The sequence below is a fragment of the Microbispora sp. CL1-1 genome (genome assembly GCF_012034195.1).
Taxonomy (GTDB): domain Bacteria; phylum Actinomycetota; class Actinomycetes; order Streptosporangiales; family Streptosporangiaceae; genus Microbispora.
In genome coordinates this window covers 1-57,517 of record NZ_JAATEK010000040.1, presented here as the reverse complement: position 1 = coordinate 57,517, position 57,517 = coordinate 1, and the positions used below count along the sequence as shown (strand labels likewise).

Sequence of the window (57,517 nt, the reverse complement as noted above, 5' to 3'; positions counted from 1 at the left end):
GGGCCGAGGCGTTCGAGGCGACGGCGGGACGGCTGGCCTGGGCGGGCGTGGAGACCGGCCCGATCGACCCCGGCCCCTTCCTGGAGGCCGCCGCGCTGCTCTACCAGGGGGCGTTCGTCGCCGAGCGCTACACCGCCGTCGGCGCGTTCGTCGAGAAGGGCGGCCCCGACCTGGATCCGGTCGTCGCCTCCATCATCACCGCCGCCCGCGACCTGCCCGCCCACCGCCTGTTCGCCGACCGGGAACGGCTCGCGGAGCTGCGGGAGCGGGCCTTCTCCCTGCTGGGCGACCGCGACGCGCTGCTCCTGCCGGTCACCCCGCGCCATCCCACGCCGGCACAGGTCGCGGCCGACCCCGTCGGCGTCAACAGCGACCTCGGCCGCTTCACCAACTTCGTCAACCTCTTCGACATGTGCGCGCTTGCCATACCGGCCGGGCAGGTGGACGGCCTGCCGTACGGCGTCATGCTCGTCGGCCGGGCCCACGCCGACGACGACCTGGCCGCCATCGCCCGGCTGCTCCAGCCGGTCGTACGGCTCGCGGTGGTCGGCGCGCACCTGTCGGGACAGCCGCTCAACCACGAGCTCATCACGCGCGGCGCCCGCCTGGTGGCCGCCTCCACGACCGCCGCGCGTTATCGGCTGCACGCCCTGGCCACCGACCCGCCCAAACCCGGGCTCGTACGGGTCGCCGAAGGCGGCGCGGCCATCGAGTGCGAGGTGTGGGAGCTGCCCGCCGAAGGGCTGGGCGACATGCTCGCGGCCCTTCCCCGCCCGATGACGTTCGGCCAGGTCGAGCTGGCCGACGGCGCGAACGTGCCGGGCTTCCTCTGCGCCCCCGAAGGGCTGCGGGGCGCGGCCGACATCACCGGGCACGGGGGATGGCGCGCCTACCTCCGGTCACAGGCGGTTCACGGCCGACCGGCACCCTGACGCCGCCGTCAGCATCCGGGAGGCGTGAACTCCCGGGTACGCCTGCGGCCGCCGGGCTCGGAGGCGGCTCAGCCGTGCAGGCTGCGGCGGAGGAAGGCGTGCCACGTCTGCTCGAACGAGCGGGCCAGGGCCGACGTGGCCGCGAAGCGATCCCATGCGTGGAACGCGCGGGCGTAGAGGTGCAGGTCGACCGGCACACCGGCGGCGGTCAGCCGGCGGGCGAAGTCGATGCCCTCGTCGCGCAGCACGTCGAACTGGGCGACGGCGACGAAGGTGTCCGGCAGGCCGGCGAGATCGGTGGCCCGGCCGGGCGCGGAGTAGGGGTGCACGTCGTCCGTGTCCAGCCGGTCGCCCAGGACCGCGGCCCAGGCGAGCCGCATGTCCGTACGGGTGAAGACGACCTCGGAGACGGCCTCGAAGCTCGACGGCGACTCCAGGCGGTCGTCGAGCATCGGGTAGAGCAGGGACAGCGAGCACGGCCGTACGGCGTGCCGATCGCGCACCATGAGCGCGGTGGCCGCGGCGGGCGCTCCGCCGCCGCTGGCACCGGCGAGCCCGATCCGGTGCGGGTCGATCCGGTGCTCGGCGGCGTGCTCGACGAGGTGGGTGTAGGCGAGGTAGCCGTCCTCGGCGGCACCGGGAGCCGGGGTCTCCGGGGCGAGCCGGTAGACGACGGCGGCCAGGACGCGGCCGAGGTCCAGGGCCAGGGCGGTGTGGTAGGCGTCGTCGTCGCGGGCGTTGTCGCCGAGGACCTGGGCGCCGGCGTGGAACCAGACCAGCGCGGGGAGGGCGTGCCCGGCGCCGGCCGGGCGATAGAGGACCACTTCGAGCTCGGTCCGGTCGGCCCGGGGGATGCGCAGCGTCTCGATCGTGACCCGCGGGTCCGCAGGGGCCGGGGCCAGGTGGGCGCGGGCCGCGCGCATCCGCGCGCGCAGGCCAGGGATGTCGGAGAGGTCGAGCAGGGTGCCGTTCGCGGCCTTGGGCATCGCGGCGAACGCGGTGGCGAGCTCCGGGTCGAGCGCGTCGTTGATTCCGGGCATGGGAGGTCCTTTCAGAACAGGGAGGGCTGGCCGCTGCCGGCGGTGATGCCGCCGTCGACGGGCAGGATGACGCCGGTGATGAAACGGGCGTCGTCCGAGGCCAGGAAGCCGACGGCGGCGGCGACGTCGGCCGGGGTGCTGAAGCCGGCGAGCGCCCGGCGCTGGTTGAAGCGTTCGACGAGGTCGGCGTGCTCGGCCGCCAGTTCTTCCGGTCCGGTCAGCGACGGGGCGACGGTGTTCACCCGGATGCCGAAATGGCCGAGGTCGAAGGCGAGCCCGCGGGTGAAGTTCACGACCGCGCCCTTGGCCGCGTTGTAGGCGGTGAGCATGCGGTCGCCGCCGAGGCCGGAGGCCGAGGCGATGTGGACGATGCTGCCGCGGCTGTCCTTCAGGTACGGCAGCGCCGCCTGCGCGCCGAAGAAGCAGCTGTCGACGTCGGTGCTCATGAGGAGCCGCCAGTCCGCCAGTGTCGTGTCCGCGAACTCCTTGCCGAGGCCGACGCCGGCGTTGGAGACCAGGACGTCGATGCCGCCGAACCGGGCGGCGCCGGCGTCGATCATCGCCCGCACCTCGTCCTGGCGGGTGACGTCGGTGGCGACGGGGAGCGCACGGTGGGCGCCGAGCTCGGCCGCGAGGGCCTCCAGCCGGTCCTTGCGCCGCGCGGCGAGCACGACGTTGGCCCCTTCGGCCGCGAACCGCCGTGCGATGCCCTCGCCGATGCCGGAACCGGCTCCGGTGACCACGACCGTCCTGCCGGTGAATCGCTGTTCCACGATGACCTTCTTAACGTCAGTGACTGACGCATTTGCGTCAGTCGCTGACTGTACGATGCGACAGTCACTGACGCAACTTCGTGTCAGTCACTGTCGCCTGTGATAGGGTCACAGCCGTGCCACGGAACGGGGATGAAGTGCGGCTGCGCCTCCAGGAGGCCGCGCTGGAGCTGTATCTGGAGCGTGGCTACGACAAGACCACGACCGGGGACATCGCCGCCCGCGCCGGGGTCACCGAGCGGACCTTCTTCCGCCACTTCGCCGACAAGCGCGAGGTCTTCTTCGACGGCGAGGCCCAGCTGCGCGACCTGCTGACCGGCGCGGTCGCGGCGGTGCCGGCCGGCACCAAGCCGCTGCCCACCCTGCGGGCCGCGTTCCACCAGGCCGTGCCGCTGATCGAACGCAACCTCCCGGTCACCAGGCGGCGGGCGCCGGTCATCGCCGCCACGCCGGCCCTGCAGGAACGGGCACTGGCCAAGAGCGCGGCCCTCGTCGCCGCGCTCACCGAGGCACTCCGCGCCCGCGGCGTCGCCGAGCCGCTCGCGGCCCTGTGCGCCCAGGTGGGCATGGACACCTACGCGGCCGCCATCCGCCGGTGGGGCGCCGACCCCGCCGACGACCTGCACGCCCATCTCGACCGGGCCTTCACCGATCTCCGGCTCGCCGCGAACGCCCTGAAGTAACACCGGGCACGCATGGTGCCGCGGCGGCCGGTCCTCGGGCGGACCGGCGTGTTCGGCTCTCCTACCTGCGGGTACCGCGGCGCGGACGTGCCCGGATCGCTCCATGGAGGATTTCGCCGAATGGATGCCGGCAAGCCCGCCAAGGCCGTCAAGGATGTCGTGGAGAACGCGGCCGAGAAGGTGACCGACCTCCTGACGCCGGACGTCCCCGGGTCGCCGGGCAGCGCCCCGGCGACCGTCGAGGGGACCTGGTCGCCAACAACATCCCGGTGTTCTTCATCCAGGACGGCGTCAAGTTCCCCGACGTCATCCACGCGGGCAAGCCGCACCCGGACCGGGAGATCCCCCAGGCGCAGAGCGCCCACGACACGTTCTGGGACTTCGTGTCCCTGCACACCGAGGCGCAGCACCACACCATGTGGAACATGTCCGACCGCGGGATCCCGCGCTCCTACCGGATGATGGAGGGCTTCGGCGTCCACACCTTCCGGCTCGTCGACGAGGCGTCGCCTCCCACGTCGGTCACCTGCCGCCGGGCATCGACGTCACCGACGACCCGCTGCTGCAGACGCGGCTGTTCTCCTACCTCGACACCCAGATCACCCGGCTGGGCGGCCCGAACTTCGCGCAGATCCCGGTCAACCGGGCGCACTGCCCGGTCAACGACATGTTCCGGGACGGCTTCCATCAGCACGCCGTACACGCCGGGGTCGCGCCCTACCGGCCGAACTCGCTGGACGGCGGCAACCCGTTCGTCGCCGGTGACGCCGAGAACGCGTTCACCGACACCCCGGTCGAGGTCGCCAGGGCGAGGAAGATCCGCGCCAACCCCGGTAGTCTCCGGCACACCGGGCGTGGTGTCCGGCGACTCGGCCACGGAGGTCTTCACCGCCGTGCGGCGGTTGATGGCCGCCCACCGGGTCTGGGAACGGTTCCCCGCCTCGGTGGCCTGACGCCGCGGGCACTAACCGGCGGCGATCAGTTCGGCGATCCGCGCCTGGTCGGCGTCCGAGGCGAGGAACGCGACGAGCTTCTGCTCGACGTCGTCGGCGGTGAGCAGCACGACGTGCCGCAGTTCGAGCTCGCCGAGCACCGGATGCCGCAACCGCTTGGTGCCCGAGCTCAGCGGCGCGATGTCGTGCCGCGGCCACCACGCGCGCACCTGCGGGCTGGCGGCCTTGAGCCGGGCGGCCAGCTCCGCGAAAGCGGGGTCGCCGGCATGGCGGGCGGCGGCGGAACGGAAGCGCGCGAGCAGCGCGGACGCCTCCTGCTCCCACTCCACGAAGACGGTGCGCGCGGCCGGGTCGGCGAACATCCACCAGAGCATGTTGCGGTCCTCGGGCGGCAGCACGAGCCAGTCGGTCCACAGCGCACGCGCGGCGCGGTCGGCCGCGAGCACGTCCCAGCGCCGTCCCGTGACGTACGCGGGGCACGGGTCGAGCCGGTCGACGAGCTCCGCGAGAGCGGGGGAGATGCTCTCCCCGCTCGGCGTGGCGGCCGGTGGCGCGGCGTGATGGACGAGCTCGTGCAGGTGCGCACGCTCGGCGGCGTCAAGACGCAGGGCGCCGGCCAGCGCGTCGAGGACCTGACGCGAGGGGCGCACGTCGCGGCCCTGCTCCAGGAAGGCGAGGTAGGTCGGGGAGATCGCGGCGAGCGTGGCGACCTCCTCCCGGCGCAGGCCGGGCGTGCGGCGCCGGGCGCCCGGGGGAAGCCCCACGTCGGCCGGGCTCAGGCGGTCTCTCCGGGAGCGCAGGAAGTCGCCCAGCTCCCTCAGCCGTGCGGGATCGGCGGCATCGGTCATGACGATCCTGATACTGCGGTTACTAGCATGAACGTCCTGTGGTTGCGGCGATGAGGCGACATTAGCGTCGTCGCGTGACCACACGACCTTCGCCTGCCTCCCACCGGATCCTCACCGAGTCGGTCGAGATGACCGTCGCCGACGGGTCGCGGATGGGCGGCTTCCTCGCCCGCCCGGCCGGCCCGGGGCGCTTCCCCGGCGTGGTCGTGGCGATGGAGCTCTTCGGCGTCAGCGCCCACGTACGCGACGTCTGCGAGCGGCTGGCCGCGGACGGATACGTCGCGCTGGCACCGGACCTCTATCACCGCGACGCCCCCATGATCGAACTCCCGCACGACGCGGCGGGCCGCGAGCGCGGCTTCGAACTCCTGCACCGGATGACGCGGGACCACGCGCTGGCCGACGTGCGCGCCGCCGTCGATCACCTGCGTACGCGGGGCTGCGCGCGCGTCGGCATGGCCGGCCTGAGCGTCGGTGGTCATGTGGCCTACCTCGCGGCCACCCGCCTGGACCTCGCGGCGGTGATCGTCGCCTACGGCGGCTGGATCCCGGGCACCGACATCCCCCTCGGCCGCCCGGAGCCGACGCTCGCGCTGACCCCCGGCATCACCGGGCGCGTGCTGGTCCTCGTGGGCGCCGAGGACCACGTCGTGCCGCCGGACCATCGCCGGGCGATCGCGGACGCGCTGCGGGCCGCCGCCGTACGCCACGAGATCGCCGAATATCCGGGCGTCGGTCACGGGTTCCTCTGCGACCGCCGCGACACGTTCGACGCCGCGGCGGCCGGCGACGCCTGGCGGCGCGTGCGGGAGCTGCTGGCCGCGGAACTGGCCGAGCACGGCTCGAAGCACGGCTCGAAGCACGGCTCGGACGAAGGTCCGGTGAGGAGCCGGTAATGCCCTCGAAATAAGAAACATCGCGGTAACACACCCGGAAACGCCGTGAAACGGCCGGCGGTGAGTCTCATGGTGCGCCCGTGGCGGATCCGCCGGACGACCACCCCGAGGAGTGTGAGGCGATGACATGCCGGTGAAGGTAGATGGCGGCGCCACGGCCTGGCTCCTGGCCTGCACCGCGCTCGTCCTGCTGATGACGCCCGGCCTGGCCTTCTTCTACGGCGGGATGGTCAGGGCCAAGAGCGTGCTCAACATGATCATGATGAGCTTCGTCTCGATCGCCCTCGTCACCCTCGTCTGGCTGGCCGCCGGCTACAGCCTGGCGTTCGGCCCCGACATCGGGGGCCTGATCGGCGGCCTCGCCCACGTGGGGCTGCACGACATCACCACCGAGTCGGTCACCGGCCAGGTGCCGACGCTGCTGTTCGCGACCTTCCAGCTCACCTTCGCCGTCATCACCGCGGCCCTGATCAGCGGCGCCATCGCCGACCGGGCCCGCTTCTCGGCCTGGATGGTCTTCGTCCCGGTGTGGGCGCTCGTCGTCTACGCGCCCATCGCGCACTGGGTGTGGGGCCCCGGCGGCTGGATCCAGAGCCTGGGCACGCTCGACTACGCGGGCGGGCTGGTCGTGGAGATCACCTCGGGTGCCTCCGGGCTCGCCATGGCGCTGGTGCTCGGGCCGCGGATCGGGTTCAAGGCCGAGGCCATGCGCCCGCACAACCTGCCCCTGGTGCTGCTCGGCGCCGGGCTGCTGTGGTTCGGCTGGTTCGGGTTCAACGCCGGTTCTGCGCTGGCCGCGAACGGCACCGCCGCCGCCGTCTTCCTCAACACCCTGGCCGCGGGGTGCACCGGCCTGCTGGGCTGGCTGCTGGTGGAGCAGCGCCGCGACGGCCACCCCACCACGTTCGGGGTCGCCTCCGGCGTCGTGGCCGGGCTGGTCGCGATCACCCCGTCGTGCGGCTCGGTCGACGTGCTGGGCGCGCTGGTCATCGGCCTGGCCGCGGGCATGATCTGCTCGCAGGCGGTCGGCAGGAAGTTCCGGCACGGCTACGACGACTCCCTCGACGTGGTCGGCGTGCACCTGGTCGGCGGCGTCGTCGGCACCCTGCTCATCGGGCTGCTGGCCACCCGCACCCTCACCGGCGCCGACGGCCCCCGCGGCCTGCTGTACGGCGGCGGGCTGGCCCAGCTCGGCAAGCAGGCGCTGGCGGTGCCGGTGGTCGCGCTGTACGCCTTCGCGGTCACCTACGGGATCGGCAAGCTGATCCACCGGATCATGGGCTTCCGGGTGAGCGAGGAGGACGAGGTGTCCGGCGTCGACCTGGCGCTGCACGCGGAGACCGCCTATGACCACGGCGTTCTCGACCACGCCGTACGGCTGCGCACCCACCGCCCCGTGCCGGCGCAGCCGGATCCGCGCCCCACGACCTGATCGACCAGGTCCGTCCGCGATCTCGACGGGTGCGGGCGAGAGCCGGCCCTTGGCGTCGGACGCCGGAGGGCCGGCCGCTCGGTGGTGAGCGGAGCGCCTGCCAGGACGCCTACCAGGCGATCGGCATCGTGGTCAGGCCGTGGACGACGGTCATGGAGCGGAACCGGGGCTCGCCCGCCAGCCGCAGGCCGGGGAACCTGCTCAGCAGGGCGGGGAACGCGATGCGCAGCTCCATGCGGGCCAGGGGTGCACCGAGGCAGTGATGGATGCCGTGCCCGAACGCGACGTGCCCGGCGGCATCCCGGAGGATGTCCAGCTCGTCCGGGTTCGAGAAGAGCCCCGGGTCGCGGTTCGCGGCGGGAAGGGAGCAGATGACGGTCTCGCCGGCGCCGATGGTCTGTCCGCCCAGCCGGACCTCGGTCGTGGTGAGCTTGATCGTGCCGGAATGCACGATGCTCAGCCACCGCAGCAGCTCCTCGACGGCGGCGTCCACGCGGTCGGGCTCCTCGCGCAGCAGCGCGAGCTGGTCGGGGTGCCGCAGCAGGGCGAACGTGCCCAGCGACAGCATGTTGGCCGTGGTCTCGTGCCCGGCGAGCAGCAGCAGGCTGCCGATGCCGGCGAGCTCGGCGTCGCTCAGCTCGTCGCCGTGCTCGCGTACGAGCATCCCGAGCAGGTCCTCGCCGGGATCCTTCCGGAACATCTTGATCAGGCTCGCGATGTACGCCCGGGACTCCGCCGCCGCCGCCGCGCGTTCGTCCGGCGACAGGGACACGTCGAGGAGCCGCTTGGACGTGTCCTGGAAGCCGGCCCGGTCGGCGTACGGCACGCCCAGCAGCTCGCAGATCACCAGCGAGGGCACCGGGAGGGCGAAGTCGGTCACCAGATCGGCGGGCGGCCCGCCGCGCTCCATGGCGTCCAGATGGTCGTCGACGATCTGCTGGACCCGGGGCTCCAGCCGCCGCATCCGGCGGACGGTGAACTCGGCCGTGAGCATCCGCCGCAGCCGGGTGTGCTCGGGAGGGTCGGAGCCGAGCAGGTTGCCGGCGCGCATCGCGGCGACCTCCTCCGGGCTCGGCGGCGGCGCGCCCGGCGGCCGGAGCGGCGGCACGAGCGCGTTGCTGTACAGCTCGGGATGGCTCAGCACCGTACGGACGTCCTCGAACCTGGTGACCAGCCAGGCGTCGGAGCCGAAGACGGTGCGGATCTTGGCCACCCCTTCGTCGTTCCGCAGCGCGGAGAGCTCTGGGGCGGGATGGAATCCGTCCCGCCGCATGTGCAGAGGCGGGGACATGTCGCGCACGCGACCTCCTCGGGTGGACCGGAAGCGTGTTGATCACCTTGCCATAAATCCGACCATAACCGTCCGGTGTCCGCCGTGGACGGTCGTGGACACGACTGTGGCGGCCCACGCAGGTGCCCCGGCAGAGCGGCGGCGTCCGATGCCGGACAGCCGGTCACCGGGCCGCTCGCGCCGGTCAGACGAGGCGCGCGAGTGCGGTGCTGTAGATCTCGACGGCCTCCTCGATCCGGTGGACCAGGCAGTACTCGTCGGTGACGTGCGCCTGCTCGGGCTCACCCGGGCCGCAGACGACCGTAGGCGCCCCGCCGCAGGCGACGGCGAGGACCGAGGCGTCGGTGAAATAGCTGGCGGCAGGGTGGTCGCCGGGCGCGCCCGCCCCCGCCTCGACCAGGGTCCGTACGACGGGGTCGTCCGGCTCCGTCCAGATCGCGGGCAGGTCCACGAGCACGTCGAGGGTCGCCTCGTCGCCGAGCGCGGCCTGCAGCCGCTCGCGGAGCCGTCCGTGGTCCTGGCCGGCGACGGTGCGCAGGTCGATGGTCGCGGCGGCCAGATCGGGCACCGAGTTCACGTTGATCCCGCCGCGCACCGTTCCCACGTTCACCGTGGAGGGGCCGAGCCAGGGGTGGTCCGGCACCCCGGGGTCGAACGTCTCGACGGCGCCGATGACGCGGGCGAGCTTGTAGATCGCGTTGTCGCCCAGGTGCGGCATCGAGCCGTGCGCCGTCGTGCCCCGCGTCGTGGCCTCCAGCCACAGGGCGCCCTTGTGCCCGAGCAGCACCCGGTTGGCGGTCGGCTCGGCCACCAGCAGCGCGCGCGACCTGCTCACCAGGCCGGCGGCCACCATGTCCGCCGCGCCCTCGCAGCCGGTCTCCTCGCCCACGGTGAAGACCAACTCCAGCGCGGTCTTCGGCCCGGTGCGGCGCACGTGCCGCTCGGCGGCGACCACCAGTGCGGCGACGCCGGCCTTCATGTCGCTCGAACCGCGCCCGTACAGGCGGTCGCCGTCGATCTCCGCGCCGTGCGGCGCATGCCGCCACGCCTGCCCGCCCAGCGGCACCGTGTCGAGGTGCCCGGTCAGCGTCACCGGTTCGCCCGTCCCCCAGCGGGCGACCAGCCCGGTGCGGCCCGGCGCGTGCTCGTGCGTGCGCACCGCGAAACCGGCGTCCGACAGCCGTCTCGCGAGGGGTTCGGCGACCGCGGCCTCGCCTCCGCCCACCGAGTCGATCCTGATCAGCTCGCGTGTCAGCTCGACCGCATCGTCCACGCGGCCTCCTTCCCTCACTCAGTCCGCGACGCCGGCCGCCACCGGCCGGCTGGTCTGCCGTACGACGAGCCTGGGAGCGATGGCGATGCGCTGCGCGGGCCGGGGGTCGCCGGCCTTGACCTGGCCGAGCAGGCGCACGGCCTCGGCCGCCATCTCCTCCACCGGCTGGCGCACGGTGCTGAGGGGCGGATCGCACATGGTCGCGTGTCCCACGTCGTCGAACCCCACCACTGCCACGTCCCCGGGGACGCGCTTGCCGCCGAACCGCAGCGACCGCACGAGGCCCACGGCGATCTCGTCGTTCGCGCAGACGACGGCGTCCGGCAGCCGCCCGGCGTCGAGCAGCATGCGCCCGGCCTCGACGCCCCATTCGAGGGTGAACTCGCCCAGCAGTGGCGGCAGAACCTCGACGCCGGTCCGCGCGGCGGCGCGTTCGAAACCGCTGAGCCGCAACCGGGCGGAGGAGCTCACCAGCCGGCTCCCGGCGAAGACCACGGAACGGGCCCCGCCCGCGATCACGTGGTCGACCGCGAGGGCCAGCCCGGCCTCGTCGTCCACGCCCACCCAGTCGGCCCCGCCCCCCTCGATGTGGCGGTCGAGCTGCACCAGCGGCACCCGGCGGGCCGCGTCGAGCACCGCGGGGACGCTGGCCTCGATGTCGCACGGGCTGATGATCAGCCCGTCCACGCGCCGGGCCAGCAGGGTCTCCAGCCTGCGCGCCTCGATCTCGGGGCTGTACTGGGACGAGCACAGCAGCAGGTCGGTGCCGGAGTTCTGCAGCTCGCGCTCCACCGCCTCGACGATCGTCGTGAAGAACGGGTTGCCGATGCCCGGCACGACCATGCCGATGGTGCCGGTGGTCTGGTCACGCAGTGCCTTGGCGACCGCGTTCGGCTGGTAACCGAGCTCGCCGGCGGCGCGCGCCACCCGCTCGGCGATCTCGGGCGTGACCTTGCGCCGCCCCGAGAGGGCACGGGAGGCCGAGGCCACGGAGACACCGGCCGCTCGTGCCACGTCGTGAATCGTCACGCCCATCGTGTAATCGATTTCCCTTGATCTTTACCAATGATCGACCTTGCAGCGTCCTGCACTGCCGGGATCACAAGGAACGATAGAGGTTTAGTGAGGAAACTGCATCTTGACGCTGCTTTTTTGACCCCACTAGCATGCCCGAAACTCGGGTAATCGATTACCCAACCGGTGACTCATCTCTGCCCGCCCCCCCGAAAGGTTCCTCTCTCATGGCTCGATCCACGAGGCTCATCCGCCTGACAGCGGCGACGACGATCCTGGCCACCGGCCTCCTGGCGGCGGCGTGTGGCGGCTCGGACGACTCCGGCGCTTCCGGAGGCTCCGGCGGAGACCGGCCGCGGGTCGGACTGGTCCAGATCAACCAGCAGGCGATCTTCTTCAACGAGATGAACGCCGGCGCCCAGCAGGCGGCGAAGGAGGCCAACGTCGATCTCACGATCTTCAACGCCAACGACGACCCGGCCAAGCAGAACGAGGCCATCGACAACTTCGTCCAGCAGCAGTTCGACGCGGTCATCGTGGTCGCCATCGACGTCGAGGGCATCAAGCCCGCCGTGAAGATCGCCAAGGACGCCGGACTGAAGGTCGTCGCCGTCGACGCGATCGTCGACTCGCCCGCCGTCGACACCCAGGTGGGCGTGGACAACGCGGCGGCGGCCCGGCAGGCGGGCGAGTTCGTCAACAAGTGGGCCCAGGCGCAGGGACTGAGCGCGCCGAAGATCGGCGTGGTGGGTGCGCTGAACTCCTTCATCCAGAACATCCGCAAGGACGACTTCAACAAGACCGTCGAGGGCGCCGGCGCGAAGATCGTGCAGACCGTCGACGGGCAGAACAAGCAGGAGACGGCGATGACGGCCGCGGAGAACCTGCTCACCTCCCGCTCCGACATGAACATCGTCTACGCCACCGGCGAGCCGGCCCTGCTCGGCACGGTCGCCGCGGTGAAGTCGCAGAACGCGGCCGACCGGATCAAGGTCTTCGGCTGGGACCTGACCAAGGAGGCCATCGACGGCATCGACGAGGGGTTCGTCGCCGGGGTGGTCCAGCAGGACCCGAAGACCGAGGGCTACGAGGCGGTCAAGGAGGCCAAGGCCCTGATCGGCGGCGCCCAGGCGAAGAAGAACATCGACGTGCCCGTGACGATCGTGACCAAGGACAACGTCGACCCGTACCGCGCCACCTTCAAGTGAGCGGTGAAGGGACTCGCATGACGGACCAAGAGGCGGGGCGCGTCGACCGGGTGGTCATGCGCGACATCCGCAAGCGCTACGGAATGGTCGACGCGCTGCGTGGGGTGACGCTGCGCGTCGGCCCGGGAGAGGTGGTGGGGCTCGTCGGCGACAACGCCGCCGGCAAGTCCACCCTCATGAAGGTGCTGGCCGGCGCCGTCGTGCCGGACTCCGGCGAGATCGTCTTCGACGGCCGGCCGGTCTCCTTCGCCAGCCCCAAGGACGCCCGCGAACTCGGCATCGAGATGGTCTACCAGGACCTCGCGCTCTGCGACGACATCGACGTGGCCGGGAACCTGTTCCTCGGCAGGGAGCCGCGCAGGGCCGGCGGGATGATGCTCGACGTGCGCAAGATGCACGCGGACGCCCGTCGCCACCTCGACGCCCTGAACATCCGGATCCCGCTGACGGACATCCCCGTCGGAGGGCTGTCCGGCGGCCAGCGGCAGGCGGTGGCCATCGCCCGGGCGGTGACGTTCGGCCCGAAACTGCTCATCCTCGACGAGCCGACGGCGGCGCTCGCCGTCGCCGAGGTCGAGACCGTCCTCGAACTGATCAAGACGGTCTCGGCCCAGGACGTCTCGGTGATCCTCATCACGCACCGCCTGCAGGACCTCTTCCGGGTCTGCGACCGGCTGTGCGTCATGTACGAGGGCACGCTCAGGGCCGACCTGGACGCCCGGAGCACCAGCCTCGAACGGCTCGTGTCGGAGATCGTCGCCCACGACGAGGAGGACAAGGAGGGGAGGCGACGGTGACCGCCGCCAAGACCGCCACCGGACCCGGGACCAGCCAGAGGGTCGTCACCACCAGGTCGGCCAGGGCCAGCGCCCACATCGGCCGGCACGCGCAGACGATCGCCATCGCGGCCGTTCTGGTGGCCCTGCTGATCTTCTTCGCGTTCTCCGCCGACCGGTTCGCCACGACCGGCAACATCCTCAACCTGTTGCGGCAGATCGCCCCCACGCTGGTCGTGGCGACCGCGATGACCTTCGTGATCAGCACGTCCGGCATCGACCTGTCGGTCGGGTCCACCGTCGCGCTGTCCGGGTCGCTGCTCGCGATCGTGCTGCAGCACGGGTGGAACCCCACCCTCGCCCTGGTCGCGATCCTCGCGCTCGGCGCGCTGATCGGGTTCGTGAACGGGTGGTTCTCCTCCTATCAGAACATCCCACCGTTCATCGTCACGCTCGCCATGCTGTCGATCATGCGGGGTACGGCGCTGCGCGCCACCGAGGGCTACTCGACCCCCATCGACGGGGACCTCTGGATCGTCCAGATCGGCCAGGGTCGCATCGCCGGGGTGCCGGTCCCGGCCATCCTCGCCGTGGTCGTCGCGCTCGCCGGCTGGCTCGTCCTCACCCGGACGCCGTTCGGCCGCTATGTCATCGGCCTCGGCTCCAACGGCGAGTCGCTGCGCCGCGCCGGTGTGAACACGCGGAAGGTCGGGCTGACCGTCTATGTGCTCACCGGCCTGGCGGCGGCGGTCGCAGGCGTGCTGATCGCCACCCGCCTCAGCTCCGGCTCGTCCAACGCCGGATCCGGCTTCGAGCTGGAGGTAATCACGGCCGTCGTGCTCGGCGGCACCAGCCTCTTCGGCGGCCGGGCGAGCATGCTCGGCACGATCCTCGGCGCGCTCACGCTCGGCGTGATCGCCAACGGCCTGGTGCTGCTGCACGTGTCGCCGTTCTATGTGCAGATCGTCCAGGGCGGCATCCTGCTGCTGGCCATCTTCGCCAACAGCAAGGTGTGGGCGAAGTTCGGGGCGATCCGGAAATGACGTCCCCGGCTCCCCGGCCTCCGGCCGCGACGACTGTGACGACCGTGCTCGGCCCGGTTTCCCCTGACGACCTCGGGATCACGCTCTGCCACGAGCACCTGCGCAACGACGGCGCCCGCGCCTGGCATCCCGCGCCCGAGGGCGACGCCGAGGGGGAGCTGATCGCCCGCGACCCCGTACGGATCGAGTTCCTCGGCAGGCTCCGCAACGACCCGTACCTCTCTCGCGACAACGTGTCGCTGGACGACACGGGGACCGCCATCGAGGAGGTGCGCAGGTTCGCCGGGCGCGGCGGGCGCACGGTGCTCGAAGTGACTCCCGAGGGGATCGGACGGGCGCCCGCCGAGCTGGTCGCGATCGCCCGTGCCACCGGGCTGAACATCGTCATGGGCTGCGGTTTCTACCTCGAGAGGACCCACCCCGCCCGAGTGCGCTCGATGACCGCCGCGGACATCGCCGACGAGATCGAGCGTGACCTGACCGAAGGCGTCGACGGCGTCCGGGCCGGTGTGATCGGCGAGATCGGCGTCTCGCCGGACTTCACCGCCGAGGAGGAGAAAGTGCTGCGCGGCGCGGCCCGGGCGCAGGCCCGCACCGGCGTGCCGCTCTCGGTCCATCTTCCCGGCTGGGTGCGGCACGGCCACCGCGTGCTCGACGTCGTCGCCGAGGAGGGCGGCCTGCTCGCCGGCACGCTGCTCTCGCACCTGAACCCCAGCGGCGCGGACCGCGACTACCAGGTGTCCCTCGCCCTGCGCGGCGCCTACCTCGGCTACGACATGTGCGGCATGGACTATCTCTATCCGGGCGAGGGGCAGTCTCCATGCGACGAGGAGAACGCCGCCGCCGTGGCCTGGCTGGTCCGCGCCGGGCTCGGGCACAAGGTCCTGCTCTCCCAGGACGTGTTCCTGAAGACCATGCTCGTGCGCTACGGCGGCACCGGCTACGCCCACATCCTCACCCACTTCGTGCCGCGCCTGCACCGGCACGGACTGACCGCCGGTGACACCACCCGGCTGCTCGCGGACAACCCGCGCGAGCTCTTCCTCGCCGCCGCGCGCGGCCACTGATCACACACGAACAGAAGGAGACGATTTCCATGACCCGCGTGCTGGTCGCCGGCGAATCGTGGGTGAGCGTGTCGACCCACTACAAGGGCTTCGACTCGTTCACCTCGACGACCTACCACACCGGAATCGATCCGCTGCGGGACGTCCTGGTCGCCGACGGCATCGAGGTCGACCACCTGCCCGCGCACGACGTGCCCGCGCTGTTCCCCGGCACGCCCGAGGCGCTGGCCGCCTACGACGTGATCGTGCTCTCCGACATCGGGGCCAACAGCATCCTGCTGCATCCCGCCACCTGGCTGGCCAGCGAGAAGACCGTCAACCGGCTCGACCTGCTGGCCGGCTGGGTGGAGCAGGGCGGCGGCCTCGCCATGGCGGGCGGCTACCTGAGCTTCCAGGGCTTCGAGGCCAAGGCCGCGTTCGCCGGCACGGCGGTCGAACGGGTGCTCCCCGCCCGGATCTCCCGCTACGACGACCGCGTCGAGGCTCCGCAGGGCGTGCCCGGCCTGCTCGCCGACGAGACGCACCCCATCGTCGCCGGGCTCCCCGCCGAGTGGCCAGACCTGCTCGGTTACAACCGCTTCACGCTGCCCGACGACGCGACGCTGCTCGCGACCGTCGCCGGCGACCCCCTGCTCGCCGTACGGCAGGCCGGGGCGGGCCGGACGCTCGCCTGGGCCTCCGACATCGCGCCGCACTGGTGCCCTGACGAGTTCGTCTCCTGGGACGGCTACCGCACGCTGTTCACCCGGGCGGTCCGCTGGCTCGCGAAGGAGATCTGACATGCCGATCCCGGTGATCCTCGACTGCGACCCCGGGCACGACGACGCCATGGCCATCCTGCTCGCGGTGGCCGACCCGGCGATCGACCTGCGCGCGGTCGCGACGGTCGCGGGCAACCAGACCGTGGAGAAGACCGCGCTCAACGCGCGGCGGATGCTGAGCCTGGCGGGCGTCACCGATGTGCCGGTCGCCGCCGGCTGCGACCGCCCGCTCGCGGCGCCGCTGGAGATCGGCGACTACGTGCACGGGGAGAGCGGCCTGGACGGCCCGGCGTTCGGGGAGCCGAGCGTCCCGCTCGACCCCCGCCACGGTGTGGACCTCATCCACGACACGCTGGCGGCCGCCGGCGAGCCGGTGACCGTGGTGGCCATCGGCCCGCTGACGAACATCGCCACCCTGCTGCGCCGCCACCCCGAAGACCGCGAGCGGATCAGGGAAATCGTGATCATGGGGGGCTCCACGGATCGCGGCAACCACACGCCGTACGCGGAGTTCAACGTCTACGCCGATCCGGAGGCGGCGGCGGAGGTTCTGGACAGCGGCGTGCCGACGACGTGGGTCGGGCTCAACGTCAGCCACCAGGCGCTGGTCACCGCCGACGTGCTCGGCAGGATCGAGGCGCTCGGCACCCCGCTCGCCCGCGTCTGCGTGGAGCTGCTCACGTTCTTCGGCTCCACCTATCACGAGACCTGGGGATTCCCCGCGCCGCCGCTGCACGACCCGATCACCGTGGCGTACCTGATCGATCCCGAGGTCATGACGTACGAACGGGTGGGTCTGCGGATCGAGCTGGACGGCCGGCACACCCGGGGCGCGACCGTGGCCGACCTGCACCGCCGCATGGACTGGGAGCCCAACGCGAACGTCGGGATCGGCCTCGACCGCGACCGGTTCTGGAACCTCATGATCGGCGCCATCGAGGAGCTCGGCCGGGCCTCCTGAGCGTCGCCGCCCACGGCGTACGGCAGGCCGGCCACGCGCGGGCGCGACCGGACGAGATGGCAGCACACCGCGCCCCGCGCCCGCACTCCGCGCCCGCACTCCGCGCGCCGCGCGCCGCGCGCCATGCACCTGACAGCTTGAGACAGGAGGAACGCCATGCGACCGAAGGGTGTCGTCGTCGTCGGGAGCATCTCCGCGGACGTCACCGCCTTCGCCCGCCGCCTCCCGCGCCGGGGGGAGACCGTTCTCGGCGACGACGTCACCGTGAACCTCGGAGGGAAGGGCGCCAACCAGGCGGTCGCCGCCGCCCGTGCGGGAGCGCCCACCTGGCTCGTCGGCTGCGTCGGCACGGACCCGTTCGGCGACATCGTGTCGTCGGCGCTGCGCGCCCACGGGGTGACGCTGACGGAGGTCCGCTCCGTAGGCAGCCGTACGGGCATCGCGCACATCAGGGTCGACGCGTCGGGCGAGAACGACATCGTCATGACTCCGCTCGCCAACGCCGATCTCACCGCGGAGATGGTGGACGAGAGCATCCGGGCCGTACGCGGCAGAGCGAGCGTGCTTCTCCTCCAGCTAGAGATCCCCGTGGAGGTCGCCTGCCACGCGGCCGAGGCGGGGGCGCGGGCCGGGCTGACCGTGGTGCTCGATCCCGCGCCCGCCCAGCCGCTGCCCGACCGGGTGTGGCCGCACGTCGCCGTCGTGACCCCCAACGAGAGCGAGGCCGCCGCGCTGACCGGGGTGGAGGTCGTCGACGTCGAGTCCGCCGAGCGGGCCGCGGCCTGGTTCCTCGACCGCGGAGTGCGGCACGCGCTCATCACGCTCGGATCGGCCGGCGCGCTGTCGGTCACCCCCGAGCGCGCCCGGCACTTCCCGGCCTACCCCGTGACGCCCGTGGACACCACCGCCGCGGGTGACGCCTTCACCGGCTCCTTCGGCGCGGCCCTCGCGGCGGGCCTTGATGTCTCCACGGCGATCCGCCGGGGGATGGCCGCCGGAGCCCTGGCGACCACACTGCCCGGCGCCGGCGCCTCCCTGCCCGACCGGAAGGCGGTGGACGAACTGCTCGATGCCATGGGCGAGGAAACCGCTCACTGAGCGCCCCGGTCGCGAAGACGGCGGTGCGCGGCGCGTCGTGGCCTTCACCGGGTCCATCGGATGCCGAACCGAGATGGAACGGTGCAAGCGACGTGAGGGGCGGTCCATATGATCAAGTTCGATCGTGTCCCCCCACCCCAGGAGCGTCCTGTGCGTACCCGATCTCTGCTCGCGGCCGCAGCGGTGGCCGTCAGCGTGGCCGCCGTCTCCCAGCCCGCCCACGCGGCGGGTCCCGCCGTACGGATCACGAAGATCTACTACGACTCGCCCGGCTCGCCGGACAACGGGTCGAACAAAAGCCTCAACGGCGAGTACATACAGATCAAGAACACGACGAAGAAGGCCGTCAGCCTCAAGGGCTGGACCGTCCGCGACGACACGAAGCGCTCGGACCACGTCTACACGTTCGGCCGGTTCACTCTCGGAGCCGGGAAGACGGTCACCCTGCGGACCGGCCGGGGGAAGAACACCTCCACCACCCTCTACTGGGGCAGGAGCGGGGGGACGCTCGCGTACATCTGGAACCAGACCAAGGACAAGGCGTTCCTGCGGAACGCCTCCGGCAAGCTGGTCGACTCCTGCGCGTACAACTCCTCGCGGCAGGACTACAAGATCTGCTGACCACGGCCCGGTCGTGACCCGGCCCCCGGCGGAGTGCCGCCGGGGGCGCTTTGTCCGTTCTTGCGCCATGTGAAACATTCAGCGGTCACGGCGGAATTTCGACCGGGGTCGTCGTCCTCTCTCTCCTGGTCGTGACGGAACGGCGTTCCCAAGGTCCCCGGAAGGGCCGGGTTTAACGCCCGACCGGATCGAGCCCTCGCGATCGCCGCTCTGGATAGGTCCGTGCAAGTCGAAATAGCCTCCGGGCACTCGGCACTCCTGCAACGGATGAGGTGTGAATTGACCGCACGCTCAAGAGGACGCCGCCTCGCGGCGACGTTCGCCATGGCCGGCGGGGCGCTCGCCACCGCGCTCCTGCCGCTCGGCCCCGCGCACGCGGCGTACAGCGCCGACCAGCCTGTCTATCTGCAGTTGGTGAGCAACGACGGCAACGCGACGCAGCTGGCCCTTCTCCAGGGCACGGTGGCGTTCGACGACGGGAACACGAAGTACCGCTACTCGCTGACCCTGTGCTGGCAGCACGCCTATCCCGCGCCCTCGTTCCAGGTCGTCGTCAACGGCACGAGCACGTCCTGGCCGTCCCAGACCGGCTCGACGAGCCTGCCGGGGTGCCAGCAGACGGCCGTCTACAACAGCGAGGTGAACTTCGGCGGCACCGTCCGCAACGTCCGCTTCGACGTGACCGGCGGGTGGTTCGGCAGCAACGGCCAGTACCAGACGCGTACGAAGAGCACCTACACCTACGACAACCCCTACAACTGAGCCGTTTCCGCGACGGATCGGCATGCGCCGGCGGCGGCGCGGACGGCTGAACGGCGAGGTCCCCGGCGTACGGTTCCACCATGAACCCTCGACGCCGGGACCTCGTCGCGATCACAGCCCGCGCCGGCGGCGGTCTCGGTGAACGCGGGCACTGCCACCACGGTTCCGGTCGCCGCTGTGGCGGTCAGGACACCTGTGGCGATCGCTTTGTACAGTCTCATCAAGCGGGTCTCCTGGACATGAGATCGGGGGTCCCGTGAAGGCGGGCCGGGTGGAGCCGACACTCGGCCCGCCGCCATGTGGAACGCCTGATGGAAGGCGTACCGATGCTTCCGGGTCCTCGCACGGTCGGAAAGGCGCACCGAGGGGCGTCCGTATGGTCCGGGCGAAGAGCCTTGGGCGGCTGGAGAAGGGCACTGCCGACGTCCCGCATGGTCCAGGCGAAGGGGCCGGGACGGCGGAGCGAGCGCTCGGCCGGGGGCGATAACCTCGCGGGGTGAGCCGCACCTCTCGTTCCCGCCGGCCGCGCGCCGGTGAGCCCTGTCCCTGTGGCCTGCCGGCCGTCTACGGCGACTGCTGCGGCCGGTTCCACGCGGGACAGTCCGCGCCGACGGCCGAGGCGCTGATGCGGTCGCGCTTCTCCGCGTTCGCGGTCGAGGACGAGGCATACCTGCTGCGCACCTGGCATCCCTCCACCCGTCCGGGGCGGGTCGATTTCGACTCGGGCATGCGGTGGACCGGGCTGGAGATCGAGGCGGCCACAGGCGGGAGCCCCATCCACACCGACGGCACCGTCACCTTCCGCGCCCGGTACGACTACCGGGGACAGCCCGGCGAGATGCGGGAGCAGAGCCGTTTCGTCCGCCACGAAGGCGCCTGGGTCTATCTCGACGCCGTCGGTGAATGAGCCGCGCGAAGGCCATGCCGAGCCCCGGAAATGCCGCTTTCCGGATTTATGCGAATAGCGGCATTTGAGGGCATAGGTGCCTGATGCCGGGCCGAAAGGCATAGCGACAAAAAATGCGTCATCATCGATGCCGCGCTTGGCATGGGCGGGGCCGGGGCCATGATGCGGGGTATGAGGTCAACGTTGCTTATGTCCGCGACGAAAGCCCATTGCCGAATGGCCTGGTAGGTAGGTGCGTTCCACGATGTCTCGCCGCTGCATGTCCCGCTCACGGCCGCTCCGGGTCCTGACGGCCCGTCGGCTGACGCTGGCCGTTCTGGTGGCCGCGATCGCGTGGAGCGCCGCTGCCCAGGAGGCGAGCGCGTTCGCGCAGGCCCGGACCCGTGCGCCGATGAGGGCGTACGGGCACGGGGGCGGCGGGGGCCAGGTGGCGTCGGGCGGTACGGCCACGGCGCGGCAGTTCAAGTCGGGCAACGGCAGGTTCAACCAGAATCTCAACGGCGTGTTCGCCCCGACCTTCATGATCGGCCAGCAGCAGACCGGCATCACGAACGGCGGGCGCATCAGCACCCAGGGCGCCTTCTGCGGCCCCGGCCCGAGGAAGTGCAACATCCGGCAGAACATGCCCATCACTTCCAATGGATGGTGATCGCCTTTGAATACGCGTGGGCCGTGGATTCCACGAATGCGGGGGCGCGCTGACTGATATGGCAATGATGCCGTAAGACGCCGCGCGGATCGGGCGCGGGAATCCGTCGCGTCACTAGCCTGAGATCTCCTGGGCGAAAAGGGCCGCCCGGAGCGTTGTGGCGGTGACTGGCGGGAGCGCGCGATGAAGTGTCAGCGGTACGGCGGGACGGCCATGAGGAAGATCGCTCTCGGTCTCCTCGCCTGCGCGTCGGTCGTTGCGGCGCTGGCCCCCGCGGGCCCTGCCGCCGAGGCCACGCGCACCCCCGGGCGGGAGACGCCGCGCCACCAGGAGGCCGGGCCGCAGGAGCCCCGTCCACGCGAGTCCCGTCCACGAGAGCCCCGGCCGCAGGCATCCGGGCAACGGTCCACGCGGGCCGTCAGGGACGCAATCGAGGCCGGGCTCACCGCGTCGAGCACCACGACCAACCGCGGCACGCAGCAGATCATGATCAACGTCGCGACCGGCGGGACCGGCATCCAGAACGCGATGTGCCGGGGCAACCGGGCGTGCGACATCGCGCAGGCGCTCGGCATGCCCTCGGCGGCGCCCTCACCCACGCCGACCCCGGCCGCGGCCCTGCGAGCCGGGTCCAGGGCGAAAGCGCGCGGCCACGGCGGATCACGGCGAGCGGGGGGCCGGTGAACGCGGGCCTCCGCCGCGGGCGCCTCCGTTGGTAATCTCAAGACGGGAAAGGGGTTCGGCCCTGTCCCTCCCGTCCACGGCCCGCCAACGAGGAACCTCCGAGTCGTCAGGATCTGCGCACCATGTCGAAAGCCGGTCGGTCCCAAGAGGAGATGCGCCGGCGCAACCTCGGCGATCTGCTGCGGCACGTGCACCTGGCCGGGGCGCTCTCCCGCTCCGAGCTGGCCGACCGGATGGGCCTGAACCGCAGCACGATCATGGCGCTGACCGCCGAGCTGTCCGCGGCGGGCCTGGTCAGCGAGGAGCTGCCCGCAGACACCGGCAGGGCGGGCCGCCCGTCGCTGGTGGTCCGCCCGGAGCGTGACCGGGCACACGTGCTGGCCTTCGACGTACGGGTCGACCGCCTGGTCGCGGCCCGCGTGGGACTGGGCGGGGAGATCCTCGACCGCCGGGAGGCCGCCCGGCAGCGTACGGGCGCAGACCTGGAAGACGTCGTCGGCGTGCTCGCGGGCTTCGGCCGCGAGCTGCGGCGCGGCGCCCGCGCGGGCTCGGTGTGCGTCGGGGTCGGCGCGGCCTACTGCGGCATGATCCGGCCCGACGACGGCACGGTGCGATACGGACCCTACGTCGGGTGGGTGGACCAGGCGTTCGGCGTCGAGCTCGGCTCCCGGCTGGGGCTCCCGGTGCTCGTCGGCAACGAGGCCCACCTGGGCGCGCTGGCCGAGCGCGACCGCGGAGTCGGCCGCGGCTTCGACAACCTGGTCTACCTGCACGGCGACGTGGGCGTGGGCGGCGGGATCATCGTCGGCGGCAAGCTGCTCGGCGGCGACGGCGGCTACGGGTGCGAGCTCGGGCACATGGTGGTGAACCCGTACGACGGGCGGCCCTGCATGTGCGGCTCGCGCGGCTGCCTGGAGGCGGAGGTCGGCGAGCACGCCCTGATCGAGGCCGCGGGCCGTTCGGGCGAGCTGAGCGGCCGCGAGGGCGTGCGCGCCGTGGTGGAGGCCGCTGGAGAGGGAGACGCGGCGGCCGGGGAGGCGCTGCACCGGATCGGCGACTGGCTGGGCATCGGCGTCGCCAACCTGATCAACCTCTTCAACCCCGGGATTGTGATCTTCGGAGGGATGCTGCGGGACGTCTACCCGGGCTCGGCGGCGCAGGTCGCGCGCAGGGTGGAGACGAACGCCATGGTGATCTCCCGCGAGCAGGTGCGGCTGCGGGTCTCGGCGCTCGGCGACGACGTCACGCTGGTCGGCGCCGCCGAGCTGGCCTTCTCCAGGCTCCTGGCCAACCCCCTCGACGTGCTCGCGGAGATGCGGCGTCGTACGGCGAGCCACCGCGCGGCCCCCCGGAGGCGAGTGGCCACCCTCTGAGCGCACCACTGCGCGCAGCTCCGGAGCAGGTGGTGGCGCTACAGGAGCGCGGCACCGCAGGGGGTCGTTCCGCTCGAAGACATGCGGACCTGCCGGTCAGGGGCCGGGCACGAGGCCGACTCCGCCGATGATGTCGCCTCCCGGCCTGCCGTTCCACGCGGGCTCCACGGTCTCGGGCCGCCACAGGTGCAGCGGCACGACGCCGGGCTCCAGCACGTCGAGGCCGTCGAAGAAACCGCGGACCTGGTCGGCGGTGCGCGGCACGATGCCGCCCGCGGTGGTCGCGGTGTAGACGTCGCGGCCCCGCCTGACCGCGTCCTCGTCCAGGTCGCCCTGGGTGATGTGGGAGACCACCACGTAGCCGCCCGGGACGAGCGGCTCGCGGAACGCGCCGACGACGCGCGCCGCCTCCGCGTCGTCGGTCACGAAGTGGAGGACGGCCAGCATGATCAGGGCGATCGGCTTGGTGAAGTCGAGGTGGGCCCGGACGCCGGGGTGGCCGAGGACCGACTCCGGTTTGCGCAGGTCGCCGTCGATCACGATCGATCGGGGGTTGTCGGCGAGCAGGGCGCGTGCGTGGGCGAGCACGATCGGGTCGTTGTCGACGTAGACGACCCGGGACTCCGGCGCCTCGGCCTGCGCCACCTGGTGGACGTTCTCCTGCGTCGGCAGCCCGGTGCCGATGTCGAGGAACTGCCGGATGCCCGCGCGCGCCAGGTGCCGTACGGCCCGCATGAGGAAGGCGCGGTTGGTCCGGGCGACGTCGCGGGCGTTGGGCAGGATGGAGATGATCTTCTCGGCCGCCTCGCGGTCGGACGCGAAGTTGTCCTTGCCGCCCAGGTAGTAGTCGTACATCCGGGCCACACTCGGCGTGCCGGGGTCCACCACCCACGCGGGCGCCTGCTCCTCGTGCACGCTCTGTCCTCCACTTGCGGGTCGGTACGCGGCATGGGACGACGTCCATCCTAGAGACGCGAGCGCCGTTTTTGACCATCTGATCCGACAAGCGGCAATGCCGGATGTGCTTATGCAAATGCCCTTCGCTCGGGTAGGGATTGACGAGAGGGGAGGTGACGGCATGGAGCCGCGCGGCGCCCTGGGACTGCGCATGGTGCTGGCCACCTTCGGGCTGGTCGTGTGCGTCTTCATCGCGATCACGGCGTACGCGGCGGGGCTGTTCGTGGCGGCGACCGTCGCGACCGTGCTCGCGATCGTCGCCGCGGCCGACTTCGTCACGATGGTCCGCCGCCGGGCCGGGCGCTGAGGACGCAGATGTGCCGGAGCGCGCCGCGCGGGCGGCGCCCGTGTGGCGCCGCCGGGCCGGGCGCTGAGGACAGGCCCGGGGACAGGCCCGGGGACAGAGCCGGGGACAGCCCCGAGGCGCGGCTACGGCACGCCGGGCGCGCCCCCTTGCCGGCCCCCGGGGCTCAGCCCGCGGCGAGGGCGCCCATGATGCGATCTTCGCTGACCTCGGGCCCGGCCGGCTCGCCCACGACCGCGCCGTCGCGCAGGACCACCACGCTGTCGCAGTTCTCCACCAGCTCCGACACGTCGGAGGAGATCAGCAGGATCGCCGGCCCGTCCACCGCCAGGTCGTCGAGGAGCGAGCGCATGGCCACCTTGGTCGTGATGTCGACACCCCGGCTGGGCTCGTCGAGCAGCAGCACCTTCGGATGCATCGCCAGCCAGCGGGCCGGCAGCACCTTCTGCTGGTTGCCGCCGGACAGCTCCCCGGCCGCCTGCCGGGGTGAGACGGCCTGGATGCCCAGCCGCCGCATGAACGTGTCGACGATCCGGTCGAGGTGCGCGTCGGAGACGATCCCCGCGCGCGACAGGCGGGGGAGCGCGGCCGGCGCGATGGTGTCGCGCACCGACAGGGTCGGCACGATGCCCTCGACCCGGCGGTTCTCCGGCACGAGCCCGACGCCGGCGCGGATCGCGTTCCTGATCGGCCACGTGCCCGCGGGCGCGCCTTGAAAGCTCTTGCACAGACCTGCGGCCTGCGGCACGGTTGCCTCCGCCGTGAATGGTGAGCCCGATAGAAGATAAATCCGTAACGAGGCCGTCACATTCGATCAGATCTGAGCAACGTGCAGGCGGACGCCCTTGCCGCCCAGCTCGTCGAGCACGTCGTGCGGGGCGGCGGCGTCGGTGACCAGATGGTCGATCTGCTCGGCCGAGACGGTCTGCACCATCGCGTCGACGCCGATCTTGGTGTGGTCTGCCAGCACGACCACCTCCTCGGCGGCGGCGGCCAGTGCCCGGTCGACGCAGGCGACCTGCATGTTCGGGGTGGACAGGCCGCGGTCGGCGGTGAGCCCGTTGCCGGAGACGAAGGCCCGGCGCACGCGCAGCCCGGCGAGGGACCGCTCGGCCGCGCTGCCGACGAGGGCGAGTATCGGCCCGCGCAGCGTGCCGCCGGTCAGCATCACCTCGATGCGCGGGGAGTCGGCGAGGGCCTGCGCGACCAGCAGCGAGTTGGTGACCACGGCCAGCTCGGTGTGCCTGCTCAGCCTGCGGGCGAACTCCTGGGTGGTGGTCCCGGGGCCGACGACGATCGCGTCACCATCCTCCACCAGCGACGCGGCCAGGTCGGCGATGGCCGACTTCTCCGCCGAGGAGAGCGTCACCTTCTGGACGTAGCCGGCCTCCCGGTTCTGGTCGCCGGGCAGGGTGGCGCCGCCGTGGTGCCGGTTGAGCAGGCCCTCCGACTCCAGCGCGCGCAGGTCGCGGCGTACGGTGACCTCCGACGACTGCACCGCCTGGGCGAGCTCGCGCAGCGAGACGGCCCCGTTGGCCCGCACCAACTCCAGGATGCGCCGGCGGCGCTCGGCCGCGAACACGGGCCGGCGCCCGTCGCTGTCCCTGTGGACCACGCCCTCACCCTCCGCTGTGATCGGTTCCGGTCATAGTCGACCAGCCACGGCGCGGCACCGCTGACCGGGGATGAACGATTCATCCGATCCCTTGACTGAGTGGGGCCGCCTGTGGTGCTTATTTGAGGACGATACTTGACTCCTGTCCGAATCTGATCGGTTCCGGTCGGAAGGCGCGTTTCCCGTGTGTGTGCCGTGTCCGCGGCTCCGATCTCGACTCTCCCCTCACGCCATGGCAGGTGGTCGCCGGCGCGCCGTGCGGAGCGCATGGTGTCGCCGCCGAAGGCGGCCCGGCTCTCCTCCGGCATGATCCTCGGCATCGGCCTGGAACTTGACGTCCTGTGCGGCTGGACGCGCGGCCGGAACGCCTAGGTGACTCCACCAGTATCGTGCCCCTATTTACCTAATAGCTTTAGGTAACCGGTTTCAGGCGTAGGGTATGCGTACGGCGATGACGGCGACGTCGTCTTTCTGGGCCACGGGCAGCCGGCTGAGCAGCATGTCGCAGAAGGCGTCCAGGGGCGCCTGGGCCAGGGAGGCGGCGGCGCGGCGCAGGCGTTCCAGCCCGACGTCGAGGTGCTCACCCGGCACTTCCACCAGGCCGTCGGTGTAGAGCAGCAGCGTGCTGCCCGGGGGCAGCGTCGCGACGCTGCTCGCGCGTGACATGTCGTAACCCACGCCCACCACGGGATCGACGGCGTCGTCCAGGTAACACGCCCCACCGTCGCGGGTGACGAGCAGGGGCGGCGGGTGACCGGCCACGGAGTAGTGGAGCACCTGCCCGCCGTCGTCGTGCTCCTCCAGACGGGCGAGGACGCAGGTGCCCATGGCCTCGGGGTAGAGGACCTCGGCGGCGACGTTCAATCGCCGCAGGGTGTGTCCGGGAGGCTCCCTCCGGTCGATCGCGAGGCCCCTGAGCGCGTTGCGGATCTGGCTCATGGTGACGGCTGCGCTCAGGTCGTGCCCGGCCATGTCGCCGATGGTCAGGACCAGGGAGCCGTCCGGCAGCAGGAAGGAGTCGTACCAGTCGCCGCCGATCTGCGCAGCGGTGGCGGACGCGGAGTAGCGTGCGGCGATCTCCAGGCCCGGCACCTGCGGTGGGTCCGGCAGCAGGTACCTCTGCAGGGCCAGCGCGACCCGCTGCGTGCGCTGGAATCGCATCGCGTTGCTGAGGTGAGGGTGCGCGTGGTCGAGCATCCGCCCGATGAGCTCGACGGCCATGGCGCCGAGCGGTTCGCGGTCCCCAACGACCACGGCGTGCACGACCGCCGCCACCGCGCCGTCCACAATCACCGGAACCATGACGCAACTGTTGACGCCGGCGACCGACTCGCCGTTGAGCACGACACCGGCCGGCGCGTGCCCCTGGGGAAAGTCCCGGTGCACCGGCCTGCGGGTTGTGATCGCCGCGACGAAGTCGGAGTCGGCGTCGAACACCTCCTGACCCGCCAGGGGAGTCGCGCCCGCCGGCACGATGCCGGCCACGGGCATGGTGACGAAAGGCAGCGAGATCGGCTGCTCCTCGAATTCCGGCAGCACGTAGATGGCGCATCCGTCGGCCAGAAGGGGCACGATCACCTCGGCCAGCGCGCGCAGCACCTCGTCCAGGTTCGCGAGGTTCGCGGTCGCGGCGGCGACCTGGTCGAGCAGCAGCCTGTGCTGTCGCTCCTGCCACTCCTGCTCGATGTCGGCGATGGTGCCGACCCACTCGACTATCTCGCCGTCCTCAATGATCGGTATGCCTTGCACGCGAACATGCCGGTAGTCGCCGCCCGGCGTCCGGACCCGGTAGACCTGGTGAAGAATGTCCTGCCGTTCCACCGCCTCGGCCCACTTCTCGAGGGCGGGCTCACGGTCGTCCGGGCACACCGCGTTCAGCCATCCGTTGCCGCGGTGCTCCTCCCATGGCTGTCCCGTCAGCCGCTGCCAGCCGGCGCTCGGTTCGCTCACTTTGCCGACGGGGTCGGTCACCCATACCGCCTGTGTCTGCAGTCGCACCAGGTTGCGATAGCGCTGCAGGAACCTCCGCTGATCCCCGGCGGCGGGACCGGGGAGCCGCCCGGCGAAGACGCGGTCGGTGACGTCCACGACCACGATCAGCAGACCTTCCTCTCCCTCCCGCATGATCTTCGACATGCCGACCGAGGCGAACCGCAGGCTTCCTCGCCCGCCGTCCTCGAAGGGAAGCGCCTCGACCGTCGCGGGCTCACCCGTTTCCAGCACCTGGTCGAACAGCTCGAAACGGTCGTCCACACAAACGTCGCTCAACACTTCCCTGATCGGCGTTCCTCGCTGGTGAACGCCGACCATCTCCTGATAGGCCCGGTTCACATAAAGGAGCCGGTGATCCGATCCGCCGGTCACCAGCACGCCCACAGGCAGGGCGTCAAAGCCGTCGAGGTCTACGTCCAAGATCATGATCTTCGAACTCCTCCGCGCCGCATTGCCTTTTACAACACAGCAGAACGTAGATCCTTGCTTATTCACTATTCATGAATTGTCTCTGCGGCGCTGTCCGTCGTCCCAGCTTGGCCACCTCTTTCAAGGAAGACGACGCCGTCGATCGTGCCGAGCCGGGTCGGGCCTAGAGGGTGCGGAGGGGCGCGTTGTGCTTCTCGAACACCTTGTAGAGGCCGAGAAGCTCGTGGCCGTACTTCTCGGCGGCGGCGTTGACGCCGTTGTATCGCGCCAGAATCCTGCGGGTGTTGTCATCGCCGGTGGCGAGGCCGGGGCGCGCGACGCCTATCTCGGCGGCTCCCCAGATGTGGACGTACGCCACGGTGGTGATGTTGTACGAAGGGTCCTGCAGCTTCTGCCAGACCGCCCAGAGGTCGGTCTCGTCGGCGGGGTCCAGGATGGCGCCGCTGATGATGCCCTTCTGGATCGCGTGATTGCGGGCTTTGATCGCCGTCGCGGCGAAGATCTGCGCCAGCCCGGTGCTGCAGTCGTTCGTGCCGATCGGGCCGCCGGTGTAGTGACTTCGCACGAGTTTGTCGGCCGCCAGGTCCGCGGGATTCCATTTGCGGATCTCCCACAGGATCGGGGCCTGGATCAGCGCCTTGCGCATCTTCAGACGGCGCGCCAGACCGCTGATCAGCTTGTCGTGGGTCAGCGTGATGTCGAACGCCTTGGTCGTGGTGTTGCAGCCCAGGGTGGCGTTGTCCTTGTCGAACAGATCGCTGCCACCTGCCTCCGGGACGCCGATGCTCGTCAGGTAGTTCCGTACGTCCTGGAGCAGTGCGCCCTTCTTGCTCATGTCGAAGTCGACGTCGAGGCCGGCCGCGACCGTGCCGGGGTCGAATCTGCTCTGACCCTCGTCGAGACCCGAGGCGATGTTGTTGTCAATCTCGATCTTCCCCGCACCCGAGCCGACGGTGATCGTGGCGATCTGGTCGAACGCCCAGTCGGCGGGCATGGGGTAGCCGAGGTTGCCGGAATATCCCGAGGACATGTCGGAGACGAAGCTCGCCGACGTCAGGCCCATGGCACTGACCCGGCTGCAGACGTTGCGGGGTCCGTAGATGCCGACCTTGTAGCCTCTGGCGTGCTCGTTCATCGTGTTCGCGATTCCGCGGAAGTGCGGAATGACATTCGACGTCACCTGATGGTCCAGCGCGTCGAAATCCACGGCGAAATAGATCCGCGTGCCGGATCTGAATCCGTGGCGGCGGGCCCACTCGATCGCGGCGAGTGCGTCGATGACGCCCTGGGCGTACCCGAAGTAATCGACGGATCTACCCGAGGTCTGGTAGATGGGGAAGACGCGCAGGCCCTTCTCGGCCAGCACCGCGAGCTCGCCCGGCTGGATCATCTTGTTCAACGTGGTGTCCGGCACGTTGCACAGGTAGCGGCCCGCGATGCGGTAGCCGGCGGCTTTGAGCGCGTCGGCGCGCGCCGGGGTGATCTCCGTCACGCAGTCGAAGGCGCTGCCTTTACGGGTCGCGTCTCCGGTGGAGACGAGCAGGGAGGCCCAGGTCTGGAAATCCCCCTTGCCGGTGACGGGTAACTTGACGAAAGTCTGAAATCGTCTGACCTGTGTGGACAGCTGGGAATCGAAGGTGCCGGTGAAGGTGACGCCGTCACGCCTGTTGAACACCATCGCAGCGGAGAACAGCCGCACCCAGGGGCCGGAGGAGCCAACGGAGAGGGTGTTGGCCTTGAGACCGGCCTGGGTGGCGGGCCCGAACACTCCGGTGGCCTCGGAATCGCTCATCCCCAGCTCGAACTGGACGGCCAGCATCAATGCCTTCTGGACGTCCCTGGAGAAATATCCGTCACAGGGGACGATGAAGAAGCCGGTGCGATTCACATAGCGAGCGTTCATCCACTGCTGGATCGAGCGGACAACGGGGTTTCCACCGCTGACGACGACGTAAGCGTCCATGTTCAGCAGCGCCTTGAACACCTTCGGCACCACATCGGCGCCCGGATATACGCCGCTCACGCCCGCGTCGGACTTGAGCTTTTGAACGGCGGCGGCGACATGATCATTGAAGATCCCGTCGATTCCTCCGCCGTCATAGCCCTTGCAGTACAACCCCGACTGGATGATCCGGACCAGGTTCGCCGGTGCCCCGGTGCCGGGACCGACGGACGGCCACGTGCTCTGGAGGGTGGACATGGTGGTCGGCCCGAAATTGTCGGACAGCGCGGTGCCGCCCAGCTCGTGTTGCAGGCATCGGGTCAGCGCGCGCATCGTCGACCAGCCGGTTATGCCGTCTTCCGCGACCTTGGTGATGCCGGGCACGTTGCCGTAGATCGAATTGATGAACCGTTGTGCTCGGAGCACCATCTCGTCCATCGCACTCTCCCGTACCGATTCTCGGCCTGATGCGGCACTTATCGAGGTGTGGTGCTACGAGCCCTGCGCCTGAGATGCGGAGGATTATCTGGATCGTCCCTATACGGTGCGATCCTGTCAACGGTTCATTATCGATATTCGGTTGTCACATCCGGAAAGGCGATTTGTCGGTGGCATAAATCCCAAAATGCGCCGGAAATGCCGGCGGCTCAGGCCGCCGGGCCGTCCGACCCGCCCAGGGCGACCAGCTCCCGCAGGGTCGCGTGGGGAATGTCGATGCCGGCGAAGGACAGGAACCGTCCCATCGGCATCGACGAGGCCATCCGCAGCCCGTTCTCGTCGTCCTCCTCGGGCCGGGCGCTCTTCCCGCCGGTGAGCACCCGCAGGAGGGCGGGCCCGGCGAGCGGGTGGGAGAGCCACTCGCCGAGCGTCGAGTCGAGTGAGACCACGGGGACGACGGTGTCACCGCCGAGGCTGATCGTGGTCTCGGCCACGACGGACGAGGCGTTCTCGCCGATCTGGATCGTGTAGTCGCCCGGCGCGACGACCCACCGGCCGAGCCGGACGTCGTAGTAGGCGAACGCCCGCCGGTCGAGGTGGAGCGTGACCAGGCGCGACTCGCCGGGGGCGAGGGAGACCTTCGTGAAGGCCCGCAGCTCCCGGGCGGGCCGCCGTACGGGGCCTGCGGTGGTTGACACGTAGACCTGCACCACGTGCTTGCCCGCCCGGTCGCCGGTGTTGGTCACCCGCACGGTGACGGTCGCCCTGTCGTCGCCCGTGCGGGTGACGGTGAGGCTGTCGGTCGCGAACGTCGTGTAGCTCAGGCCGTGGCCGAAGGGGTAGCGCACGGGCAGCTCGACCGTCTCGTAGTAGCGGTAGCCGACCATGACGCCCTCGCCGTAGCGCACGTGCCCGGCCTCGCCGGGGAAGTTGAGGTAGCTCGGCGTGTCCTGCAGCCGCATCGGGATGCTCTCGGCGAGGCGTCCGGAGGGGTTCACGACGCCGAAGAGGAGGTCGGCGACGGCCGAGCCGCCCGCCTGGCCGAGCAGCCAGCCCTCCAGCACGGCGTCCACGTCGTCGTGCCAGCCCTCCAGGGACACGACGCCGCCGTTGGACAGGACGATCACCGTACGGCGGGCCGCCGCGGCGACCGCGCGGATCAGCTCGACCTGGACGGCCGGCAGGTCGATGGTCTCCCGGTCGAAGCCCTCCGACTCCTCCCGCTCGCCCAGGCCGGCGAAGACGATCGCGACGTCGGCGGACGCCGCGGTCTCGGCCGCCGCCTCGCGAAGCTCCCGCGCGTCGCCCGATCCGTCCAGGGTGAACCCCTGGGCGTAGGCGACGTCCGGGGCGTGGGCGCGGATCGCGTCGAGCGCCGCGTCGACCCGCGTGGCGTTGATGTGGGAGCTGCCGCCGCCCTGGAACCGCGGCTTGGCGGCGAACTCGCCGATCACGGCGATGCGGGCCTCCGCCGAGAGGGGGAGCGTGCCGTTCTCGTTCTTGAGCAGCACGGCGCATTCGGCGGCCAGCTCGCGGGCGAGCGCGTGATGGGCGTCGGCGTCGAACGCGCCGGAGACGCCGCCGTGGCGCCGGGTGAGCGCGACGACGCGGCGCACGCTCGCGTTCACCACGGCCTCGTCGAGCTCGCCCGCGCGGACGGCGTCCACGATGCGCCGGTCGCTCGCGCCGCCGGTGCCCGGCATTTCGAGGTCGAGGCCCGCGGCCAGCGCGGCGACGCGGTCCTGCACCGCGCCCCAGTCGGAGACGACCACGCCGGTGAAGCCCCACTCGCGGCGCAGGACGTCGGTGAGCAGCCACCGGTTCTGCGAGGCGTGCACGCCGTTGACGCGGTTGTAGGAGCACATCACGGTGGCGGGCCTGGCCTGGGTGACCACCCGCTCGAACGCGGGGAAGTAGATCTCACGCAGCGTGCGCTCGTCCACGTCGGCGCTGACCCGCATGCGCTCGGTCTCCTGGTTGTTGGCGGCGAAGTGCTTGACCGACGCGCCGGGACCCTCGGCCTGCAGCGCGTTGACGTGCGCCGCCGCCAGCACGCCCGAGAGCAGGGGGTCTTCCGAGTAGTACTCGAAGTTGCGCCCGCACAGCGGCGAGCGCTTGATGTTCACGCCGGGGCCGAGCACGACCGCCACGCCGAGGGCCCGGCCCTCCCGGCCGACCGCGGCGCCGATCCGCGCGGCCACCTCGGGGTCCCAGCTCGACCCCACCGCGACCGCGGGCGGGAAGCAGGTGGCGGGGATGCTCTCGTTCAGGCCGAGGTGGTCGGAGCCGCCGGCCTCGCGGCGCACGCCGTGCGGTCCGTCGCACAGCGTGATGGACGGAATCCCGGCCTCCTCGAGAGCCTTGGTCGTCCAGAAGTCCCGGCCCGACAGCAGCGAGGCCCTCTGCTCCAGGGTGAGCGCGTTCAGCGTGAGCGCGTCGAGGTCGGTCCGGGCCATCGGGAGCTCCTTTCCTTCACGGGGAGAGTTCAACAGTGTTTCCTGCCCCGGAAGGGAGCAGCGGCGGCGCGGCGGGATCTTCCCGGCGGCGGAGGACAGGCGGACGTGACGGCGCCGCGGCGGGCGGCCGGTCCGCCCGCCGCGGCGCCTGTCACGGTCAGGAGGCCGGTTCCTGCACCCGCGCGTGCGTGGTGAGCCGCCGGGCCCCGCCGAGCACGACGGTGTCGCCGGTCAGCAGGATGTCGGTCCGCAGCGGACGGTCGGCGGCGGACGGACCGGCGGTGAGCGCGATGACGCCCGGCTCGACGATCCTGCGCAGACCGGGATCGGTGTAGGAGAAGGCGTCGGTGGGGACCTCGAAGACCACCTCGCGGGTCTGCCCCGGCGCGAGCGGCACCCGGGCGAAGCCGACGAGCTGCGCGACGGGGCGGGCCACCTGCGCCACCGGGTCGGAGGCGTACAGCTGCACGACCTCCTCCGCCGGCCTGGAGCCGGTGTTGGTGACGGTCACCCGCGCCTCGACCGTGCCGTCCGTGGGGCACCGCTCCGTCGAGGTCGTCAGCCCGTCGTACGCGACGGTCGTGTACGACAGCCCGTGGCCGAAGGGGAAGGCCGGGGTCGGGTCGGACACGGAGATCCCCTCGCTGTGCAGTCCGAGAGGCGGCTGCAGATAGGTGGAGGGGTTGACGAAGGGCGAGCCGGGGATCTGGACGGGCAGGCGGCCCGAGGGCTCGACCCGGCCGCTGAGCACGCCCGCGATCGCCGCGCCGCCCTCCACGCCCGGCAGGAACGCCTGGACCGTGGCGGCGGCGCGCTCGGCGTAGGCGCCGATCGCGTACGGGCGGCCGGACACCACGACGAGCACGGTCGGCGTGCCGGTGGCCAGGACCGCCTCGACCAGTTCCGGCTGCACGCCGGGCAGGGCGAGGTGAGCGGCGTCGCAGCCCTCGCCGGAGGTGCCGTTGCCGAACAGCCCGGCCCGGTCGCCGACGAACAGCAGGGCGAGGTCGGACCGCCCGGCCAGGGCGGCGGCCTCGGCGATGCCCGAGGTGTCGTCGCCCGACACGTCGGCGCCCCGGGCGAAGTCCAGGCCGGCGTCGGGGAACTCGGCCCGCAGGAGGTCGAGGACGGGGGAGACGGGCAGGCCCATGCCGTGGCCGGGGAAACGGCCGAGCACGTGGTTGGGGAAGGCGTAGCAGCCGAGCAGGGTCTGCGGGTCGTCGGCGCACGGGCCGATGACGGCGATGCGGGCGGTCGTCCCGGAGGCCAGCGGCAGCGCGCCGGCAGGGTTGCTCAGCAGCACGACGGAGCGTTCCGCCACCGTGCGGGCAAGGTCGCGGTTGCGAGGGCTGTCCAGGTCGGCCTCGCCGGCGTCCTCCGGCACGAGGGGGCCGTCGTCGAGCAGGCCGAGCTCGATCTTCTGCCGCAGCACCCGGCGTACGGCCTCGTCGACCAGGGCCTCCTCCACGTTGCCGCTGCGCACCTGCTCGACCAGGCGCGAGCCGTAGCCGACCGTCTCGGGCAGCTCGACGTCGATGCCCGCGCGCAGCGCGATCGCACCGGCGTGCGCCTCGTCGGCTGCGACGTGGTGGTTCATGGCGAGGAACGGCACCGCCCAGTAGTCGGCCACGACCGTGCCGTCGAATCCCCACTGGTCGCGCAGCACCCCGCGCAGCAGGGCGGTGCTGGCGGCGACCGGCACGCCGTCGATGTCGGTGTAGGAGTTCATGATGGAGCGGGCGCCGCCCTCGCGGATGGCCGTCTCGAACGGCGGGAGGATGACGTCGGCCATCTCGCGGGGGCCGATGCTGACCGGGGCGTGGTTGCGGCCGGCCCGGGAGGCGGCGTATCCGGCGAAGTGCTTGAGCGTCGAGATGATCCCGGCGTTCTCCAGGCCGCGCACGTAGGCCGCGCCGAGCTGTCCCACCAGGTAGGGGTCCTCGCCGAGCGTCTCCTCGACCCGGCCCCAGCGGTAGTCGCGGACCACGTCGAGGACCGGCGACAGGCCCTGGTGGACGCCGACGGCGCGCAGGTCGTCGCCGATGGCCCGGGCCATCCGCTCCACGAGCCCGGGATCGAAGGTCGCGGCCCAGGCCAGCGGGGTGGGATAGGCGGTCGCGCCGTAGGTGGCGAACCCGGTCAGGCACTCCTCGTGCGCGATGGCGGGGATGCCGAACCGGTTGGCCGCGACCACCTGCTCCTGCAGCTTGCGCAGCCCGGCCGCCCCCTCCGCCGGGCTCACCGGGGCGGTGCCGTACACGCGGGTCAGGTGGCCGACCCCGTCGCGCATCCGGTCGGCGAGGTCCGCGCCGTCCTTCATGAACAGGTCCTGGAGCGGCGCGACGTTGCCACCCGCCGCCTCCGAGCCGGCGGGTGAGATGTCGACCCACACCGATCCGAGCTGGGCGACCTTCTCCTCCAGCGTCATCTCGGCCAGCAGCGCCTCCACGCGCTCGTCGAGAGGCCGGTCGCCGTCCCGCCAGGGCGCGAGCCCCGGCGCGTCTACGAATGTCATGACATCCCTTGCTTGTCGATCCGTCGCGTGGGCCTCGGCCCCGGAAGACGCCGTACGGGACCCAGGTGACGATCGGCCCGGCCGTCTCCGCGTCGCAGCGGAGGCAGACGTCGGTACGCGAGCAACCGCATCGAGCGCCCCCTGCTGATCCGAGCTGTCGTCTGATCCGAGCTGTCGTCTGACTGCGGTCCGAAAGTTTCCGAATCAGGACCGATAGTTTATGTGGACTCTAGGCCGGTGCTCCGGAAGCCGTCAAGGATCCGGCAATGAGACATCCGAAACATTCGGCCGAATGTCCGAAAGTTCGGGCTACACTGCGGCCATGACGACGACCAGGGAGCCGACACCCCCCGACCGCACCCCCTCCCGGCCGCTGACCATCGCCCAGATCGCCGAGCTGGCTGGGGTGTCGCCCGCGACCGTCTCCAAAGTCGTCAACGGCAGGTCGGAGGTCGCCCCCGAGACCCGCGCCCTGGTCGAGGACCTGATCCGCGAGCACGGCTACCGCCGGCAGAAGAAACGCCCCACCGCCGCTCCGCTCATCGAGCTGGTCTTCAACGAGCTGGAGGGCGCGTACGCGATGGAGGTCATCAAGGGGGTCGAGCACGTGGCGCGCGAGCACGGCCTCGCGGTGGTCGTGTCCTCGCTGCAGGAGGACCACCACCCTCCCGCCACGGGCTGGATCGAAGGGGTGATCGGCCGCCGTCCCCACGGCGTGATCGTGGTCTTCTCCGGCCTCACCAAGGCCCAGCACGAGCAGTTCAAAACCCGCGACATCCCCGTGGTGCTGGTCGATCCCACCGGCGACCCCGGGCACGAGCTGCCCTCGGTCGGCGCGGGCAACTGGAGCGGCGGCCTGTCGGCCGCGCGTCACCTGCTCGAGCTGGGACATCGGCGTATCGGGCTCATCACCGGCCCCGCCCACGCTCTCTCCAGCCGCGCCCGGCTCGACGGGTTCCGCGCCGCCATGGACGCCGCCGGCGTGCCGACGGACCCGCAGCTCGTCAGGCAGGGCGACTTCAGCGCCGAGGACGGCCTGGCGCACGCCCGCTCCCTGCTCGCGATGCCTCGGCCCCCGACCGCCGTTTTCGCCTTCAACGACGCGCAGGCCATGGGCGTCTACCAGGCGGCCCACGAGATGGGCCTGCGCATCCCCGACGAGCTGAGCGTGGTCGGCTTCGACGACCTGCCGATGGCGCAGTGGCTCATCCCCGCGCTGACCACGGTGCGCCAGCCGCTGGCCGAGATGGCCGCCGCCGCCACGGCCATGGTCGTCGCCATCGCCCGGGGGGAGTCTCCGGTGCAGAACCGCATCGAGCTCACCACCGGCCTCGTCGTACGCGGCAGCACCGCTCCGCTCGTGGCGTGACATTCGTCACCTGAAGTTTCGGAACACAGACAGAAATTTCGGCGTTGGCGTTCCTTTGCCGGGACGTGGCGCGCGGGGGCGGTCACGCCGGCCGGGTTCGCCGTCCTGCACGGGCGTCGCGCGGAGCGCGTCACCGGGTGGGCCGTTCGGACCGAGGGGCCCCTTCGGGGCAGAAACATTCGGAATTTTACCGAAATCTTTTGGGGGATCGGCATGTTCGGCGAACGTCACGTCGCTCGTTCCGCTGCCGGAGGCGACCCAGGCACGGGAGGTTTCCGGCCTGCTCCTTTCCTGGACTCCGGTCATGGTCACGGTAAGTGATCAGGGTAAAGTACCCAAAATGTTGCATATGCCCAGATCGGCGAGGTAGAGGGTGGCGGGGGTACAAGCAGTTCTGAAGCGTGTCGCCCTCGACACAAGGCCCCTGAGCATCGCCGCGTACCGGCGGCTGCTGGTGGGGCAGGGCGTCTCCTTCATCGGGTTCCAGCTCACCTCGGTGGCCGTGAGCGGGCAGGTGTACAGCATCACGGGGTCGTCCCTGTGGGTCGGCCTGCTCGGGCCGGTGAGCCTCGTGCCGCTCGTCGTCTTCGGCCTGTGGGGCGGCGCGGTCGCCGACGCGATGGACCGCCGCCGGCTCCTGCTGGCCGGCTCGGTGGTGGCCTGGCTGTCCACCGTCGCCCTGCTGCTGCACGCCTGGTCGGGAATCGGCAGCGTCTATCTCATCCTCGCCGTCATCGCCCTGCAGTCGGTCGGCTTCGCCGTCACCTCGGCCACGCGCGGGGCGATCATCCCCCGCATCGTGCCCACCGAGCGGGTTCCCGCGGCCAACACCCTCAACTTCCTGGTCAGCAGCATCGGCACGGTGGTCGGGCCGCTGCTGGCCGGGGTGGTGCTCGCCAAGGGCGGCTACGCCGCCGCGTACCTCATCGACGCGATCCTGTTCGGCGCCGGCTTCTACGCGGCCGTACGGCTGCCGACGCTGACACCCGTCGGTGAGATCTCCCGGCCGGGCCTGCGCTCGGTGGTCGACGGGCTCAAATACGTGGTGAGCAAGCCCGTCGTGTTCATGTCGTTCGTGGTGGACATCATCGCGATGGCGTTCGCGATGCCGAGGGCGCTGTTCCCGGAGATGGCGGCCGAGCGCTTCGGCGGGTCCGCGGTGGCGTTCGGCTGGCTGTCGGCGAGCATCGCCATCGGGGCGGTCGTCGCCGGCGTCTTCTCCGGCTGGGTCGGCCGCGTACGCCGCCAGGGGGTGGCGCTCACGCTCGTGATCGCCCTGTGGGGCGTGACGGTGGCCGCCGCGGCGCTGGCCCAGCCGTTGTGGCTGGTCGTGGCGCTGCTGGCGATCGGCGGGGCGACCGACCTCGCCTCCGCCGTCTGGCGGCAGACGATCCTGCAGACCTACGCGCCCGACGAGATGCGGGGACGCCTGCAGGGGGTGTTCATGGTCGTCGTCGCGGGCGGGCCCCGGCTCGGTGACCTGCGGGCGGGCGCCACCGCCGACGCCTTCGGGCTGGTGCCCTCGTGGGCGGGCGGCGGCCTCGTGTGCGCCCTGCTGGTCCTGGTGACCGGGTTCGGCGTGGCCGCCTTCCGCCGGTACGACGCCATGGCGAGCCGCCCGGACACGGCCTGAGCCCGAGTCAGGGCCGGGCCTCGCCGCGTACGCAGAAGGAGATGGGGCTGCAGGCGCGGCCGGGGAAGACGAAGCGCTCCAGCGACCCCACGGTGAAGCCCGCCGCCTCGACGGCCGTCACGCTGTCGCGGCCCGTGTGGCAGCCGCCGGTCAGGCGCGGCCACACGGTCGCGTCCAGCAGGTCCTGCGTCCTGGCCCAGCCCGTGGACCAGGCGCGGACGTGTTCGAGGAACCGCAGCCGCCCGCCGGGGGCCAGCACGCGGCGGATCTCCCGCAGTCCGGCGACGGGGTCGGGCAGCGAGCACAGCACGAACGACACCACCGCCGCGTCGAACTCCCCGTCGGCGGCCGGGAGCCGGTCGGCCAGGCCGCTGACCAGCTCGATCCGCGCCGGCGCGTCACGGGCCGCCTGACGGGCGGCCGCCCGCAGCCGCGGCTCGGGCTCGACGGCCAGCACACCGGCGACGGACGGCGGATAGTGGACGAAGTTGAGCCCGTTGCCCGCGCCGACCTCGATCACCCGGCCCGACAGCCCCGACACCAGCGCCGCGCGCTGCCCGATCATGCCCTGCCGGTCGAGCACATGGCTGAACCACGTGTAGAAGCGGGCGAAGAGCGGATGGCTGACCTCGGTCGTCGGCATGGCGTCCCCCTGTTCGTTCCTCGTTCATTCCCGCCCGGACCTCGTGGCCCGCGGCATTACCGAATCGGGGTGAAACGGTCGTGGTCGCGGCTGGTCTCCGCGGGTACGGGCACCCATGGACGACGTGGTTGACGATGCGGTTGACGACGAGCTGGAGGACGCGCCGGGCCACGAGGAGAGCGCCGACCGCCCGCCGTGGGCCATACGCGGCGGCATTTCGCGGCGGCCCCGCTCCTGGCGGCGTGACGCGGAAAGGAAGCGACCATGACTTCTGCCGTGACCTCTGCGGTGCCCGCGGCGACACCGTCGGCACCCTCGGCGGCACCCTCGGCGGCACCCTCGGCGGCACCCTCGGCGGCACCCTCGGCGGGACCCTCGGCCGCGCCCTCGGCGGGACCCTCGGCCGCGCCCTCGGCGGGACCCGGGGCGGAGCCCGCCCGGCTGCCGCTCATCGGCGACAGGGCGCCGGACTTCGAGGCCGAGAGCACCCACGGGCCGGTCCGGCTCGCCGACTACGCCGGGCGGTGGCTGGTGCTGTTCAGCCATCCGGCCGACTTCACCCCGGTGTGCACCACCGAGTTCGTCGCGTTCGCCGAGCTGGCCGACGCGTTCGCCGCCCGCGACGTCGCCCTGCTCGCCAACTCCGTCGACTCCGTGTACAGCCACCTCGCCTGGACGCGGGCGATCGAGGAGAAGTTCGGCGTGAAGATCCCCTTCCCGGTCATCGCCGACCTCGACACGCGGGTGTCCCGGGCGTACGGCATGCTCCACCCGAACATGTCGACGACGGCGGCGGTCCGCGCGGTGTTCGTGATCGACCCGCAGTCGGTCGTCCGCGCGATCCTCTACTACCCGATGAACGCGGGGCGGATGATCCCCGAGATCCTCAGGCTCGTGGACGCGCTGCAGACGTCCGACCGCGACGGCGTCTCCTGCCCGGCCAACTGGCGTCCGGGCGACGACGTGCTGCTGGGCGCGCCGAAGACCCAGGCCGAGGTGGAGGCCAGACTGGCCGACGAGCGGCTCAAGATCGTCGACTGGTACCTCGCCAGCGTCCCCGGCCGCGGCGCCTGACCGCAGGCGCAGGGAGGAGGCGCAGGGCGGAGGCGCAGGGGCGGAGGCGCCGGCCCGTCGCCGGGAAGGTGAACCGCACGCGGGGGAGCGCCTGAGCGTGATGTTCCGGTAGAACTCCCTTGTGACTCAATTGGTGACAAACTGGGCGGGCAACATCACCTTCCGGGCCGCTGAGGTCGAGCGGCCCTCCTCAGTCGAGGAACTGCGCGCCCTGGTGGCGCGCAGCGAGAAGGCCCGCGTGCTGGGCAGCGGACACTCCTTCAACCACATCGCCGACTCCCCGGGCGCGCTGATCTCGCTCGACGCGCTGCCACCGGAGATCGAGATCGACGGCGGGTCGTCCACGGTGCGGGTCGCCGCGAACGTCCGGTACGCCGAGCTGGGCCGCCGTCTGCACGAGAAGGGCTACGCCCTGCCCAACCTCGCGTCGCTGCCGCACATCTCGGTCGCGGGCTCCTGCGCGACCGGCACCCACGGCTCGGGCGACGCCAACGGCGGCCTGGCCACCTCCGTACGAGCGATCGAGATGGTGACCGCGGAGGGCGAGCTCGTCACGCTGAGCCGCGACGCGGACGGCGACCGGTTCGCCGGGGCCGTCGTCGCCCTGGGCGCCCTCGGCGTCGTCGTGGCCATGACGCTCGACGTCGTGCCGTCGTTCGACGTCCGCCAGCGGGTGTTCGAGGGACTGCCGGCCGAGGTGCTGGACGACCGGTTCGACGCCGTCATGTCCGCCGCGTACAGCGTCAGCCTGTTCACCGACTGGCGGACCTCGCGGATCAACCAGGCCTGGGTCAAGGAACGAGTCGGCGCGGACGCCGCCGAGGGCTTTCACGAGCCGGGCGGCGGCTTCTTCGGGGCGGCGCCCGCCGACGGCCCGCGGCACCCCGTGCCCGGCGTGTCGGCGGTGCACTGCACGGCCCAGCTGGGCGTCCCCGGCCCCTGGTTCGAGCGCCTGCCGCACTTCCGGCCCGACTTCACGCCCAGCAGCGGCGAGGAGCTCCAGTCGGAGTACATGGTGCCCCGGCAGCACGCGTCGGCGGCCTTCCGCGCCCTCGACGCGATCCGCGACCGCATCGCGCCGGTCCTGCAGATCTCCGAGATCCGCACGATCGCCGGCGACGACCTGTGGCTGAGCCCGAGCCAGGGCCGCGACACCGTGGCCTTCCACTTCACGTGGATCAAGGACCCCGCCGCCGTGACGCCCGTGCTCACCGCGATCGAGGAGCGCCTGGCGCCGTTCGGCGCGCGGCCTCACTGGGGGAAGCTGTTCACCCTCCCCGCGGACGTCCTGCGCACCCGCTACGAGCGCCTGGACGAGTTCGCGGCGCTGGCGCGGCACTACGACCCGCGCGGCGTCTTCGCCAACGAGTTCGTCGAGCGGTACGTCCGCTAGCCGACCGGTTCGTCCCCTCGTGACCGGGTACGTCCGGGGATCACGGGGGACAACGATGCGCATCGAGGACTACGCGCTCATCGGCGACATGCACACGGCCGCCCTGGTCGGCCGCGACGGCTCCGTGGACTGGCTGTGCCTGCCGCGCTTCGACTCCGGAGCCTGCTTCGCGGCGCTCCTGGGCGGCCGCGCGGCGGGCCGCTGGCTGCTGGCCCCGGTGGGCGGGGGAACGTGCACCCGCCGCCGCTACCGCGACGGCACGCTGGTCCTGGAGACGACCTGGGACAGGCCCGGCGGGTGCGTGCGGGTCCTCGACTTCATGCCGCCGCGCGGGGAGGCGCCCGACCTCGTACGGATCGTGGAGGGCGTGCGGGGCCGGGTGGACATGCGCACGGAGCTGCTGCTGCGCTTCGAATACGGCGCGGTGATCCCCTGGGTGCGGCACCGCGAGGGGGAGCTGGCCGTCGTCGCCGGCGCCAACGCCGCCTGGCTCCAGTCGCCCGTCGAGCTCGCCCACGACTCCCGTCTCCGGGGGACGACCGCCTCCTTCGCCGTGTCGGCGGGCGACCGGGTGCCGTTCGTGCTCACCTGGCAGCAGTCGTGGCAGGGCCGGCCGCGGCGGCTGGACGCGGACGAGGAGCTGGCCGCCACCGACCGGCGGTGGAGGCGGTGGCTCGGCCGGTGCCGCTATCACGGGGAGTACGGCGAGGCCGTGGGCAGCAGCCTCCTCGCGCTCAAGGCCCTCACGTACGCCCCCACGGGCGGCGTCGTCGCGGCGGCCACGACCTCGCTGCCGGAGCGGATCGGCGGCCCGCGCAACTGGGACTACCGCTACAGCTGGCTGCGGGACGCGTCGTTCACGCTGCGGGCGCTGATCGGCGCGGGGTACGCGGACGAGGCGACGGCCTGGCGCGACTGGCTGCTGCGGGCCGTCGCCGGGGACCCCGCCGACCTGCAGATCATGTACACGCTCGACGGCAGCAGGCACATGCCCGAGTGGACCGCCGACTGGCTGCAGGGATACGAGGGATCGCGGCCGGTGCGGATCGGCAACGCCGCCTCGGGGCAGTTCCAGCTCGACGTGTACGGCGAGGTGATCGAGTGCCTTTACCAGGCCAGACAGGCGGGCCTGCGGCCGGACGAGGATGTCTGGGACCTGCAGCGCGGGCTCATGGAGTATCTGGAGGGGGCGTGGCGGGAGCCCGACAACGGGCTGTGGGAGGTGCGCGGCCCGCGCCGCGACTTCGTCCATTCCAAGGTCTTCGCCTGGGTGGCGGCCGACCGCATGGTCCGCTCGGTCGAGGCGCAGGGCCTCGACGGTCCCGTCCGCCGGTGGCGCGCCCTGCGTGAGGAGATCCACCGGGACGTGTGCGCGCACGGCTACGACGCCTGCCGCAACACCTTCACCCAGTTCTACGGGTCGAAGGGGCTCGACGCCGCGCTGCTGCTCATTCCCCGGCTCGGCTTCCTGCCCCTGGACGACCCACGTGTGGCGGGCACCGTCGACGCCGTGTGCCGAGAGCTGACGGAGGACGGGCTCGTCCTGCGCTACCGGCCCGAGGCCGACGACGTGGACGGCCTGCCGGGCGGGGAGGGCGTCTTCATCGCCTGCTCCTTCTGGCTCGCCCACGCGCTCGCCCTGATCGGCCGCCGCGAACGGTCGCGGCGCCTGTTCGAGCGCCTGCTGTCCCTGCGCAACGACGTCGGCCTGCTGTCGGAGGAATACGACGTACGCGAGGGACGTCTCACCGGCAACTTCCCCCAGGCGTACAGCCACGTCTCCATCGTGAACACGGCCCGGGCGCTGGCCGGCGCGGGGACATCGGAGTGACAGATGTCGTCCATCTGTTTCCTGCGCATCTCGTGACCTCCCCTTCACCACCTGCGGCGTTGCATGATGCAAGCGAGGGGTCCGGGTCATCGGCCCGGCCCGTCTGGGAGAAGAGGTGACGCGACATGGTGCGACCAGGTCTGGCACACCGCCCGGACGTGACGGAACTGCGCGAGACGTACGACCGCGCGGGATCGACCGTTCCGGCTCAGGTCATGGATGGAGTGACGTTCCTCGCCGGGCTCTACCTTGCCATCTCGCCGTGGATCGTGGGATTCAGCGGTTTCGGCGGTCTGGCGATCAACAACCTGATCGTCGGGCTGACGGTCGCCGCGCTCGCGATGGGCTGCGCGTCCGCCTTCGGCCGCACGTACGGCATGAGCTGGGTGGTGCCGGTGCTCGGCGTCTGGACGATCATCGCTCCGTGGGTGATCAGCGGCCGGCCGGCGACCACGGCGACGATCTGGGACAACGTGGTCACCGGGGCGATCATCTTCCTGTTCGGCCTCGGCGCGCTGGCGTTCGCCGCCAACTACCGGCAGCACGAGCAGGGAGGCACGCGACGGGAGGCAGGCACACCGGGCGGTCAGTGGTAGCCGCCGCGCCTGCGCGGGCTGTGCCGGGAACGGCGTACGGCACAGCCCGCGCCGACGGAGGTCAGGCGGCGTACACCTGCCGTCCCGCGACGTACGTGAGCGCCGCGCGGGCCGCCGCGATCTCCTCCACGGGCGCCGCGAACGGGTCGCGGTCCAGGACGACCAGGTCGGCGAGCATGCCCGGGGCGATTGTCCCGGTCTCGTCGAGGTGGTTCACCCGGGCCGAGCCCGCGGTGTAGGCGGTGAGCGCGGTCGCCAGGTCGAGCGCCTGACCCGGGAGGAAGGGCGTGGTGCCGCTCTCCCTGGCCCGGTTGACGGCCACGTGGATGCCCCAGATCGGGTCGGGGCTGCTCACCGGCCAGTCGCTGCCCATGGCGAGCGGCGCGCCGGCCTGATGCAGGGCGCCGAACGGGTACTGCCACGCCGCCCGCTCCTCGCCCAGGTAGGGAATGGTCAGCTCGTCCATCTGCGGCTCGTGGCAGGCCCAGAACGGCTGCATGTTGGCGGTGACGCCCTCCTCGGCGAACCGGGGCACGTCCTGCGGCCGGACGACCTGGATGTGGGCGACGTGGTGGCGGTTGCCCGACGGGCCGTTGGCGGCGCGCGCGGCGGCGACCGCGTCGAGCGCGGCGGTGACCGCCCGGTCGCCGATGGCGTGGAAGTGGACCTGGAAGCCCTCCGCGTCCAGCATCGTCACGTAGCGGGGGAGTTCGGCGTAGTCCACGAAGCCGATCCCGCGGTTGCCCGTGACGCAGCCGCACCCGTCGAGGTACGGCTCGTGCATGGCGGCCGTGAAGTTCTCCGCGACGCCGTCCAGCATGATCTTGACGCTCGCGGCGGCGAAACCACCCTCGGCGGTCCGGCGGCCGACCAGGTCGGGGATCTGCTCGGCGCCGCGCTCGCGATCCCACCACAGCGCGCCCCGCACCCGGGCGGTGAGCCGCCCGGATCCGGCCACGTCGAGGTAGACGGGGGTGACGTCGCGGTGCCCGGCGTAGTCGCCGAGGATCGCGTCCTGCCACGCCGTGATGCCCAGCGAGTGCAGGTGCGCCTGGGCGACGAGCAGGGCCTCCACGTAGTCCTCGTGCGAGGTCTCCGGCAGGTGCGGCTCCACCAGCGCCATCGCGCCCTCGTGCAGGGTGCCGGTCGGCTCGCCGTCCGCGTCGCGCTCGATGCGCCCGCTGGCCGGGTCGGGGGTGTCGCGGGTGATCCCGGCCACGCGCAGCGCCGCCGAGTTCACCCACGCGCTGTGGTGGTCCCGGTTGGGCAGGAACACCGGGCGGCCGGGCACGATCGCGTCGAGGTCCTCCTTCACCGGGGTCCCGCCGGGGAAGGCGTCCATCGACCAGCCGCCGCCCGTGATCCACTCGTCGTCCGGACGGGCGGCGGCGTAGGCGGCGACGGCGTCCAGGTAGCCCCGGCGGTCGGAGATCCCGGACAGGTCGCAGCGCAGCCGTTCCAGGCCGCCCATCACCGGGTGCGCGTGCGCGTCCTGGAAGCCGGGCGCGAGCAGCCGGCCCGCCAGGTCCACGACCTCGGTCCCGGGCCCGCGCAGGTCGCGTACGTCATGGTCGTCGCCGACGGCGACGACACGGCCGTCCCGTACGGCCACCGCCCGCGCTCGCGGCGCGGCGGGGTCGGCGGTGAAGACGTGGCCGTTCACGAACAGCAGGTCCGCGTGCATCTGTCGTCGTCCTCTCAGCTCTTGAAGTCCGTCCAGACCTTGTCGTAAAGATCCAGGGCGGTCTGGGAGCACGGCGGCACGGGCTGCGCGAGCGCGGCCTTGTCCGCGGGCGGGGTGATCGCCGGATCCTTCGCGAGGTCCTTGTCCATGTACGCGTCCGAGCCGGTCACGGCGTTGGCGTAGCCCACGAAGTTGGTCGCCTCGGCGGCGTTCTTCGGGTCGAGCATCCAGTTGATGAAGATCTTGGCGTTGTCGACGTTGCGCGCCCCCTTGGGGACGGCGAAGTTGTCCTGCCACAGCGGCAGGCCCTCGGAGGGGTAGACCCAGGTGATGCCCTTGTTCTTCACCGAGGCCCGGTGGAAGGCGCCGTTCCACATCATGGCCAGCGTGGTCTCGCCCGACGTCATCCGGTCGATCTGGCCGTCGGAGCTGATCACCTTGAGCTTGCCCTTGACCCCGGAGAGCAGCGCCTGCACCTTCTGGTAGTCGGCCGGCGTCTCGCTGCACGGTTTGGCGCCGACGGCGCGCAGCGCCGCGGCGACCACCTCGTTGGAGTCGTTCAGTATGCCCATGTTGCCGCTCGCGCCGGCCGGCGGGTTGAAGAACTCCGCCCAGCTGGTGACCTTGCCGCCGACCTTCGCCTCGTCGACCGCGATGCCCGTGGTGCCGTGCATGTACGGAGCGGTGAACTTGCGCCCCTGGTCGAAGTACACGTCCTTGAACTCGGGCTGGATGTTCTTGCCGTTGGGGAAGGTTTCGGTGTCGATCTCCTGCAGCAGGCCGAGCTGGACCATCTGCTGCACCATGTAGTCGCTCGGCACGATCACGTCGTAGCCGGTGCCGCCGGCCTGCAGCTTGGCCAGCAGCCCCTCGTTGGACTCGAAGGTGTCCAGGTGCACCTTGATCCCGGTCTCGGACTCGAAGCGCTTGAGCAGGTCGGGGGAGATGTAGTCGGTCCAGTTGTAGAGGTTCAGCTCGCCGCTCCCCTTGGCGGGGAACGCCGCCGAGCCGCCGGCCGAGGAGCCGGAGTCCGAGCCGGAGGCGGCGGCGCCGGTCGAGCCGCCGCCGCAGGCGGCGAGCGCGAGCACGCCCGCTCCGAGAAGGGCCGTGAGGGGGAGGAGCCGGTGCTTCGAAACCATGTGCGGTCAGCCTCTCTTGCGGCCGGCGAAGTACGCCGCCGCGAGAACGAGCAGGGAGACGAGGAGGATCAGGGTGGACAGCGCGTTGACGGCCGGGGTGATGCCGACGCGGAGCATGCCGTAGATGTAGATCGGGAGCGTGGTGGTGCCCGGTCCGGCGACGAAGAAGGTGATCAGGAAGTCGTCGAGGGAGACGATGAAGGCCATCAGCGCCCCGGCGACGATGCCGGGGGTCAGCAGTGGGAGGGTGACCCGGCGGAACACCCGCCAGGGCGAGGCGCCGAGGTCGGCGGCGGCCTCGAACACCCGCTGGTCCATGTCGGCCAGCCGGGCCCGGATCGGCAGCAGCGCGAACGGCACGCAGAACGCGATGTGCGCGAGGGTCACGGTCGTCATGCCCAGCGGCACGTCGAGGAAGGCGAACATCGCCAGCGTCGCGACCGCGAGCACGATCTCCGGCAGCACCAGCGGCGCGCCGGCGACCAGCATGACCGCCCCCCGCGCCGTACGGCGCAGCGCGGCCAGGCCGAGGGCGATGCCGATGGCCAGCACGACCGAGCAGACCGTGGCGACGGCGGCGACCTGGAGCGAGGTCAGCGTCGCGTTCCTGATGTCGGCGTTGGCCACCACGTCGCCGAACCAGTGGAGGCTGAAGCCCTCCCAGATCGTGGCGATCCTGCCGGTGTTGAACGCGTACACCACGACGACGAGCAGGGGGAGGTAGAGGAAGACCAGCAGCAGGACGGAGACGGTGCCGAAGGCGGGGAAGCGCCGCAGGTCGACGCGTCGCGTACGGTTCACATCAGGCTCACCTTCTGGCCGCCGCGGCGACCCGCCAGCGCGAACCCCATGAGGGTCAGCAGGGTGAGGACCAGCAGGGCGACCGCCACGGCCGAGCCGAGCGGCCAGTTGCGGGAGGCGCCGAACTGCTGCTCGATGAGGTTGCCGATCATCAGCGACTTGCCGCCGCCCAGCAGTTGCGGCTGGAGGAACGCGCCGAGCGACGGGATGAAGACCAGCACGACCCCGGCGACGAGCCCGGGCCGCACGGCCGGGTAGACGACCCGCCGCAGCACGGTCAGCCGCCGGGCGCCGAGGTCGTAGGCCGCCTCGGCCAGGCGGAAGTCGAACTTCTCCGCGCTGGAGTAGACCGGCAGGATCATGAACGGCAGCGACACGTAGACCAGCCCGACGGCGGTCGCGAACGGCGTGTAGAGCAGCCCGATCGGCGTGCCGAGCAGGCCGCTGACGGGCCCGTTGTCGTTGAGGATCAGCACCCAGGCGTACGTCCGCACGAGCGTGTTGGTCCAGAACGGGATCGTCACGGCGAAGACGAGCAGCGCCCGCGTGCGCGGCGACCTGGTGGCCATCCACACCGCCATCGGGAAGGCGAGGACGGCGCAGCAGACGGTCGTGAGCGCGGCGAGCCAGATCGACTGCCAGAACACGCCGATGTAGCGGGGGTCGAAGATCTTCGAGCCGTCGAGCTGCGTGTCGAACAGCAGCCGGACGTAGGAGTCGACGGAGAACGGCCCGGCGACGCCGACGCCGAACATGCCGCGCGACATGAACGAGTAGGCCACGACGATGACCAGCGGAGCGCCGACCAGGGCCAGCAGGAAGAGCGTGCCCGGCAGCACCGAGGACCGGGCGCCCTGACCGGCCGGCCGGTGGACGCGGCGGGCTCCTGAGGAGGAGGACGCGCGCCCCGCCCGGGTCCTTGCGGTCCCGGGCGCGGCCGAGGCGGCCAGGCCGTCCGCCGGGTCGTCCGCCGGGGGCTGCGCGGTCCCCGGCGTGAGCGGCGTCACGGGGTCCGTCATGAAGCCACCGCCCAGCCGCGGCCCGGCAGCACGTCCAGGCCGACCCGTGCGCCGGGTTCGGGGAACGCGGCGCCCACCGGCAGCCGCACCACGACCTGCTCGCCGCCGCCGAGTTCGGCGCCGACGCGCACGTCGCTGCCGACGTAGACGGACTCGCGTACGACGCCGTGCAGCGGGGCGTCCGCACCCCCGATCACCAGATGTTCCGGACGCAGGGCGATCGTCACCTCGCCTCCGCCGCCACCCGTGTCGCCCGCGCCGCTCACTCTGTCGGCGGGGAGCACGTCCCCGCCCCTGAGCCGGAAACCGGCGTCGGTGCGCTCGGCGGTCAGGAAGCTGGTCTCGCCGATGAAGTCGGCGACGAACCTGTTGGCCGGCCGCTCGTAGACCTCCTGCGGCGTGCCGACCTGCGCGACGGTGCCCTCCTGGAACACCGCGAGCCGGTCGCCGAGCGAGATGGCCTCCTCCTGGTCGTGGGTGACGAAGACGAAGGTCACCCCCGTCGTCTGCTGGATCCGTTTCAGCTCCGTCTGCATGCCACGGCGCAGCTTGAGGTCGAGCGCGGCGAGCGGCTCGTCGAGGAGCAGCACCTCGGGCCGCTTGGCGAGCGCCCGGGCGAGGGCGACGCGCTGCTGCTGGCCGCCGGACAGCTGGGCGGGCCTGCGCCTGCCGTGCTCCGGCAGGCGTACCAGTTCCAGCGCCTCGGCCACGAGAGGGGCCGCCTCCTTGCGGCTCATCCCCTCCATCTCCAGGCCGAAGGAGACGTTCTCGGCCACGGTGAGGTGGGGGAACAGCGCGTAACTCTGGAAGACGGTGTTGACCCGGCGCTTGTACGGCGGAAGCACGTCCAGCCGCTCGGAGCCGAGCCAGACCTCGCCCTCGTCCGGGTACTCGAGGCCGGCGATCGTACGCAGGAGCGTGGTCTTGCCGCATCCCGAGGGGCCCAGCAGGACGAAGAACTCCGCGGGCTCGATCGCGAGGGAGACGTCGTCGAGCGCCGTGACGATCCCGCCCTCCGGTGCGGGGAAGCGGCGCGTGACTCCCTTGATCCGAAGCCCGTCATGAGACGCCGCTGAAGTCATGGGCGACCTCCGAAAGAGCAGCTGAGCGGCCTCGGCAGAGGGCGGGCCGCAATGGGGTGGGGAAAGAGAAGCACGACGTAAACAGCGTTGTCAACGGTGATGACAACGCTTCTTGTGTTGTGAAGAATGTGTCGCGACGATCACGTCTCACTGAGGAGAATGTGCTCATGCCCCCACGCCGTACCGTCGCGCTCTCCCAGGAGCTGATCGTCACCGCCTGCCTCGAACTCGTCGAAAGCGGCGGCCCGGGCGCCCTGACGTTCCGTAACATCGGACGGCGTCTCGGCGTGGACGCGACGGCGGTCTACCGGCACTTCCGGGACAAGGACGACCTCGTGCGGGCGCTGGCCGACCGGCTGTACGAGGAGGCGCTGGCCGGGTTCGCCCCCGGGGAGGACTGGCTGGACACGCTGCGGGACGCGGCCATGCGCGTCTACCGGGCCTTCGCCGGCCACCCCCAGGCCGCGGTGCTGGCGGCCAGCCGGTCGACCCGGCGCGAGGCCGAGATAAACGCCATCGAGGTGCTGCTCGACGCGCTGCGCCAGGGAGGCTTCGAACCGCCGGAGGCCGCGCGCTACGAGCGCGCGCTCGGCGACCACGTCCTGGCCTGGGCGGCCTTCGAGGCGTCGTTCGTGATGCTCCCGCCGGAGGTGCGCGAGGGCGACGCCGGGGCGCCGCTGGTCTACGCGGCGCAGAGCCGGGAGCGCTATCCGCGGCTCGCCGAGTGCGCCCCCCACCTGCCGCCCGTCACGGTCCCCCAGTTCGAGACCGCGCTGGAGATCTTCCTCGTCGGCCTGCGCACGCTCGCCCCCGAACGGCCCTCCGACACAGAGCCCGTCACGCCAGGGCCCGTCGGCACGGAGCCCGCCGGCCAGGGCTGAGCCGGCGCGTCACGGCCCGCCGCCGGATGTCGGTGGCGGGCGGTAGCGTGTCGCGTCGTGCCGAGAAGATCGCGTTGGTGGTGGACCGCCGCTCTGGTCGTGTCGTCGGCCGGGCTGGCCTACGACCTGACGCTGACGGGCACCGGCTTCGGCTGGTTCTCGTTCGGGTACTGCCCGGTGCGCGATCTCTACGACTCCGCGACAGACCTGTGGTGGCCGGCCCGCGCGTACCTCCCGCTGGCGTGGTACGCCGGGCTTCCCGGCGTCGTCCTCGCGTTCCTCGCGCATTGGGCCGCCACCTGGAGAGGGCGTCCCCGCACCGGGCGCGTACTGGCCCGCGTCGCGGTGGCGCCGCTGCTCGTCCTGTACGGACTCGCCCCGCTGGCGTTCGCGCTCGACATCGCACACGACACCGGCTGTCTGGACAGGTGGGGCGGCCCTCCGGGGGTCGGCCTCTTCGTCGTCCCGGACGCCGTCGCCGCGGTGGCCGCCCTGTGCGCGCTGGCCGCGGTGCGCGTTCCCCGGCACAGGGTCCGGCGGCTGCTGCGGTCCGTGACGCGCCTGCCGTGGGCGCGCCGGAGCGCCGTGCCGCTGGCCGCGCTGGCACTCGTGGCGTTCCTGCCGGTCGCCGACCTGGCGGCGGGCGACATCGACCTCCGTCCCTGCGAACTCCGCACCGTGGAGGGGCCCGTGTCCGAGGCGTTCGACGTGCTGCCGTACGGCACGGGCGAGCGGGCCTTCCTCTGCGGCGCACGCGCGGGCGGCGGTTTCCGGAACGTCTCCGACCGGGACCTGATCGCCTACGGGCACGCGGCGTGCGACGCCTACCGGCCGGGCGGCTCGGACGCGTACTTCCTCGCCGCCGTCTGCCCGCCGGTCGAGGTGGACCTGCGGAAACAGAAAGCGGCCGCGGAAGCCGAATTCCATGCGCGGGAGGCGGCGTACCAGCGGGTGTGCGACGCGGCCCGGCACCGGCCGCCGACCAGGCCGGTACGCGCGGTGCGGACACGGATGGGCACCGACTACGGGGTGATCGAGTCTTCCGAGACGGAGGACCCGTTCGACGACGGCCTGCTGCGGTCCATGGCACCAGACGATCTCGTGGCCGCCATCCCGGGGCATCTGATCATCCGGACCCACTCCGACTACGACAACTGCCTGACGGCGGAGCTGTACCGCCGGCGGCCTCCGGTCGAGGTGAAGGGCTGGGACCACGTGGTGGAGGTCGGCTACGAGAGCCCGACCGGTCACATCGAACTCATGGACCCCATGGCCGGAGAGAGCGACCTGCCGAACCTCGCCTTCCGGGGCAAGGGCCGCTACCGCGTCCGTGTGCACTACAGGGAGCCGGAATGGGAAGCGGGCACGCCTCAACACCTTCTGATCATGGTGTATCCCGGCAGCGGACGCCGGACCGTCGAGTACCTCCCCAGATCCTGAGCCGGGCGACCGTCCTGGAGAGCGCCACGGGCCGGGACGGATATCGACGCGTTGCTACCTGAGCGCGACGAATGAGCTCGCGCAAAAAGGGACGACACGGGATCACACGGGGATTAGGGTGGCGGGCCAAGGGGCGGCTCCTGGACGTGCTTCCTTCTCGATCTTCGAAATCGCTTTAGCGCGTCCGTTCTCCGCCCCGTCTCACTTTCCGGTGCCTGTCCGATCGCTCGTACGCAGGGAGGATGCCCGTGGACCGGCTGGCGGAGCTGCTGCTGCGGCAGCGGCTGGTCGCCCCCGACCTTCTCGTTTCCGCCGTCGAGCGGGAAGCCGTCCCGAGCCATGAGGGCTCGGGCCGTTCGTCGCGCTCGTCCCGCCTGAGCCGGCCTCTCGCCACCGTCGCCGACGGGGTGGTCGCGCTGGAGGCGGACCTGCTCCAGCTCGGGCACGTGCTGAGCGCGCCGCTGCGGGTCCGGCTGGCCGAGCTGGACGCCGGGGAGCTGGGGCAGGCGGGCCGCGCACTGGTCTCCGCCCTGTCGGCCCAGCTGGGCGGACGCGTCGTGCACGCGCCGCTGTTCCGCCGCTTCCCGGAGTCGGTCCCCGCCGACACGGTGGACCTGTTCGTCCGCAGGGTGTTCTCCGTGCTGCTCCAGCGGCCGGAGCAGCCGTGCGTGCTGTGCGGGGAGATGGCCGCCGTCCACCCGGTGTCCCCGTGTGCGCACCTGGTCTGCCGCGCGTGCTGGGACGGCGCGGACTACAGCGCCTGCCCGATCTGCCACCGCCGGATCGACCCCGGTGATCCCTTCCTGTGCCCGGCCGACGACGTCTACGCCCCGGCCGTCAGGTGGAACGGCCGGGTGCCGGAGACGCTGACCCTGCTCGGGCTGTGCGACGATCCGGCCGCCCGGGCCCGCGACCTGCTGGGGCCGCTGCTGGCGCGGCAGTCGGCGCCGCGCGCGGAGGACAAGGAGGTCGTCGCCGAGATCGTCGATCGCTTCTGGCCCGGCTCTGCGGGCTGGCTGCCCGAGCGGATCCCCGCCCGCGAGACCCGCGCCGTCGTCCTGGCCGCGGCCGTACGGCACGGCGACCTGGGCCTGCCCGCGCGGCACGCCGACACGGCGACCGACGTGCTGCGGCTGCTCCACGCCCTCATGGGCGGCGATCCCGGGCTGCGCACCCGCCTCCCGCGCCGTACGAGCCTGCCCAGGCCGGTGCGCCGCGCGCTCCTCGCCGTGCTGGACCGGCAGCCGCTGCCGCACCTGATCGAGGACCTGCACCGCTATCCGGTGCAGTGGCGGCAGATGGCAGAGGTGCTGCACCCGCACGAGTTCCACCGGCGGCACCCGGACGCGGCCCTGGCGTTCGCCGTGCTGCGAGGCACCCCGCTGCGCACGGGCACGCCGATGGCGGACGTCCTGCTGGAGCGTGCGGCGCCCCACGGTGACCTGCTGACGTTCGACGGCGTACGGCTGCGCGCCCGCACCTTCGCGGGACGGTTCGAGGCGGCGCTGCGGACCGATCCCCACGAGGCACTCGCCCTGCTCTCGCGCCGGCCGGGGGAGCTGCTGCGGCGCACCGCCGATCTCGCCCGCCGCGTGCCCGCGGCCGATCTCGCCGAGGCCCTGCGCGCCGCCGCGCCGCACGTCTCCCCGGCCGTGCTGATCGCCACGTTGGGCCAGTTGCGTACGCCGCCGGGCGGCACGCGGATGTTCCTGCCGCGCGGGGGAGCGGCCCGGATCTGGACCGAGCCCGACGTCCGCAAGGAACTCGCCTCCGAGACCGTGGCCGCCCTGTCCGACGTGCTGACCGGGGAGATGCTGCGCCGGGCCGCCGCGCTGCCGCCCGTCGAGACCGCGCTGCTGGACGAGGAGCTGACCGACCTGCTCGCGCCGCAGGCCGAGAGGTCCGCCTCGGCCTCGCTGGTACGGCTGCCGCGCGGGAGCGTGCGTCCTTTGCCGGGCGGCGAGCGCGTCCGGCTGTTCCTGCACTGGGCGCAGCCCGAGAACCACCGGGTCGACCTGGACCTGTCGGTGGCGGTGTTCGACGCGCGGTGGACGTTCACCGGGCTGTGCGACTACACGAGCCTGCGGCTCGGCGGGAGCGCCGCCGTCCACTCCGGCGACCTGACCTCGGCGCCCGAGCCGGAGGGCGCGTCGGAGTTCGTGGACCTCGACACGGCGGCGCTGCGCGCGATCGGCGGCCGATATGTGGTGCCCATCGTGTTCAGCTACAACGACGTGCCGTTCGACGAACTCGTCCGCGGTTTCGCCGGGTTCATGGACGATCCGGACGGCCTGTTCGACCCGCTCGCCGTACGGCAGCGCTTCGACCTGACCGGCCCGGCCAAGATCCTCGTCCCGTTCGTCGCCGACCTCTGGTCGCGCACGATGCGCTGGGTGGACCTCAACGTGTCGGCGTTCGACGGGTTCCACAACGTGTACGGATACGAAGAGCAGCTCGCCCGTCTGGGCGCGGCGGCCGAGGACGCCTATGGTCTCGGCGGGCACGTCACCCTGTGGGAGGTCGCCTGCTGGCACGCCGCCGCCCGCGCCCGCGAGGTCGTCGTACGGCACCGCGACGGCTCCGTGAGCCGGCACACGCGCCGTCCCGGTGAGGACGCCGCCGCCTTCGCGGCGCGCCTCTGGGCGCGGCGGGCGGCCGGGCCCGTCGTGCCGGAAGCGGATCTCGCCATGGTGCTGCGGGACGACGTGCGGGTGAGCGAGGGGGCGCAGGTCTACGCCCTGCACCCCGCCCACCTCGACCCCGCCGTGATCCGCTCGCTCGACGCCGCCGACCTCGTCGGCATGCTCGCCCCCGTGCCACCGGCCTGACCGGAAGCAAATGATTTGCGATTGCGGGAACGCGCGTGGGAAGGTGAGCGCGCTTCACCACGCATTCACAGAAGGAACGAAGCCTATGTTCTCGGCGTCCCGCAGCGGCCGCCGGCGGCACTGACCGGCACGCCTCCCGCGTCACCGGTCCACTGCCCTCCGTCTCACGGCGGCCCCATGTGACGGTGCTCAGTGCACTTTGCTCAGTGCACCTTGCTCTGTGCACCTTGCTCTGTGCACCCTTCTCATCCCTGTTGCGCGCGTTCACCGCCCCGCGCGGCGGGCGAACCGCTCTTGTCATTCGTGAGGTCGATATCACCGTGGGCATCGATGTCCAGAATTTCGCCGTGGCCAACCTGCGCCGCCGTCCCGAAGCCGTCGAAATCGGCGGCTTCGTTCTCGGCGTGGACCCCGGCACCACCAGCCCGTACATCAACTACGCGACACCCCTGCCCGGCGCCCGGCCGGGTGCGCGCGATGTCGCGGCGCTGATCGGCGCGTTCCGAGAGCGCGGGCTCAAGCCCCGTCTCGAGTTCGCGCCGGACGCCGCGCCCGACGTGCGGCCGGCTCTTCAGGAGGCCGGGTTCACGGTCGAGGCGGTGCACGAATACCTCGTCTGCGTTCCGGACACGCTGACGATGCCTATGCCGCCGGCCGCTCTGCCGGTCGAGACGCCGTCCACGGACGATGACTACACGGCGATCGACGCCGCCCTGTCCGAGGCGTTCGGCGGCGAGTTCCCCGCGTCGCCGGAGGGCGCGGCCCGGCTGCGCCGTACGGAGGAGAGCGGCGGCGCGGTCCGGTTCGTCCGGGCGCCCGGCGGGGGCTGCGCCGGGGCGGCCATGTGCTCCGCCCCGGCCGTGGAGACGTCGGAGCTCGCCGGGGTCGGCACCCGTCCCGATTGGCGCGGGCGGGGCATCGCCGGCGCGGTCACCGCCACGCTCGCCGAGACGATGCTCGCCAGGGGAGCACGGTCGGTGTGGCTGGAGTACAGCGGTGAGGGATCGCGCCGGGTCTACGAACGCGTGGGCTTCCGGCCGGGCGGCACCCGCCTCTACATGTCGCTCGAAGCCTGACGCGCGCCGCTCGCGGCTCCCGCTCCGAGAGGGGCGGGAGCCGTACGGCCTGCGGGCGGGATCAGGCGGAAGCGGAGGCGGGGGCGGATCGGCGGGCGGCCGACGCGAGCCCGGGCGGCGCCGCGGCCAGGGCCTTGTGGATGGCCTCCACGAGGGCCAGCGCCCCCTCCTCGGTGAGCTCGATCGCCACCCGGGCCGACGGGCCCTCCGCCGGGTTGGCGAGGTCGATGTTCACCGTGTGTTCCTGGGTCGCGTGGTAGGGGTGGTCGACGTAGACCATGCCGTCGGTGACGGTGAACCAGCCCGACCCGCCCTTGGCGGCGCCGTCGATCCGGAACTTCTCGGTGAGATAGGTGCACATTTCTGGTTCTCCTCAGACGGTGAGGTGGCGGCCGAAGAAACCGAAGACCTTCTTCCAGCCCTCCACCGCCGCGGCGGGCCGGTACGAGGACCGGTCGGTGGCGAAGAACCCGTGGCCGGCATCCGGGAAGATGTGGAACTCGTGTTCCTTACCGAGTTTGTCCAGCTCCGCGGAGAGCACGCCGACCTCCTCCGGCGAAGGGTGCGTGTCGTCCGCGCCGAAGAGCCCGAGCAGCGGGCAGGACAGGTCGCCGGCCTTGGAGATCAGCGGGGCGGCCTGCAGCGCGAATTCGGCGGGCGGCGGGGTGACCACGAAGGCCCCGTAGCAGTCGACGGCCGCGTCGACCTGGAGCGAGCAGGCGGCCAGGAACGTCTGCCGCCCGCCGGAGCAGTAGCCGATGACGCCGACCTTGCCGTTGGCGTGCTCAAGCCCCTTGAGGTAGTCCGCGGCGCCCGCGACGTCGCCGACGAGCTGTTCGTCCGGGACGCCGCCCTTGGCCCGGGCCGCGGCGGCCTGGTCGTCCGGGCTCACGCCCGCGCCCTCCCGGGAGTACAGGTTGGGGCAGACCGCCGCGTAGCCGTGCGCGGCGAACTTCCGGACGATCTCCTTGGTGGCCTCGTCATAGCCGGGCATGTGGTGGATCACCACGACCCCGCCGTGAGGACCGGAGTCGAGCGGCCGGGCCGCGTACGCTTCGAGTTCCGCGCCTTCGTGCCCGGTCACGGCGACCGTGCCGGCCCATATCGCGTGCGTCATTGGACTTCCCTCTCCCTCTTGTCACACCGCCGCCGTGAGATGGCGGTGCAGGGACCCCACCTTAGTAGTTAGCTGAGCTAAGGAAATTCGCCACCTTGAGTGGTCCGATGAATGCGATCGCGCCGGTCGGCGCGGTCGCGCCCGGAGTGTCCGGTCTTTACGAAGAGCTGGCGATTGTGGCACTCTCGACGGGCCGAGACATCGGGTGTATAGGAGGC

49 protein-coding genes and 1 pseudogene (1 of these 50 cut by a window edge) are annotated in these 57,517 nt (G+C 71.7%); 29 read left to right on the top strand and 21 right to left on the bottom strand.

Going from position 1 to position 57,517, the window contains the following annotated elements:
- Window positions 1-932: the 3' portion of an allophanate hydrolase gene (atzF, locus tag HCK04_RS32610; protein ID WP_142651212.1), read on the top strand. It extends 736 nt beyond the left edge of the window; only the last 932 of its 1,668 coding nucleotides appear in the window; the start codon falls outside the window, past its left edge; it ends in the stop codon at window positions 930-932.
- Window positions 933-1,000: 68 nt separating this feature from the next.
- Here the strand turns inward: atzF and HCK04_RS32605 are convergent, their stop codons facing one another.
- Together HCK04_RS32605 and HCK04_RS32600 are read right to left on the bottom strand one after the other, a co-directional pair.
- Entirely contained in the window at window positions 1,001-1,972 is a 972-nt protein-coding gene (locus HCK04_RS32605) for an alpha/beta hydrolase fold domain-containing protein (protein WP_142651211.1), read from the bottom strand.
- A gap of 11 nt (window positions 1,973-1,983) precedes the next feature.
- Window positions 1,984-2,745 carry an SDR family oxidoreductase gene (locus HCK04_RS32600; RefSeq protein ID WP_142651210.1) on the bottom strand — a complete coding sequence of 254 codons (762 nt, stop codon included), beginning with the start codon at window positions 2,743-2,745 and terminating at the stop codon, window positions 1,984-1,986.
- A 116-nt stretch (window positions 2,746-2,861) separates the two neighbouring features.
- Here HCK04_RS32600 and HCK04_RS32595 point away from each other — a divergent pair, with 116 nt between their 5' ends.
- Both HCK04_RS32595 and HCK04_RS32590 read left to right on the top strand, forming a co-directional pair.
- Window positions 2,862-3,428 carry a TetR family transcriptional regulator gene (locus HCK04_RS32595; RefSeq protein WP_168066451.1) on the top strand — a complete coding sequence of 189 codons (567 nt, stop codon included), beginning with the start codon at window positions 2,862-2,864 and terminating at the stop codon, window positions 3,426-3,428.
- A gap of 245 nt (window positions 3,429-3,673) precedes the next feature.
- Window positions 3,674-4,188 (top strand): annotated as a pseudogene (locus HCK04_RS32590) (catalase); the annotation flags it as partial.
- Window positions 4,189-4,392: 204 nt separating this feature from the next.
- Here HCK04_RS32590 and HCK04_RS32585 read toward each other — a convergent pair.
- The gene (locus tag HCK04_RS32585) at window positions 4,393-5,229 is read right to left on the bottom strand and encodes a helix-turn-helix transcriptional regulator (protein WP_168066449.1); all 837 of its coding nucleotides are present in this window, start codon (window positions 5,227-5,229) and stop codon (window positions 4,393-4,395) included.
- Window positions 5,230-5,303: 74 nt separating this feature from the next.
- Here HCK04_RS32585 and HCK04_RS32580 point away from each other — a divergent pair, with 74 nt between their 5' ends.
- Window positions 5,304-6,125, top strand: coding sequence for a dienelactone hydrolase family protein (locus HCK04_RS32580; protein WP_205830984.1), 822 nt, complete (start codon window positions 5,304-5,306; stop codon window positions 6,123-6,125).
- Between the two features lie 127 nt (window positions 6,126-6,252).
- Window positions 6,253-7,557 carry an ammonium transporter gene (locus tag HCK04_RS32575; RefSeq protein ID WP_142651209.1) on the top strand — a complete coding sequence of 435 codons (1,305 nt, stop codon included), beginning with the start codon at window positions 6,253-6,255 and terminating at the stop codon, window positions 7,555-7,557.
- Window positions 7,558-7,666: 109 nt separating this feature from the next.
- On the opposite strand, the gene HCK04_RS32570 is transcribed toward HCK04_RS32575, so the two are convergent.
- From HCK04_RS32570 to HCK04_RS32560, 3 genes are all read right to left on the bottom strand, one after another.
- Window positions 7,667-8,848, bottom strand: coding sequence for a cytochrome P450 (locus HCK04_RS32570; protein ID WP_142651223.1), 1,182 nt, complete (start codon window positions 8,846-8,848; stop codon window positions 7,667-7,669).
- Window positions 8,849-9,032: 184 nt separating this feature from the next.
- Window positions 9,033-10,121: a M20 family metallopeptidase gene (locus tag HCK04_RS32565; RefSeq protein ID WP_142651208.1), complete on the bottom strand. Its 1,089-nt coding sequence runs from the start codon at window positions 10,119-10,121 to the stop codon at window positions 9,033-9,035.
- A gap of 18 nt (window positions 10,122-10,139) precedes the next feature.
- A complete protein-coding gene (locus HCK04_RS32560; RefSeq protein WP_142651207.1) occupies window positions 10,140-11,156 on the bottom strand; it encodes a LacI family DNA-binding transcriptional regulator in 1,017 nt (338 codons plus the stop codon).
- A gap of 206 nt (window positions 11,157-11,362) precedes the next feature.
- On the opposite strand from HCK04_RS32560, the gene HCK04_RS32555 reads away from it, so the two are divergent.
- The 13 genes from HCK04_RS32555 to HCK04_RS32495 all read left to right on the top strand — a co-directional run bounded on the left by HCK04_RS32555 (window position 11,363) and on the right by HCK04_RS32495 (window position 23,045).
- On the top strand, window positions 11,363-12,343 hold the full coding sequence (locus HCK04_RS32555) for a substrate-binding domain-containing protein (RefSeq protein ID WP_142651206.1): 981 nt from the start codon (window positions 11,363-11,365) through the stop codon (window positions 12,341-12,343).
- Between the two features lie 17 nt (window positions 12,344-12,360).
- Complete coding sequence (locus HCK04_RS32550; protein WP_168066447.1) at window positions 12,361-13,140, top strand: ATP-binding cassette domain-containing protein; 780 nt, start codon at window positions 12,361-12,363, stop codon at window positions 13,138-13,140.
- Window positions 13,137-14,162 (top strand): ABC transporter permease, encoded by a 1,026-nt coding sequence (locus HCK04_RS32545; protein ID WP_142651205.1) that lies wholly within the window; start codon window positions 13,137-13,139, stop codon window positions 14,160-14,162. Before HCK04_RS32550 ends, HCK04_RS32545 begins: the two co-directional genes overlap by 4 nt.
- A 44-nt stretch (window positions 14,163-14,206) precedes the next feature.
- On the top strand, window positions 14,207-15,229 hold the full coding sequence (locus HCK04_RS32540; protein ID WP_260617495.1) for a phosphotriesterase-related protein: 1,023 nt from the start codon (window positions 14,207-14,209) through the stop codon (window positions 15,227-15,229).
- Between the two features lie 29 nt (window positions 15,230-15,258).
- Entirely contained in the window at window positions 15,259-16,008 is a 750-nt protein-coding gene (locus HCK04_RS32535) for a glutamine amidotransferase (protein ID WP_142651203.1), read from the top strand.
- A gap of 1 nt (window position 16,009) precedes the next feature.
- Window positions 16,010-16,951 (top strand): nucleoside hydrolase, encoded by a 942-nt coding sequence (locus HCK04_RS32530; RefSeq protein ID WP_142651202.1) that lies wholly within the window; start codon window positions 16,010-16,012, stop codon window positions 16,949-16,951.
- A gap of 156 nt (window positions 16,952-17,107) precedes the next feature.
- A complete protein-coding gene (locus tag HCK04_RS32525; RefSeq protein WP_142651201.1) occupies window positions 17,108-18,049 on the top strand; it encodes a ribokinase in 942 nt (313 codons plus the stop codon).
- 150 nt (window positions 18,050-18,199) lie between these two features.
- Entirely contained in the window at window positions 18,200-18,670 is a 471-nt protein-coding gene (locus HCK04_RS32520; protein ID WP_222709676.1) for a lamin tail domain-containing protein, read from the top strand.
- Between the two features lie 279 nt (window positions 18,671-18,949).
- The gene (locus HCK04_RS32515) at window positions 18,950-19,432 is read left to right on the top strand and encodes a hypothetical protein (protein ID WP_142651199.1); all 483 of its coding nucleotides are present in this window, start codon (window positions 18,950-18,952) and stop codon (window positions 19,430-19,432) included.
- 496 nt (window positions 19,433-19,928) lie between these two features.
- On the top strand, window positions 19,929-20,339 hold the full coding sequence (locus HCK04_RS32510; protein ID WP_142651198.1) for a YchJ family metal-binding protein: 411 nt from the start codon (window positions 19,929-19,931) through the stop codon (window positions 20,337-20,339).
- Between the two features lie 259 nt (window positions 20,340-20,598).
- Window positions 20,599-20,988 carry a hypothetical protein gene (locus HCK04_RS32505; RefSeq protein ID WP_142651197.1) on the top strand — a complete coding sequence of 130 codons (390 nt, stop codon included), beginning with the start codon at window positions 20,599-20,601 and terminating at the stop codon, window positions 20,986-20,988.
- Window positions 20,989-21,201: 213 nt separating this feature from the next.
- Window positions 21,202-21,672 carry a hypothetical protein gene (locus HCK04_RS32500; protein ID WP_142651196.1) on the top strand — a complete coding sequence of 157 codons (471 nt, stop codon included), beginning with the start codon at window positions 21,202-21,204 and terminating at the stop codon, window positions 21,670-21,672.
- Window positions 21,673-21,794: 122 nt separating this feature from the next.
- Window positions 21,795-23,045 (top strand): ROK family transcriptional regulator, encoded by a 1,251-nt coding sequence (locus HCK04_RS32495; RefSeq protein WP_205830983.1) that lies wholly within the window; start codon window positions 21,795-21,797, stop codon window positions 23,043-23,045.
- Between the two features lie 96 nt (window positions 23,046-23,141).
- Here HCK04_RS32495 and HCK04_RS32490 read toward each other — a convergent pair whose 3' ends face one another.
- Window positions 23,142-23,960, bottom strand: coding sequence for an SAM-dependent methyltransferase (locus tag HCK04_RS32490; protein ID WP_260617494.1), 819 nt, complete (start codon window positions 23,958-23,960; stop codon window positions 23,142-23,144).
- A 163-nt stretch (window positions 23,961-24,123) separates the two neighbouring features.
- On the opposite strand from HCK04_RS32490, the gene HCK04_RS32485 reads away from it, so the two are divergent.
- The gene (locus HCK04_RS32485; protein WP_142651194.1) at window positions 24,124-24,309 is read left to right on the top strand and encodes a hypothetical protein; all 186 of its coding nucleotides are present in this window, start codon (window positions 24,124-24,126) and stop codon (window positions 24,307-24,309) included.
- 163 nt (window positions 24,310-24,472) lie between these two features.
- Here HCK04_RS32485 and HCK04_RS32480 read toward each other — a convergent pair whose 3' ends face one another.
- From HCK04_RS32480 to HCK04_RS32455, 6 genes are all read right to left on the bottom strand, one after another.
- A complete protein-coding gene (locus tag HCK04_RS32480) occupies window positions 24,473-25,054 on the bottom strand; it encodes an ATP-binding cassette domain-containing protein (protein ID WP_260617493.1) in 582 nt (193 codons plus the stop codon).
- A gap of 66 nt (window positions 25,055-25,120) precedes the next feature.
- Window positions 25,121-25,921 (bottom strand): DeoR/GlpR family DNA-binding transcription regulator, encoded by an 801-nt coding sequence (locus HCK04_RS32475; protein ID WP_221890004.1) that lies wholly within the window; start codon window positions 25,919-25,921, stop codon window positions 25,121-25,123.
- 426 nt (window positions 25,922-26,347) lie between these two features.
- A complete protein-coding gene (locus HCK04_RS32470; RefSeq protein ID WP_142651192.1) occupies window positions 26,348-28,339 on the bottom strand; it encodes a SpoIIE family protein phosphatase in 1,992 nt (663 codons plus the stop codon).
- A 166-nt stretch (window positions 28,340-28,505) separates the two neighbouring features.
- Window positions 28,506-30,722 carry a glycoside hydrolase domain-containing protein gene (locus tag HCK04_RS32465; RefSeq protein WP_240972022.1) on the bottom strand — a complete coding sequence of 739 codons (2,217 nt, stop codon included), beginning with the start codon at window positions 30,720-30,722 and terminating at the stop codon, window positions 28,506-28,508.
- A 209-nt stretch (window positions 30,723-30,931) separates the two neighbouring features.
- Window positions 30,932-33,178 (bottom strand): glycoside hydrolase family 3 C-terminal domain-containing protein, encoded by a 2,247-nt coding sequence (locus HCK04_RS32460; RefSeq protein WP_142651191.1) that lies wholly within the window; start codon window positions 33,176-33,178, stop codon window positions 30,932-30,934.
- 157 nt (window positions 33,179-33,335) lie between these two features.
- Window positions 33,336-35,693, bottom strand: a complete 2,358-nt coding sequence (locus HCK04_RS32455; RefSeq protein ID WP_142651190.1) for a glycoside hydrolase family 3 N-terminal domain-containing protein — start codon at window positions 35,691-35,693, stop codon at window positions 33,336-33,338.
- Window positions 35,694-36,015: 322 nt separating this feature from the next.
- Between HCK04_RS32455 and HCK04_RS32450 the strand changes: the two genes are divergently transcribed.
- Complete coding sequence (locus HCK04_RS32450) at window positions 36,016-37,062, top strand: LacI family DNA-binding transcriptional regulator (RefSeq protein WP_142651189.1); 1,047 nt, start codon at window positions 36,016-36,018, stop codon at window positions 37,060-37,062.
- Between the two features lie 373 nt (window positions 37,063-37,435).
- Window positions 37,436-38,695: an MFS transporter gene (locus tag HCK04_RS32445; protein WP_142651188.1), complete on the top strand. Its 1,260-nt coding sequence runs from the start codon at window positions 37,436-37,438 to the stop codon at window positions 38,693-38,695.
- A gap of 7 nt (window positions 38,696-38,702) precedes the next feature.
- Here the strand turns inward: HCK04_RS32445 and HCK04_RS32440 are convergent, their stop codons facing one another.
- The gene (locus HCK04_RS32440) at window positions 38,703-39,338 is read right to left on the bottom strand and encodes a class I SAM-dependent methyltransferase (RefSeq protein WP_142651187.1); all 636 of its coding nucleotides are present in this window, start codon (window positions 39,336-39,338) and stop codon (window positions 38,703-38,705) included.
- A 264-nt stretch (window positions 39,339-39,602) separates the two neighbouring features.
- Between HCK04_RS32440 and HCK04_RS32435 the strand changes: the two genes are divergently transcribed.
- From HCK04_RS32435 to HCK04_RS32420, 4 genes are all read left to right on the top strand, one after another.
- A complete protein-coding gene (locus tag HCK04_RS32435; protein ID WP_142651186.1) occupies window positions 39,603-40,412 on the top strand; it encodes a peroxiredoxin in 810 nt (269 codons plus the stop codon).
- A 121-nt stretch (window positions 40,413-40,533) separates the two neighbouring features.
- Window positions 40,534-41,805, top strand: coding sequence for a D-arabinono-1,4-lactone oxidase (locus tag HCK04_RS32430; protein WP_142651185.1), 1,272 nt, complete (start codon window positions 40,534-40,536; stop codon window positions 41,803-41,805).
- A gap of 55 nt (window positions 41,806-41,860) precedes the next feature.
- Window positions 41,861-43,636, top strand: a complete 1,776-nt coding sequence (locus tag HCK04_RS32425; RefSeq protein ID WP_142651184.1) for a glycoside hydrolase family 15 protein — start codon at window positions 41,861-41,863, stop codon at window positions 43,634-43,636.
- A 125-nt stretch (window positions 43,637-43,761) separates the two neighbouring features.
- Complete coding sequence (locus HCK04_RS32420; RefSeq protein WP_142651183.1) at window positions 43,762-44,232, top strand: SPW repeat protein; 471 nt, start codon at window positions 43,762-43,764, stop codon at window positions 44,230-44,232.
- A gap of 61 nt (window positions 44,233-44,293) precedes the next feature.
- Here the strand turns inward: HCK04_RS32420 and HCK04_RS32415 are convergent, their stop codons facing one another.
- Genes HCK04_RS32415 through HCK04_RS44425 form a run of 5 tightly spaced genes read right to left on the bottom strand, consistent with a single transcriptional unit; the run spans window position 44,294 to window position 49,957 of the window.
- Window positions 44,294-45,916 carry an amidohydrolase gene (locus tag HCK04_RS32415; protein ID WP_142651182.1) on the bottom strand — a complete coding sequence of 541 codons (1,623 nt, stop codon included), beginning with the start codon at window positions 45,914-45,916 and terminating at the stop codon, window positions 44,294-44,296.
- 14 nt (window positions 45,917-45,930) lie between these two features.
- Window positions 45,931-47,055: an extracellular solute-binding protein gene (locus HCK04_RS32410; protein WP_142651181.1), complete on the bottom strand. Its 1,125-nt coding sequence runs from the start codon at window positions 47,053-47,055 to the stop codon at window positions 45,931-45,933.
- Window positions 47,056-47,061: 6 nt separating this feature from the next.
- A complete protein-coding gene (locus HCK04_RS42975) occupies window positions 47,062-47,856 on the bottom strand; it encodes an ABC transporter permease (protein WP_142651180.1) in 795 nt (264 codons plus the stop codon).
- Window positions 47,853-48,875: an ABC transporter permease gene (locus HCK04_RS32400; RefSeq protein WP_205830982.1), complete on the bottom strand. Its 1,023-nt coding sequence runs from the start codon at window positions 48,873-48,875 to the stop codon at window positions 47,853-47,855. Before HCK04_RS32400 ends, HCK04_RS42975 begins: the two co-directional genes overlap by 4 nt.
- Window positions 48,872-49,957 carry an ABC transporter ATP-binding protein gene (locus HCK04_RS44425; RefSeq protein ID WP_142651179.1) on the bottom strand — a complete coding sequence of 362 codons (1,086 nt, stop codon included), beginning with the start codon at window positions 49,955-49,957 and terminating at the stop codon, window positions 48,872-48,874. Before HCK04_RS44425 ends, HCK04_RS32400 begins: the two co-directional genes overlap by 4 nt.
- A gap of 167 nt (window positions 49,958-50,124) precedes the next feature.
- Here HCK04_RS44425 and HCK04_RS32390 point away from each other — a divergent pair, with 167 nt between their 5' ends.
- The 4 genes from HCK04_RS32390 (at window position 50,125) to HCK04_RS44420 (ending at window position 56,182) form a co-directional block, all read left to right on the top strand.
- Complete coding sequence (locus tag HCK04_RS32390; protein WP_142651178.1) at window positions 50,125-50,838, top strand: TetR/AcrR family transcriptional regulator C-terminal domain-containing protein; 714 nt, start codon at window positions 50,125-50,127, stop codon at window positions 50,836-50,838.
- Window positions 50,839-50,895: 57 nt separating this feature from the next.
- Window positions 50,896-52,278, top strand: coding sequence for a hypothetical protein (locus HCK04_RS32385; protein ID WP_142651177.1), 1,383 nt, complete (start codon window positions 50,896-50,898; stop codon window positions 52,276-52,278).
- 248 nt (window positions 52,279-52,526) lie between these two features.
- Window positions 52,527-55,106 carry an MXAN_6230/SCO0854 family RING domain-containing protein gene (locus HCK04_RS32380; RefSeq protein WP_142651176.1) on the top strand — a complete coding sequence of 860 codons (2,580 nt, stop codon included), beginning with the start codon at window positions 52,527-52,529 and terminating at the stop codon, window positions 55,104-55,106.
- A 320-nt stretch (window positions 55,107-55,426) separates the two neighbouring features.
- Entirely contained in the window at window positions 55,427-56,182 is a 756-nt protein-coding gene (locus HCK04_RS44420) for a GNAT family N-acetyltransferase (RefSeq protein ID WP_142651175.1), read from the top strand.
- 61 nt (window positions 56,183-56,243) lie between these two features.
- On the opposite strand, the gene HCK04_RS32370 is transcribed toward HCK04_RS44420, so the two are convergent.
- Window positions 56,244-56,543 carry a DUF6295 family protein gene (locus tag HCK04_RS32370; protein WP_142651174.1) on the bottom strand — a complete coding sequence of 100 codons (300 nt, stop codon included), beginning with the start codon at window positions 56,541-56,543 and terminating at the stop codon, window positions 56,244-56,246.
- A 12-nt stretch (window positions 56,544-56,555) separates the two neighbouring features.
- Window positions 56,556-57,299, bottom strand: a complete 744-nt coding sequence (locus HCK04_RS32365; RefSeq protein WP_142651173.1) for a dienelactone hydrolase family protein — start codon at window positions 57,297-57,299, stop codon at window positions 56,556-56,558.
- Between the last annotated feature and the right edge of the window lie 218 nt (window positions 57,300-57,517).

Coding starts and splice junctions, on each gene's coding strand:
- HCK04_RS32605 (WP_142651211.1), bottom strand. CDS start 1,972: ATGCCCGGAATCAACGACGCGCTCGACCCGGAGCTCGCCACCGCGTTC.
- HCK04_RS32585 (WP_168066449.1), bottom strand. CDS start 5,229: ATGACCGATGCCGCCGATCCCGCACGGCTGAGGGAGCTGGGCGACTTC.
- HCK04_RS32575 (WP_142651209.1), top strand. CDS start 6,253: ATGCCGGTGAAGGTAGATGGCGGCGCCACGGCCTGGCTCCTGGCCTGC.
- HCK04_RS32570 (WP_142651223.1), bottom strand. CDS start 8,848: ATGTCCCCGCCTCTGCACATGCGGCGGGACGGATTCCATCCCGCCCCA.
- HCK04_RS32560 (WP_142651207.1), bottom strand. CDS start 11,156: ATGGGCGTGACGATTCACGACGTGGCACGAGCGGCCGGTGTCTCCGTG.
- HCK04_RS32555 (WP_142651206.1), top strand. CDS start 11,363: ATGGCTCGATCCACGAGGCTCATCCGCCTGACAGCGGCGACGACGATC.
- HCK04_RS32550 (WP_168066447.1), top strand. CDS start 12,361: ATGACGGACCAAGAGGCGGGGCGCGTCGACCGGGTGGTCATGCGCGAC.
- HCK04_RS32535 (WP_142651203.1), top strand. CDS start 15,259: ATGACCCGCGTGCTGGTCGCCGGCGAATCGTGGGTGAGCGTGTCGACC.
- HCK04_RS32530 (WP_142651202.1), top strand. CDS start 16,010: ATGCCGATCCCGGTGATCCTCGACTGCGACCCCGGGCACGACGACGCC.
- HCK04_RS32525 (WP_142651201.1), top strand. CDS start 17,108: ATGCGACCGAAGGGTGTCGTCGTCGTCGGGAGCATCTCCGCGGACGTC.
- HCK04_RS32505 (WP_142651197.1), top strand. CDS start 20,599: ATGTCCCGCTCACGGCCGCTCCGGGTCCTGACGGCCCGTCGGCTGACG.
- HCK04_RS32500 (WP_142651196.1), top strand. CDS start 21,202: ATGAGGAAGATCGCTCTCGGTCTCCTCGCCTGCGCGTCGGTCGTTGCG.
- HCK04_RS32495 (WP_205830983.1), top strand. CDS start 21,795: ATGTCGAAAGCCGGTCGGTCCCAAGAGGAGATGCGCCGGCGCAACCTC.
- HCK04_RS32485 (WP_142651194.1), top strand. CDS start 24,124: ATGGAGCCGCGCGGCGCCCTGGGACTGCGCATGGTGCTGGCCACCTTC.
- HCK04_RS32470 (WP_142651192.1), bottom strand. CDS start 28,339: ATGATCTTGGACGTAGACCTCGACGGCTTTGACGCCCTGCCTGTGGGC.
- HCK04_RS32465 (WP_240972022.1), bottom strand. CDS start 30,722: ATGGACGAGATGGTGCTCCGAGCACAACGGTTCATCAATTCGATCTAC.
- HCK04_RS32460 (WP_142651191.1), bottom strand. CDS start 33,178: ATGGCCCGGACCGACCTCGACGCGCTCACGCTGAACGCGCTCACCCTG.
- HCK04_RS32455 (WP_142651190.1), bottom strand. CDS start 35,693: ATGACATTCGTAGACGCGCCGGGGCTCGCGCCCTGGCGGGACGGCGAC.
- HCK04_RS32450 (WP_142651189.1), top strand. CDS start 36,016: ATGACGACGACCAGGGAGCCGACACCCCCCGACCGCACCCCCTCCCGG.
- HCK04_RS32440 (WP_142651187.1), bottom strand. CDS start 39,338: ATGCCGACGACCGAGGTCAGCCATCCGCTCTTCGCCCGCTTCTACACG.
- HCK04_RS32435 (WP_142651186.1), top strand. CDS start 39,603: ATGACTTCTGCCGTGACCTCTGCGGTGCCCGCGGCGACACCGTCGGCA.
- HCK04_RS32425 (WP_142651184.1), top strand. CDS start 41,861: ATGCGCATCGAGGACTACGCGCTCATCGGCGACATGCACACGGCCGCC.
- HCK04_RS32420 (WP_142651183.1), top strand. CDS start 43,762: ATGGTGCGACCAGGTCTGGCACACCGCCCGGACGTGACGGAACTGCGC.
- HCK04_RS32415 (WP_142651182.1), bottom strand. CDS start 45,916: ATGCACGCGGACCTGCTGTTCGTGAACGGCCACGTCTTCACCGCCGAC.
- HCK04_RS32410 (WP_142651181.1), bottom strand. CDS start 47,055: ATGGTTTCGAAGCACCGGCTCCTCCCCCTCACGGCCCTTCTCGGAGCG.
- HCK04_RS32400 (WP_205830982.1), bottom strand. CDS start 48,875: ATGACGGACCCCGTGACGCCGCTCACGCCGGGGACCGCGCAGCCCCCG.
- HCK04_RS44425 (WP_142651179.1), bottom strand. CDS start 49,957: ATGACTTCAGCGGCGTCTCATGACGGGCTTCGGATCAAGGGAGTCACG.
- HCK04_RS32390 (WP_142651178.1), top strand. CDS start 50,125: ATGCCCCCACGCCGTACCGTCGCGCTCTCCCAGGAGCTGATCGTCACC.
- HCK04_RS32370 (WP_142651174.1), bottom strand. CDS start 56,543: ATGTGCACCTATCTCACCGAGAAGTTCCGGATCGACGGCGCCGCCAAG.
- HCK04_RS32365 (WP_142651173.1), bottom strand. CDS start 57,299: ATGACGCACGCGATATGGGCCGGCACGGTCGCCGTGACCGGGCACGAA.